The following is a 55,270-nucleotide window of genomic DNA, read 5'->3' as shown; positions in this document are numbered from 1 at the left end:
TCATGAACGGTGACCGCGAGACGCTTCGGTTCAGAACATGACTGGAAAGAACCTCTACTCGCTCGGCCTCGACGGACACGACCGGCTGAACAACGAACTCGGTGGCGGGATTCCGGGTGGCAGCATCGTGCTCGTCGAGGGCGACTACGGCGCGGGGAAGAGCGCGTTGAGCCAGCGGTTCACGTACGGACTCTGCGAGGCTGGTGAGTCGGTGACGATGCTCTCGACCGAACTCACGGTCAGGGGATTCATCGACCAGATGCACTCGCTGTCGTACAACGTCGAGGAACACCTCTTGAACGAGAACCTCCTGTTCTTGCACGCCGACGTCGACACCGGACAGAGTGCGCTCCGGACGGGCGACGAGGCCAAGGAAGGCGACCGCAAGCAACTGTTGAAGCGCCTGATGGACGCCGAGGGAATGTGGCAGGGCGACGTCGTTGTCATCGACACGTTCGACGCCATCCTCCGGAACGACCCGAAGTTCGAGGCGCTGGTTCGGCAGAACGACGAGCGGCAGGCGGCGCTCGAAATCATTTCCTTCTTTAGGGATATCGTATCGCAAGGAAGGGTCATCGTTTTGACGGTGGACCCGAGTACTGTCGACGACGAGGCTATCGGGCCGTTCCGGTCGATCGCAGACGTGTATCTGGAGTTACAGATGGCGGAGGTTGGAAACGACGTGCGCCGCTCCATCGCCGTTCGACGCTTCGCGGGGATGGGCGAGCAGGTCGGTGACACCATCGGGTACTCCGTGCGCTCGGGAACCGGAATCGTCATCGAGAGCAGAAGCGTGGCTTGAGTGAGAGTTCATGGCAGACCACGGGAGCAGACAGATCGGGCACGAACTCCGGGAGACCGCGAGTCGCCACACCCATCTGGGCGAGTACCTCCAGCGGTTCAAGCAGTTCACGGGCGAGTTCCCGGAACTCATCGACGAACCGACCGACGAGTGGGAGGCCAACAAGCCGAACGTGCTCTACCCCGTGGGCGGCCCCATCTTCTGTCACGTCTACGGCGACCTGGGGAAAGACACCAAGTACTACACCATCGAACCGGAGCTTTCGGGTCCGGAAGCAGCGGTGTTCGGGAACGTCCGGGAGCGCATCCTCGAGAAGTCGGTGACGAAACCCGCTCCGGAGATGGAGGCGGAGTACGACGACCGCATCGAGGAACTCCTGGAGGAGACTGTTCGCATCGACGACGACGGCAGCGGCGGTGTCATCCAGCAGATGCGCACGCTCCCGCGGAACCTCGGGTCGCTGGTGCGGAACTTCGACTCGTCGACGCTCGCCGACCGCATGGCCGGCAACTCCCGCGGCCAGATGTCGATGGATTCGAGCGACCTCTCGAGCGAACAGATGAAGGCTGGCGCTCGCCAGGTCGCCACCGCACCGAAGCAGGCCGCGACCCAGATGCGCGCGGCGATGCCGCTGGTCAGGGACGCACTCGAGGAGGCGTTCGGCCTCGGACGCATCCCCGTCTCTCAGGGAACATACGAGAACATCCGCTACCAGTTGAACCGCGACATCGTCGGGTTCGGGCCGCTGGAACCGGTGATGCGTGACCCGTTCAACGAGGACATCCACGTCATCGGGCCGAGCCACTGCTACGTCGACCACGGCACGTTCGGGATGCTCGAAACCACCGTCGACTTCGGCGACGAGGAGAATTTCGACGGCTGGCTCCGGAACATGGGTGAGCGCATCGGCGACCCTGTGTCGGACTCCGACCCCATCGTGGACTCGACGCTTCCGGACGGGTCGCGTGTCAACATAATCTACAGCGACGACGTCTCCCTGAAGGGGCCGTCGCTTACCATCCGCCAGGGCGACGAGGTGCCGCTGTCGGTCGGCCAGATCACGAAGTGGGGAACACTGTCGCCGGAGCTCGCGGCGTACCTCTGGCTCTGTCTGGAGAACGAGCAGACGGTGTTCGTCGTCGGGGAGACGGCGTCCGGGAAGACCACGACGCTGAACTCCATCATGGCGTTCATCCCACGGGACTCGAAGATCTACACCGCAGAGGACACCGCCGAAGTGCTGCCGCCACACGACACCTGGCAGCAGTTGCTCACGCGCGAGGGACAGGGCGAGAACTCCGCGGACGTGGACATGTTCGACCTGGTCGCGGCCGCCCTGCGTTCGCGCCCCGACTACATCATCGTCGGTGAGGTGCGCGGTGAGGAGGGCCGGATGGCGTTCCAGGCGGCCCAGACCGGTCACCCCGTAATGTTGACGTTCCACGCGAGCGACATCGTCTCGATGATCCAGCGGTTCACCGGGGAACCGATCAACGTCCCGGAGACGTTCATGGACAACTGCGACGTGGCGCTGTTCCAGAACCGCGTGAAGCAGGGCGACGACGTGTTGCGCCGGGTCACCTCGGTCCAGGAGATCGAGGGGTACTCCAAGGAGATGGGCGGGGTCGTCACCCGGCAGGCGTTCTACTGGGACCCCGTGGAGGACGAAATCGTCTTCCAGGGGCGGAACAACTCCTACGTCCTCGAGGAGCAGATCGCGACCCTGCTCGGGTACGCCGACACCCGCGAGATATACGAGGAACTGGACTTCCGCGCGGACATCATGGAGCGCATCATCCAGGAGGACCTGATCGGGTACCACGAGTTCAACGAGACCATCAAGTCCTTCCAGCGCGACGGCGTGGAGGGGCTTCCCTTCACCATCTCGCGCGGGTTCTAGCTCCATGGCCACGGAAGACGTCGAGGAACAGGGAACGCTCGAGAAACTGAATCTCGGCGACGCCGTCGAGTCGATCGCGGAGTCCTACCGCAGCATGCGGATGCCGGCGTCGCAGTACACCGCGTTCATCGTCGTGCCGTCGGTGGTGTTCTTCGCCGCGTCCGTCGCCGCCGTTCTCCTGGTGACCCTACCCCTGTTCGTCGCGGTGCCGGTTCCGATGCTCGGCCTGCTCTGTCTGGTGAGTGCTGTGCTCTACCCGAAGATCAAACAGGACCAGCGCAAGAAGCGCATGGAAGAGCAGTTCCACCTGTTCGTCACGCACATGACCGTGCTGTCGACGACGAACATCGACCGCGTGGAAGTGTTCCGTCGCATCGGCGCGGAGGAGGAGTACGGCCCGCTCGCGGAGGAGGCTCGGCGAATCGTGCAACTCATCGACGGATGGAACCAGAGCCTCGACGACGCGTGCCGGATGCGCGCGAAGAAGGTGCCGAGCAAACTCGTCGCGGACTTTCTGGACCGACTCGCGTACACCATCAACTCCGGTCAGAGCCTGGAGTCGTACCTGACGAGCGAGCAGGACGCCATCATCCGGAACTACGCCACCGTCTACGAGGGGCAACTGGACAACCTCCAGATCATGAAGGACCTCTACCTGTCGATGGTGCTGTCCGTGACGTTCGCGCTGGTGTTCGCGACGGTGCTCCCCATCCTCTCCGGGACGAACCCGACGATGACCGTTTCCTCGGTCGTCGTGATGTACTCGTTCGTCCAGTTTGGCTTCCTCTACGCCATCTACACCATCTCGCCGACCGACCCGCTGTGGTACTTCCCGACCGACCGCACGACGAGCACGGAGTGGCGGCTTCGAATCGCGACTGCCGTCGGCGGCGCCCTCTCGGTGGCCCTCGTCGTCGCGGAGGCCGCCGTTCTCATGGAGTGGACGAGCGTCGACCCGAACTCGATTCCGCTGCCGCTGTACGCCGCGATTCCGACGACGCCGCTCCTGATTCCGGGGGTTGCCGCGCGCATCGTGGAGTCACGGGTGAAAGAACGCGACGAGGAGTTCACGAGTTTCATCCGCGCGCTCGGGGCGAGCGAGACCGCGCGCCAGACGACCACGAATCGCGTGTTGTCGACGCTCCGGAAGAAGGACTTCGGGGCGCTGACCGGCCTCATCGACGACCTCTACAAGCGCCTGAACCTGCGCGTGGACGCCTCGGCGGCGTGGCGCCACTTCACCGCAGACGCCCACTCGAACCTGATCCAGAAGTTCAGCGAGATGTACCTCGTCGGCCGCCAGATGGGCGGCGACCCGAAACACCTCGGGGATCTCATCTCGGGGAACATGCACGAGGTGCTCCAGTTGCGCGAGCAGCGGACGCAGGCGGCGACGACGATGGTCGGCGTGCTCTACGGCATCACGTCGGCGGCGACGTTCGCGTTCTTCATCGGGCTTGGCGTGGTGTCCGTGCTCTCCGGGCTGAACCTCGACTTCTCGAACTCGGCGTTCAGTTTCGGGAGCATCATCCACACCGACGTCTACGACATCCAGGTCATCAAGTACCTGCTCGTGTTGACGGTGCTCGTGAACTCCGTGCTGTCCTCGCTGACGGTGCGCGTCGTGGACGGCGGCCATCAGGTCAACGCGTACATCCACTTCGTCCTGTTGACGTGGATCTCCGCGCTCATCGGCGCGGGGACGCTGGAACTCGTCGGCACGCTGTTGAGCGTGTGACCCACGGAGCCACACTTATGTACCGTAGCACGCAACCAACGTCACGATGAACGAGTCCGGAGACGGGTACGTGTTCGCCGTCGCCAGCGGCAAGGGCGGCGTCGGGAAGACGACGACCACGACGAACCTCGGCGTCGCGCTCGCCGAGGACGGGTTCGACGTGACAGTCGTGGACGTCGACCTCGGAATGGCGAACCTCTCTGGACTGCTCGGCGTCGACCCCGAGGAGACGCTACACGACGTGCTGTCGGGCGACGCGTCGCCGATGGACGCCGCCTACGAGACGCACGGCGTCACGCTCGTTCCCGGGTCGACGGCGCTGGAGCAGTTCGCGGAGGCGGACGCGAAGTCCCTCCACAGGGTCGTCGAGCGGTTCCGGGACGAGAGCGACGTGGTGTTGCTCGACGCCGGTGCAGGGTTGAGTTACGACATCGCGATGGCGATGTCCGTCGCCGACGGCGTGTTGCTGGTGACGACGGCGGAGTTCTCCTCGTTGAACGACGCGACGAAGACGGGCCGGTTGGTCGGCAAACTCGAGAAGCCAGTGGTCGGCGCGGTGTTCACGCAGACGGGCGACGGCGGGTTCGACGACGTGGAGGGCATCGCGGCGGCGCTCGGCACGACGAACGCGGTCACCGCGAGCGTGCCCGACGACGACGCCGTGAAACTCGCGACCCGGAAGGGAGCACCGGTCGTGAGTCTACGACCGGACAGCCCGGCGTCCCGCGCCTACGACCGACTCGCCGCGAAGTTCGCGGACAGCATCGGCATCGAACCGCCGGAACCCGAGGACGAGGCGGACGACTCTGCGGGGTTCGAGTGGGTGGACCCGGAGACGGGTGAGGCCGAGGACGACGCCTCCGAACCGGAGCACGCGCAGACGCATGGCGAAGACGGGCCGGTCTACGAGATTCCCCTGGAGGACCTCATCTCGGAGGCGGGACTCGACGAGAACGAGGCGGCGTCGGAGCGCCGCGTAAAACTGTTCGACCGCGTGAAATCCCGCTTCTCGTAGGCAGGCGCCTGTCACTCGGCAACGACGATGCTGTACATCACGAAGATGTAGCCGGTCGTCGTGAGGAAGTAGTTCACGGTGAGTAGCGTCCGCGTGTTCTGGAAACCCGTGAGAAACGCGGCGACAGTGGTGCCGATGGCGGCGGCGACGACGAGACCGAACCCGGCCGAGAGGTGTCTCATCGAGTCGCGACCCGTGTTCACGTACGCGCGCGTCGCGAACGCCACCATGCTCAGTCCCGCCGCGGCGAGGGTCGCGCTGAACGCCAGGTAGAGTGCTTCGATAGAGCGCATTTCTCGGGCGTGCGTGGATTCGCGGGCGACCGTATAAATGTAAGCCTGCGATTATTAGCGGGGAGAATTGGCCAGAGTGCGCGCACCCCGGTCGAGGAATTCAGCTTCCCGATGCCGTTGGACGTGCCAGTCGAAGCCTACCCTTCGGTGCGGAGGTCACTCCAGACGTCGACGAGCGCGTTCTTGGCTTCCGTCCGTTCGGTGGTCTCGACCGCCGTCTCCTCGACGCCGAACTCGATGGTGAGTTCGTCGATCTGCCGACGGTAGACCTTCGTCCGGCGCCCTTCGTCGGAGAGCTCTTTCCCCTCCATCTTCAGGAGGTCGTGGTCGTTGAGTTCCTCGATACGGCGGTAGCTGGTGGCGATGGGAATGTCGAGTTCCTCGCTTAGCTCCTGGGCGGATTTCGGCGAGTGCGTCGCTTGCAGGATCTCGGCGTTGTACTTGTTGCCGAGCACCCGCAACACTTCCACCGGGTCCATCGAACTGACGATATCAACCGAGGGAAAAAAGAGTGTCGGGGTTCGGATAGACCAAACGCTTAATTCCGTCCCCCGCAGAGTCGCCGGTATGACAGACGATGGGACAGACGTACTTGTTTTCTCGCTAGAGGACGGTCGCTACTGTATCGACATCGCGCACGTGGACGAAATCGTCGACGCGACCGAGGACGTCACGCCCATTCCGAACGCCGAGGAGAACGTGGTCGGCGTCGTCGACCTCCGGGGCGAGACGACGACGGTGGTCGACCCGCGCGTCGAACTCGACGTGGACGGCAGCACGGACGGCAACCGCATCGTAGTGTTGTCCAGCGAGGAGAGTACGGGGTTGCTCGTCGACGACGTCCACGAGGTCGAATCGGTGACGCCCGAGGACGTCGACGACGCGGCGGAGACGGAGACGAGTCGGGGTGTCGTCCGCCGGGACGATCAGTTCGTCGTGTGGGTGGAGCCGTCGGCGCTGGTGTGAGCGCTCGCGTCAGTCCTTCGATCCGGCATCATCGGTCTCCTCGATCCGGTCGTCGTACTTCGAGAGCGCGGTGTCCAGTGCGCCCGTGGCGTCGATGTCGAGTTCGTCCGCGAGCGCGAGCAGACAGAACAGGGCGTCCCCGAGTTCGTCCTCCTGGACGGTCGCCTCACCTGGATTCTCCCCGTAGTCGGTCGCGACGTTCACGTCCTTCGCGAGCTCGCCGGTCTCGCTGACGAGGTCGAGGACGCGGTGTGCCGGCGGCGCGTGGAGGTTGTGTTCGTCGAGAAACGCCGAAACGCGGTCCTGTTCGTCCATGCATCGTGAATCGGACGGTGGTCCATCAACCCACGCGGTTTCACCTCACGCCGCATCTGTTTAGGTTTGCCAAAACTATTCTTCCCGGTTCGTAAAAACTATCTTCCGGGCGTTCGTGGTTCCGGTATGGACTTCCTCGTTGCGCTCGGCTTCGTCTTCGTCGCCGGACTGCTCACCGACCTCGCGACGGGGCTCGGCGCGCTCCCCTTCTTCTTCGTCGAGGACGTCAGCGACCGGTGGCGGGTCGGCCTCTGGGGACTGGCCTCCGGCATCATGCTCGCGGCGTCCGGGTTCGGCCTCCTCCGCGAAGGACTCGCCTACGGCACACCCGTCGAAGTGGGAGCGGGCGCACTCGCGGGCGTCGCGCTCGTCGTCGTCGCCCACCGCGTCGTCGAAGCGTACGACTTCGCGCCCCGAGACATCGCGGAAGGCGACTTCGAGAAACTCGTCCTCATCGCGGGCGTGCTTACCGTCCACTCGTTCCCCGAGGGCGTTGCTGTCGGCGTCTCCTTCGCCGACGTCGGACTCGAGGGCGGCATCCCGATTCTGGGCTTCAGCGTCCCCCTGCTCGCCGTGTTCATCACGCTCGCCATCTCCATCCACAACATCCCGGAAGGGCTCGCAGTGTCTATCCCGCTCCACGAACAGGGGATGCGCCGGTGGAAACTCGTCGGCGTCGCGGTGTTCACGAGCCTCCCCCAGCCCATCGGCGCGGTCATCGCGTTCGCGTTCGTCGAAGTCGCACGCGTGTTCCTCCCGCTGGGCTTTGGCTTCGCCGCGGGCGCGATGGTGTTCCTGGTGTTCCACGAGTTCATCCCCGAGGCCCGCGAGGCCGGGGCCACACTCCCCAGCAACGGCACGCCGGAACTCACTGCCGGACTGACCGCCGGCGTCGTCGGCATGATGCCGCTGCTGTTCGTCGTCTGACCGTCCCCCGACTGCCTACCCAGAACCGTTCAGCCCGCTGGCTGCGCGCGCGCGTGGTCTCTCCACCGCCCGTTCCCGTGCACTCGCGGGCGAACGCTCTCCGCTGGCTTTTTGCGCCCGCGAAGTCCACCCGCGAGCGTGCCCACGCCCACCGTCGCCGCCTGCCAGATGGCCGTCGCTGACCTCGACGTTTCCGCCAACCTCGCCGCGGTGGGTGAGAGACTCCGCGCGCTCGACGCCCGCGTCGACGTCGCGGTGTTCCCGGAGTACGCGCTCACGGGGTTCGTTCCCGACGAGCGCGTCCACGACGCAGCACTCGACAGAGACGACGACGAACTCGACAGACTCGCCGCTCTCGCCAACGAGAACGACGTCGACGTGCTCGCTGGGTTCGTCGAGGACGACGGAGACGCCCACTACAACACGCTCGGGTACGTCACCCCGGACGGCGACAGAACGTTCTACCGGAAGCGCCACCGATGGAGCGACGAACGCGACGTTCTCGAACCCGGCGAGGACGCCATCACGGTCGAAACCCCCGTCGGGACGACGGGGCTCGTCACCTGCTACGACCTCAACTTCGTGGAAGTGAGCGCTGCGTTCGCCCGGAAGCGGGTCGACGCGCTGTTCGTCGCCGGCGCGTGGCCGGGCGCGTACGGACAGAACTGGGACCTGCTCTTGCGCGCCCGCGCGCTCGACGGCGTGCGCTGGGTTGTCGGCTGCGGACGCACGGGACGCCGGGAGCTACCGAACGCCAGAACGGTCGAGTACGCCGGCCGGTCGACCGTCGTCCGCCCGGACGGTGCGGTCCACGCGCGACTCAACCGAGGGGAGCGCACGCTCGTCGCGGACCTCGACCCGGAGATCCTCGACGAGCAGCGCGCGTTCATCCCGGTGCTCGACGAGCGCTCGTAACCGCAACGCCCCGCTCCTCGCTTTCCTCCTTCTGGCGCTCGTCACCGGCGCTCTTTCCCACTCGCCACGGATTCCTACCGGAGTTCGCGCTCGCGCTCGTGGACGGCCGCGGCTGGACACCCCGCCGGGGTCTTCAGCGCCTTCATCCCGATGGACGACCCCGCGCGCTCACCTGCTCGCCTGAGTGCTGCCGCCGCCCACGCCGCTGGCGCAGCGTCCACGTCGACGTCGTCAGCGTCCTTCAGAAGGTTACGCGCCGCGTCCGCGACGTACCCGGAGACGGGCAGGTACTCGCAGTACCAGTCGACGGCCTCGACAGCGGTCTCGGGCGGCGGATTCTGCGCGCGGAGCACCTCGCGTTGTTCCTGATAGCGGTTCCGGATGGTGACGTGGGTGACGTCCGCGAGTCCCGTCAGCGTGTCCTGGCGGACGCCCAGGTCGGCCTCCACGCTCGCGTTGTACACCGCGGCGGCCGCCCACCCGCTCGGGGACTTCCCGCCGGCGATGCCCGCGTCCTCACAGCACGCCACGATGTCGTTCGCCCGTTCGGCGACGCCATCCGGCAGGTCGAGTTCGGTGGCGTACCGTTCGACGTACCGGGACGCGTCCGCGAACCCCGAGAGGTCGATGCCGAGTTCGCTGGTCACGTCCTTCGCGCGCCGCAGTAGCAGGGTTCGGTCGGCGTCGGCCGCGTCCACGACCTCCTCGACCGTGCGGGGAACGCGTTCGACCTTGCACGCGACGTAGAGACACGCCGCTGCCGTCGTGTGGACGGAGTTCGGGTTCGCGTCGCGCTCGTCGCAGTGGCGTCGGAACACCGTCGTCGCCGTTTCCGCCGTCGCATCCGGGACGTCAAGTGCGTCCGCGGCGTCGTCGATGAGCCCGGTTGCATCTCTCGTCGTCCGGGTCTCACTGCCCGTCTCGTCCGTCGTCATCTGGTCACCGAGTGGTGTGTGGTGCGGGCACATATAACTCGCGGAATCCCCGCTCGCTGTCCGGTTCCGGACCGTCGGCTGTCCGAGACAGGAACGCCAAGTTCGCTGGCCGAATCGGTCGCGGGTGGGTCGTGGGGACATAGTCCAATCGGCGGATATGGCTGAGAGCGCCAGGATAGTCCTTCCGGAAGCCGTACACACTCGGGATGTCAGAGGCAGGCCAACAGCCAAAATCCGAATCGGACGTCGAGTTTCCCGCGGCCATCGAGGCGCTCCGGACGCGGCGTTCGGGTCACAACTTCGACCCGGACACCGATCTCGACACCGAGACGCTAGAGGCAGTCGTTCGCGACGCCGCGTTCGCACCGTCCTCGTACAACCTTCAGCCCTGGGAGTTCGTCGCCATCAGCGACGACGAGCGTCTCGAGGAGCTCGTCGACATCGCGTACGGCCAGGAGCACATCCTCGACGCCGGCACCGCAATCCTCGTCGGTGGCCACACCGACCCGAAGACCGCCGACCGCGTCTTCGAGGAGTGGGTCGAGGCCGATCGCTTCGACGCCGAAACTGGCGAGCAGGTCAAAGAGCAGACCGTCGCCGGCTACGAGTCCGAGCGCGCAGGCCGGGATTACGCCATGCGGAACGCCAGTCTCGCCGTTCAGAACCTCCTGCTGTCCGCGCACGCCAGGGGCCTCACCGCCACCCCGATGAGCGGCTTCGACTACGAGGCCGCCGCGGAGTTCGTCGACATGCCCGAGGACACGGTGCCGGTCGTGCTGGTCGCCATCGGCCCGAGCGGCGGCGAGGAACCCGAGCGCCTCCCGCGGCGCGACGTCGACGAAGTGCTCCACGAGGAGACGTTCTAACTCCACGAAGGTCGTTCTGACTCGCCGCGACGGAGAGGCGGCAATCACCCCCCGCTTCACCACGGTTATCCCCGCGACACGGCTACGGCGAGGTGATGACAGAGGACGTATTTTCGCCGCTCGAACTGCGAGAGACGACTGTTCGGAATCGCTTTGCGGTGTCTCCGATGTGCCAGTACTCCTGTGAGGACGAAGACGGCCTCGCGACCGACTGGCACCGCGTCCACCTCGGGTCGCGAGCGGTGGGCGGTGCTGGCATCGTCTTCACGGAAGCCACCGCGGTCGAACCCCGCGGCCGCATCTCCCCGCAGGACCTCGGCGTCTGGAGCGACGAGCACGCAGACGCGCTCTCCCCCATCGCCGAGTTCGTCGCCGAACAGGGCGCGACGCCCGGCATCCAGCTCGCTCACGCCGGCCGGAAGGCCTCCAAGCACCGGCCCTGGGGCGACGAGAGCGGCGCCATCGCGCCCGAGGACGGCGGCTGGGAGACCGCCGCGCCGAGCGCCGACCCGTGGCCCTACGAGGGCGGAGACACCCACCCAACCGAGAAGCTAACCGAGGACGGCATCGCCGACGTCGTCGACTCGTTCCGGCAGGCCGCGCGCCGCGCCCGCGACGCCGGCTTCGAGGTCGCGGAGGTCCACGCTGCCCACGGCTACCTCCTCCACGAGTTTCTCTCGCCGGTCACGAACCACCGGGACGACGCCTACGGGGGTAGTTTCGAGGACCGAGCGCGCATCGTGCGCGAGGTCACCGAAGCCGTCCGCGACGAGTGGGGCGAGGACGCGCCCGTGTTCGTCCGCATCTCCGCGACCGACTGGCTCGACGACCGGGACTCGTGGACCATCGAGCAGTCCGTCCGCCTCGCGGACCTGTTGGCGGACGCCGGCGCGGACCTGATAGACGTCTCCACGGGCGGCATCCACCCCGACCAGGAGATCGAGTGGACTGGCCCGAACTACCAGACCCGGTTCGCCGAGCAGATCCGGAACGAGACCGACTCGGACGTCGCGGTCGGCGCCGTCGGCGGCATCACCACCGCAGAGCAGGCCGACGCCCTGATCCGGAACGACCGCGCGGACGTCGCGCTCGTCGGCCGGGAGTTCCTCGACGACCCCTACTTCCCGCTGCACGCCGCCCGAGAACTGGGGCGCGAGGACGCTGTCGACGTCCCGCCGCAGTACCAGCGCGGCATCTGACGGACGCCGAGCACGAAACTGTGGGCCGTGTCTCCGGTTCACTCGGCCCCGACACCTTCATGCCACAAGACGCCGCGGGCTTCTACATGCCCGACTTTCGCCCGGTTCCTGAGAACCGACTCGACGAGTTCCAGTCGATGGTCCGGTACGCCTTCTACCCGGAACAGGGGCCATCCGACGATAGCGACGACGAGGGTGATGGCAGCGACCAGGACGAGACGCCGGAGTCCGAACGAATCGGAGAGGCTTACGGCCTCTTCGAGGGAGATGACCTCCGAGCCGTGTGCCGACTCATCGAGTTCACCACGCGCGTTCGCGGCCGGGCTCACTCGCTCGACGGGCTCTCCGCGGTCGCGAGTCCGCCCGAGACGCGCCGCCGTGGGTTCACGAGCCAGATGCTCCACGACGCGCTCGCCGAATCCCGCGACCGGGGGACGTACCTCTCCGCGCTCTGGCCGTTCAAGCGGTCGTTCTACGCGAACTACGGGTGGGCGACGTCGAATCGTGGCGTCCGCCACGAATGCGACCCTGAGGTGCTGTCGTTCGCGCTCGACTACCGGCACGGCGAGTTCGTGCGACTCGACGCGGACGACTGGGAGCGCCTCGACGCCGTCCACGACCAGCACGGCGCCGACTACGAACTCACGATGGAGCGCACCGAGGAGTGGTGGCGGAACCGGGTCTTCGAGGGGTGGCGTGAGGACCCCTACGTGTACGGCTGGGAGCGCGACGGACAGCTTGCTGCCTACGTCGCGTACAGCTTCGACAGCGGCGAAGAGGACACGCTCCAGGTCCGAGACTGGGCGCACGTCGACCACGACGCTCGTCTCGCGCTCCTGCGCTTCCTCGCGGACCACGACTCCCAGGTCGACCAGATCGGCTTCTGGACGCCGCCGAGCGAGGACGTTCTGGACCTCGTTCCCGACGGCGACGACATCGAATCCACCCTCTCCCTGGCCCCAATGTTCCGACTCGTGGACGTCCCGCGCGCCCTCGAAGCGCTCCCGTTCCCTGACGAAACGACCACGGACCTCGTACTCGACATCGCCGACCCGCTCGCGGACTGGAACGACGACACCTACCGCCTCGAGGTGGTGAACGGTACCGCGACGGTCGAACGGTCCGACGAGGACCCCGACGCACGCCTCGGCGTTGGCGCGCTCTCGCAACTCTACGTCGGTTACCGGAGCGCCGACGAGCTCGCCACCGTCGGGGATGTGGAGGCAGACGCGGCCACTGTCGACGAACTCGGCGAACTCCTTCCGGAGAGTCAGCCCCTGATGCGCGAGGGATTCTAGGGGGAATCCTCGTCGCGAACGTTCAAATACCAGGCCAGGGCCATCCACTGGCGTGACCTGAATTCAGCTGCGGGGCGTGAGGCGCATCCGATGAGCGGGTTCACCGCGAGCGCCGACGACGCGAGCACGGTGGCCGCCCCGCGAACGCAGCACACCGTCTGTACGCAATTGACGCCAAGGATTGGAACGTTCCCGGCCACCCACGGCTAAGTCCTTCCGGAACCAACAGAAACGCATGTCACAGCGCCGCGACCACGACAACCTCGAGGCGCGCGTCGGCGAACTCGAGCGAACGCTGGCGGAGCTGCGCCGGGAGCTCCGACCGCGTCGCGGACCACTTGGTCTTCCACGGCCACCGCACCCCCGAGAGTTGCTGCGGTTCACCGAACAGTACACGATTCCAACGGCCGTTGCGATGCTCGAAGCCCAGATACGGATACTGGAGGGACTCGGTGCGGTGCTCCGCGCGATGGACCGCGGGCAGGCAACGAGCGAACGCGCAGACCGCGCCCGCCAGCACGCAGACCGTACCCGAGAACGCGCCGAGTCGCTCGGGCGGGAGACGCTTGCCTCACTCGACAGAGCGCTCTCCGACCTCGATGCCGCCGTCGAGTCCGGCGACCTTCCGAGTTCGCAGACGGCACGGGACCTGCTCGAGGACGCCGAGCGACTCACTGACGAGATCGAGGCCGAACTCCGCGAGACAAATGGGTCGACCCGCCGCCGACGGAACACCGAGGCTATCGAGGAGGAGATCGATATTCTTCGCGGCGAAGTCGACCAGAACGTTGGTTCAGACGACACAGGCCGTAGCGACGGCACGGACGACGTCGACGAGCCCCCGCCGTGACGACGGCTCCGAACACGGCCGCCGTGACACTTTCTCGAACTACACTGGTTCGAAGCGGTAGCCGTCCCACTCCTGGCTCTCGGGTTCGCGGATGCCGGCGCCCGGCTCCCGTAACTCCTCGACGTGGACGGGCGTCACCTCGTCGCCGATGTCGACGCCGTCGGCGGTCGTGAGCTGGCCGAGCGCGCGGACGTGCTCGCCCTCTGCCACGTCCGACACGTCGAACTCCACGATGGCGAGGTGGTTCGGTTCGCGGACACCCGGCGGCGTCGCCGTGGACGTCGTCCACGTCACGACGGCCGCGGTCCGCTCGGTCAGGTCGATAGTCGACTTCTGGTGTTCGCCACACTCCGGACAGCGCGTGTGACCGGGGTACGTGAGGTGGTCGTTCGGGCAGCGGTGCGCGTCGAAACTGGCGGTGGTGTCACTGGTCATGGCTGTTCGAGGATGGTGGTGGTGACACAGTTCCCAAAGCCGCCGACGTTGCACGCCAGACCAACCTCACAGTCGACCTGTCGTGCTCCGGCGTCTCCGAGCAACTGCGTGTAGATTTCGTAGGCCTGTGCGACGCCGCTCGCGCCGAGCGGGTGGCCCTTGGACTTGAGTCCGCCCGACGTGTTGATGGGGAGGTCGCCGTCACGGTCGGTGACGCCGTCCTCGACTGCCTTCCACCCCTCACCCTTCTCGAAGAAGCCGAGGTCCTCGCTCTGCAGGAACTCGAGGATGGTGAACATGTCGTGGAGTTCCGCGACGTCCACGTCATCGGGCTCATGGTCCGCCATCTCGTAGGCGACGTTCGAGGATTCGACGACGCCGCCCATCGTCGTCGGGTCGTCTCGCTCGTGGACGACGTGGGTATCCGTCGCGCCGCCGACACCGGAGACGACGACGTAATCGTCGGTGTACTTCTCGGCGACCGACTCAGGACAGAACACGAGCGCCGCGCTGCCGTCCGTGATGGGACAGAAGTCGTACAGTCGAAGCGGGTCCGCGACGATGGGTGAGTCGAGGACCGTTTCCAGGTCGACTTCCTTGCGGAACTGCGCGTGCGGATTGTCGATGCCGTTCCGGTGGTTCTTCACGGCAACCTTCCCGAGGCTCTCGCGGGGCGCGTCGTACTCATCGAGGTACTTGCGCGCTGTCATCCCGGCGAAACTCGGGAGCGTGACGCCGTGTTTGTACTCCACGGGGTGCGTGAGGCTAGCGATGACGTCGGTGGATTCTGCCGTCGAGCGGTGGGTCATCTTCTCCCCGCCGACGAGCATCGTCATCTCGCTCGCGCCCGAGGCGACGGACTGCCAGGCGGCGTAGATGCCCGCGCCGCCGGAGGAACTGGTCTGGTCGATTCGCGCGGTGTACGCGGGCATCGCCGCGAGGTCGTGGGCGAGCATGTTCGGAATGCCGGTCTGGCCCTCGAACTCGCCGCTTGCCATGTTCGAGACGTAGAGGTGGTCGAGGTCGCCGGGGGCGACGCCCGCGTCAGTGAGCGCGGCGTCGCCAGCTTCCGCCAGCAACCCCCGCACCCACGAGTCGCGGTCGCCGAACTGGGTCATCGACGCACCGATGATTGCTACGCGGTCCATACCGTCTCGTCTCACGCCCCCGTCTTTACGTTTTCATTCCGTGGCAGAGAGTGACGGGGAGTGGCGCGGCCGACCACCAAAAGTACCATGTGGCGGCGCGCGAAAGTACTCTGCGATACGGAATCGCATGGGAGAGAAGAATGTCGACGCGCGCGTCGACTCGGAGCGTCGCCGGTCGCTCCAGTCGAACGTCACCACGGACTCCGTCTCGCAACTCGCCGCGCTCCTCGAGAGCGACGACTCCGACGAGCGCGCGGGCGCGGCCTGGCGACTCGTCGAGGCCGTGGACTCCCAGCCCGCAACGGTGCGTGGCCACCTGGACGCGCTCACGTCGCGCGTAGACGACCCCGACGTGTGGGTTCGTCGCGGTGTGACGTGGGTATTGGCGGAGTTGGCGGACACCCAACCCGACGCGCTCGCCGACCGGTTCCCGAACCTCGTGTCGCTCGCGCGGTCCGACGACCCGCTGGTGACCCAGAACGCCGTCGTTGCGGTGGCCGCCGTGACGAAGGCGTACCCGGCTCGCGCGACGACGGGGCTGTCGACACTCGCGGCGCTGACGGACTCCGGCAATGCGCTCGTGGAGCGGTACGCGCGCGAGGCGGTCCGCGAAGTCGCGGCCGCTCTCGAGTCGCGCGCCGACGACGCCGGCTACCCCATGGTGGTCCGCTCCCACGAGGCGTACGCGTCGCTTCTGCCCGACGACGCGACGGTGGTCACCGTGAACGCCGACGAGGAGGACCGAACCCGACCCGTAGCGGTGTCCTTCGGGCAGGAGACGCCGGTCCAAACCGGCGACAGCGACGAAGACGGCCCCGAGCACGGTCCGCCCGACGAAGTTCCGGAAGTCCCCTCGGTGTCGCTGTCCCTCGCGGATCTCTCGCCGAGTCGGACACTCCGGGAGGGACCGCTCACCACGGACTACAAGGCGACGGTGGCTGAGAGCACGCTGGAGCACGGCGTCGTGACGCTCCGGCGACTCACCGCCGAGGATTCCGCGGTGTGCGCGGCGTTCCGCGACGCCGTCGAGTGGTGGGCGTCCGTGGACGGTCACGACCACGTCGCTACGTTGATGGGGCGCGGGCCGCGCTGGGTCGTCGCTCGCTTCGACGAGGGCGAAACCCTCGCGCAACGCGGGTCGCCCTCGTCGCTCGCGGAGGCGCTCTGGCAGGTGACGTGCGTGACGCGCGCCGTCAGCCACGCGCACAGCAGGGGTGTCGTTCACGGCGGCCTGCATCCGGGTGCGGTGCGGTTCGTGGAGACGGCGGAGAACGCGTGGGACGCCCCGACGGTCGCGGACTGGGGGTTCGCACACGCCGTGAGCGGGCTCCAGACGCCGCCGGTTCCGCCGGGCTACGCCGCGCCGGAGCACGTCGATCCAGACGCCTACGGTGAGTTCGACCAGTCGACGGACGTGTTCGGTCTCGGCGCGCTGACCTACGGCCTACTCACCGGAACCGCCCCGTCTACTGGGGGCAGCGACCGTATCGACGCGACTGAACTGAACCCGGACCTGCCGGCGTCCGTCGAAAAGTTGTTCGCGCGAGCGCTCGCCCCCGAGAAGGCGTCGCGGTTCGCTACGGTGCTCGACTTCCAGCGGGCCCTCGACGAACTGGCGGCGGACGTCGTGGAGGTGGCTGGATGGCGGTGAACGGAACGCTCTCTGTCATCCGATTCTCTGGGTACGGACTCGTCGCTGTGACAGGAGCGGTGTTCTCGTACTACGCCTTGCAGAATCACGCGCTCGACCGCATGGAGGGCCACGAGGACTTCTGGGGTTACCTCTCGTACCTCGGGTTCGCGGTGACGGCGTTCGGCGCGTGCGGCCTCGCGCTGGTCGCCGGTGCAGGCGGCGTCGTCGCGGCGTTCGCGGACGTGACGCTCCTCTTTGCCATCGCGTTCGTGGCGTTCGCGATGCGGGAGGTGTACTACAACAGCGCGCTCGCGCCGCCGGAGTCCGAGCGCGACGTGTCGCTGGCCCGCCTGCGCCGCATCGAGTTCGGGTTCGTCGTCGTCATCGGCGTGGAGTGGCTGGTCGTCCTCCTCCTCGGCCAGTCGGCGGTGGTCGCCGTCGTGAAGGGCGTCGGCGCGCTGGCGTTCGCGGCGTACGGCGTCGCGTTCAGCGAGCGCCTGGAGTCGCTCGCTCACGGCACCGCCCTCGACACACTCCGTCGCCACCTCCTGCTCGTGCTCGTCTGCGCGACCGGCATCGCGGTGGGCGACCTCGCCTCGCTCGTCGGCCCAGCGACGGTCGCTGACCCCTTGACGTACGTGTTCCTCGTCCTCCTCGGCGGACTGCTGGTTCCGCCGACGATACGACTTCAGCAGTCCGTCGCGGGGTTGTCGTAGCGAATGCCGTCGGCGCGTCCTCCCGTGTGCGAGTGCGTATCTGGTCGGGAATCGCTCAACAAGTGATAAATACGTTCGAATCCAACGTCGGCCAGACCGCGGCCGCGGACACAACCATGACTGAACGCAACGGAGGGACCTCGGGCGTCGACGAGGAGGCCACTGTCCTGGTGGTCGACGACGAACGCGGCCTCGCCGACCTCTACACTATCTGGCTCCGTGACCGCTACGAAGTGCGAACGGCGTACGAGGGCGAGTCGGCCCTCGACACCCTCGACGAGGACGTCGACGTCGTCCTGCTCGACCGACAGATGCCGGGCGTGCCTGGCGACGAACTCCTCGAGACCATCCGGGAACGCGGCTACGACTGTCGGGTGGGGATGGTGACCGCCGTCGAACCACGACTCGACATCATCGACATGGGGTTCGACGACTACCTCCGAAAGCCGGTCGACCGCGAGACGCTCCGGGACTCGGTCGACCGACTGCTCCGGCGGTCGGCGTACGACGCCACCGTCCAGCGCTACTTCGCCGTCGCTCGTAAGCGCGCGCTGCTACAGGAGACAGACCGCAACGGTGTCACGGACTCCGAGAAGTTCCGCCGCCTCGAAGCCGAACTCGCGGAGCTCCGGGACCGCCTGGACGGCGTGCTCGCGGGCTTCGACGACGAGGACTACGAGGTACTGTTCAAGCGGTTGTCTCCTTCGAGGCAGGATACCGATGGTTCGTGACGACGACGACCACCGTCCGGAACTCCTCGAGTACGCGGGTCGCGTCGCGGCGACAGACGAGGAACAGACCGTCTACGACGCGATGGCCGACACCGCAGACCACGTACTCGCGTTCGACTCCTCGGTCGTCGAAACCGAGTCCGACGGCTTCCTCGAGGTGCGCGCGTGGGCAGGACAGCCACCGGACGTCGAGGGGATTCCAGTCGACGAGGGCGTTGCCGGTCACACGTACAAGACCGGAGAGTCCGAGCGCGTTGCAGACGTCCTCGAGGACGCTCGCGTCGACGACTCCGAGGACACCACGCTACGCTCGGTGCTCAGCGTCCCCATCGGCGACGTCGGCGTCTTCCAGGCGGGCCGCAGAGAACAGAACGCCTTCGACGACGAGGACGTGGAACTCGCAGAACTGCTCGCGTCGCACGCTGCCCAGGCAGTCGAGCGGATCCGGTCACAACACGAACTCCGACACGAGCACAACCGACTCGCGGCGCTGTTCGAGAACATCCCGAGCCCCACTGCGAGTTTCGTCATCGAGAACGGGGACCCGGTCGTCCGGTCGGTCAACCCCGCCTTCGAGCGGGTGTTCGGCTATCCGGCGGCGGAACTGGAGGGCGAGGCGATAGACCAGTACATCGTCCCCGAGGGGAGCGAGGAGCGCGCCGATCAGTACAACGACAACCTCCAGCAGGGTCGGACGGTCAACGCCGAAGTCCGGCGGCTCACCGCTGACGGACCGCGTGATTTCCTCCTGGACGTGGTCCCACTCCGACTCGGCGAGTCGAACGTCCAGGGGTTCGCGATGTACACCGACATCACGAGTCGGCGAGAACACGAACGCGAACTCGAGCGACAGAACGACCGCCTCGACGAGTTCGCGAGCATCGTCAGCCACGACCTCCGGAACCCCCTGAACGTCGCTCGGGGCTACCTCGAACTCGCCGAGGAGACGGAAAACGCCGACCACTTCGAGGCCGCCGACGAGGCCCTCGGCCGGATGAACGACATCATCGGTAGTGTCCTCGAGCTCGCGCGCGAGGGGCGGAGTCTGAACGAAACGACCGACGTCGAACTCGCGGACGCTGCAGCGCGGGCGTGGAGGAACGTGGAGACAGAGCGCGCCACGCTCGAACTCCCTGACGGCCGCGTTCTCGAGAGCGGCGACGCGACAGACGCCGACGCGAGTGGTGGAACAGTTTCCGACGCGAGTCGTGAAACCGCCGAGACTGCGGCCACGACGACTCTCGAGGCCGACCCGTCGAGACTCGGGTCGCTCCTCGAGAACCTGTTCCGGAATTCCGTCGAACACGGCGGCGCCGACGTGTCTGTTCTCGTCGAATCCACGAACGAAGGGTTCGCTGTCGCCGACGACGGCCCGGGGATTCCGCCCGAGCACCGCGACGAGGTGTTCGAATCCGGGGTGACGACGGCCGACGACGGGACGGGGTTCGGTCTCGCCATCGTCGAGAGCATTGCGGACGCCCACGGCTGGACAGTTTCGGTGACCGCGAGTCAGTCCGGCGGTACGCGGTTCGTCTTCGAGACGTAATCGACCGACACCGCTGGGCACGTGGCCACTCGTCTTCGAGTGGCTACGTGACGTGACTGTCCTCGTCCGAGGACGTCCGGCGTTCGTCGGCGTCGAGGACCGAGCGGAGTTCGTCGACGATCACCCACGCGTCCTCGAACCCGACGTAGTACGGAGAGGGAGCGACTCGCACGACGTTCGGCTGGCGGAAGTCGACGACGACGCCGCGCTCGCGGAGTTCACGACTGAGCGACTCCGCGTTCGGATGTTCGACGGCGACGTGTCCACCCCGTCGGTCGGCGTCGATGGGCGTGCCGACGTCGCACTCGGGGAGGCGTTCGTCGACGAGTCGGATCAGGTAGTCAGTGAGGTTCACGGAGCGCTCACGCAGCGATCCGATACCCGCGGCCTCCGTGACGTCGAGCGTTCCGAACAGTGGGGCAGCAGCGAACACGGGAACCGTCCCGATCTGCCACGCGGCGGCCCCCGACGCGGGCGTGAACTCCGGGCGCATGTCGAACTGCGTCTCGTTCTCGTGACCCCACCAGCCGGCGAGCGCGGGCGGAAGGTCAAAGTGATCTTCGTGGACGTACAGGCCGCCGATGGCGCCCGGCCCCGCGTTCAGGTATTTGTAGCTACACCACACCGCGAAATCGACGTCGGCGTCGTGAAGGTCGTGGGGGACGACACCCACGGAGTGTGCGAGGTCGAACCCGGCGTAAGCGTCGTGCTCGTGGGCCAGTTCCGTGAGTCGGGGCACGTCGAGCAGTTGCCCACTCCGATAGAGCACCGACGGCATAAACACGATCGCGGTGTCGTCGGTCACCGCGTCCACCACGTCGTCGAACTCGATTGTCCGACCGTCACGGCTCTCAACGACCACCAGGTTCTCCGCGGGGTCGATGCCGCGAGCGCGCATCTGCGCCCGAATCGCGTAGTGGTCGGTCGGGAAGTCGAGTTCGTTCACCACCACCTGGTCGCCGTCCGCGGCCTCGAGGAACGTCCCGACGAGCGCGTGGATGTTCACCGTCGTGGAGTTCGTCGCGACGCACTCGTCCTCGTTCGCGCCGAGGATGCCGGCGAGTCTGGCGCCGAGGCGTTCACCGTACTCGAACCACGGCGGTTCTGCCTCGGTCCACCCCTCGATGCCGAGTTCGCGCCACTCCGCGACCGCGCTCTCCAGGGCGGCCGCGGCATCCTGGCCGTGCAATCCGAGGCTGTTCCCGTCCGCGTAGACGCCGTCCTTGGGCACCGAGAAGCGCTCCCGGAGGCCATTCAGCGAGGACTCGGCGTCCCGCATCCTGGCGGCCGCCCGCGACGCGTCGAAGTCGTCCATACCCCCGCCTGTGGCGCCAGCTCCGAGAGCGTTCCGAACCTTCATGCCGCGGGCGAGTAACAGGCGACCGTGACGGACCTCGACTCGGAGCTCGCTGCCGTCGTCGAAGACATCGAGGCAGCGGGCGTCCCCACGTGGCACGAACTCTCCGTCGAATCCGCGCGAACGCTCGAAGACCACGTGTTCACCCCCGAGGACGTTCCGGACGTCGCGTTCGTCCGCGACCTCGCGTTCGACAGCCCGGGCGGTGAAATCCCGGTTCGGGTGTACCACGACGACCCAGAGCGGCCCGCCCCGGTCGTCGTGTTCTACCACGGCGGTGGGTGGACACTCGGCACGCTAGACTCCATCGGCGGTGTCTGTCGCGAACTCGCGACTCGAGGGGACTGCGTCGTCGTCAGCGTGGACTACCGACTCGCGCCAGAGCATCCGTTCCCCGCTCCACTCGACGACGCCTACGCGGCACTCGAGTGGACTATCGAGAACGCGTCTGCGTTCGGTGGCGACCCCGACTGTGTCGCCGTCGCCGGCACTAGCGCCGGCGGCAACCTCGCGGCGAGTGTCGCACTGCGTGCGCGTAACTTCGACGGACCCGCCATCGCCCATCAGTTCTTGCTCTACCCCATGGTCAGCCCTGACACCGAACGGGGCTCCTACCGTGAGCACGCCGACGGACCACTGCTCACGCGCGCGGACGTCGAGTGGTTCTGGGACCAGTACACTCGGAGTCCAGTCGACGCCGCTAACCCCTACGCTAACCTTCTCTCTCCCGCCGACCACGGTGATCTTCCGCCCGCGACTGTCGTCACCGCAGGCCACGACCCGCTCCGGGACGAAGGGCGTGCGTACGCCGACGCGCTCGACGCAGACGGAACGTCCGTCGAGCACCGGCACTATCCGACGATGGCGCACGGGTTCCTCAGCCTCACCGACGACGTGTCGACCGCGAACGACGCGTTGGAGGGCGTGGCCGCCCGAATCGACGAACTCCGGAACTGACGAGAGTCGGGAAGTCGTGTTCTCATCGTTCCACCAGCAGCCAGTTTCTATCCGGCAGGGTTGACCCACCGGCCCGTGGAGGGTAATTCAGTAGTCTGTGTCAACCGCGGGGGGTCGAATCTTGGTCAACTCGGGGTGCACAGTAGTTCCGAACGTCAGAATCTTTGAATGGCAACGGGCGTGGAAAACACTATCAACAGCCGCACGACATTTTCACGGACGATGGATGAACGAGCGGTTCAACAGGAGCTTTCGGAGTGGCTCCAGCGCGAAACGGATTGCGAGGTGTACTGGGGGGAAGACCCCGACGGAGAATTCGGGCGGTTTGGCTATGCGGGATTAGACGACCGCCCAGATATGCTCATCACTGGGGGTCTCAACGTCGTAACTGAGGTGAAGGACGGGGCCGACTCCGCCGGGATTTACAATGCGATGAGTCAACTACACCGGTATTGGAAAGCCTACGAGTACGACGACGCGTCGGTTCACGTTGACGGGGACGAAGTTTCTATTGATGCGTTCATCCTCGCGACCCAGTACTCTCAGGACGGACACCTGTTCAAACCCGAACGCGAGCAAGGACAACGGGAGACCTACGACCCGCAATCCGAAGGCTGGAACAAAACCCATCGTCCCCAGTTCGAATACGCGAGAACGGAGGCGATTCCACGGATACAATGGCGGTACGCGTGGCACGAAGCCGAACAGCGCCAAACTACGGACCGAAGCGAAATCGGTTGTGGTCTCGGGGTACTGCTTAGCGATAAACTAGATGAGTCTCCCGAACAAGCCAGCTTTGCCGACTTTGATAGCTGCACCACAGTATCAACCCGACCGATGATACTGACGTATTCGGGCAACGAGAAGTCGCAGTGGCAGGAACTAAAATAGCAGCTCACCTGCGATGGCTTCAGGAATACATCTGAAACAGGCCCTTCCTCCAAGAAGCCGACTTAGGCGGCGTAACCCCGCCCCCTACTCAGGGGGCCTTCCGGAGTCCTCCGCCGACAGGCGTAGGCCGCTAGGCCCGACCCTTATATCTACGCTGTTCCAACGCTTCGGCACAAACCGAAGGCTGAGAACGACAACTACAGTCAGCAAAACCAGAGATAAGATAATTTCCGATATCATTTGTTACGCGCGATGTTGCCGCACCGCGCAAGAAAGCATATGAAAACCGCTTGAATAATACTTTCCTCCTACCGCTACGCTTTTACCTAATGCGGACAAGTCCTTGGATGAAGGCTGGGACGCACACAGCCAGCAGCCAGAGATTTCCGAAATCTTGGCGCGCGGTGTTGCCGCACCGTGCGGGAGTTTCTCCTTGAAAACATCAATTAGCCTCTGATAGAAGGAATCAGGTATCCTACCCGCATTTATGCGGTGTCCAATCAAGCCGACTGTATGGAACGCGAGTCACCCGATGGGATGGACATCACTTTCGAAGAGGACAGCAATGGTTTCCTTAGAGTCGTCCCAAACCCGAAGGAGCAACTCCCTCTAGACGTGGTTTCGAACGACCGAGGGTGCTTCATCTACGACGCGAACGGGGCTGAGGTCGGATACTGGGACGAGACTGACTGGGCGGAGGACCCAAAACTCCTCGTTTGGATGGTTAAGCAGATGTGCAACGCGTATGAACACCCAGAGCAAGAACTAGCCGATGCCGCCCAGCACGAGCCGATGACACTGTTTTACGACCGCGAGTACCCGAACGATGACGTGGTGTGGAAAGAGAGGGCCGTGGCGTTTTTCGGCCCGAGTCGGGAGTTACCGCCGCTTGACGGGCGGGACGCCATCGTACCCAGCGAGACGCCCCTCGACATTGAGTTGGATGACAACTACTCGGACGACCAGCCGTCGGTAGTTCGAATTCGCGACGGTGGGACCGTGCTGGAGGAGTGGGTTATCGAACGCGGCGAGGCTGAGGTCCCAAACCAGAGACTCGGTGCTGAGGTTGCGTGGACTGTCCGACTCGCCTATGAACGACCATGGGTTCTCCAAACGTAGACTCGAACACCCGTGCTCGGACTACTTTCTCGCCTTAATACTGGCAGACAGGATATTCGCTCAACACGGTCCACGGGGCGGTGGGTCGTCAGTAATCGTGATTAGGATACCGGTCAAGGGCAGCCTCGTCATCCCCCGCCATATCGGAATTGATGAGGTTGTCGTAACGACGCTCAACCATCTCAGGTAGGACAACGATGAGGTTCTCGCATTCCCTATAGCGTTCGATGTAGGTCTCCTTGTCGGCGCTGCTCGGCTCCACCCGAGTTATCCGCCGCACCTCTTCGTCAATGGCGTGATGGAACTCCCCAGAGTGGAAAAACGGCCGGAAGACCTCGTGGATACCGTCCGTCGAGAGATTCAGTTCGTTCGTCTGTAACGCGCTCTGCGCGATGTGGACCATCTGCGAGAGGGCGCTCGCGTACAGAACCACCATCGTACCGTCGACCCCCGCGTCGCGGTACTCCTCGCGGATGAGGCGATACCAGTCCACCTCGTTCGCGTCCAACCCCGCCATATCGAACACGACGAACACGTGGGCGACGTGGGCGTCCTTGAATCGGTCTGCAGTGGCCTGCCAGATGTATTCCCGGTGCTTGTCGGCGATTTTCTCCTCGCTGAGATTCTTCTCGCCGTTCGACTTCGTGTCCACGATACCCAGAATCTCTTCACCGTGCATCCGGCCGCTATTTCTCGGGAACTTGAACGCGAGGTCCGCGATGTTCTCCCCGGAGTCTCCGAGGGCCTTCGTGGCGATATCCAGATTCATCAGGGCGGCGTGGCACACGCTCTCGAAATAGTTCCCGAGCGTGTTAGGGGAGAGTGAGGCTTCCCGCCTGACGCGCGCGTAGGCTAACTCCGTTCGAATCGCTCCAGGATTGTTCTCGATAGTCTCGGCCAAGTCCTCGTCTTTGATGTCGCTTCGGGCGATTGCGTCGTTGCTCCGCTCGCGCTGGCTCACCGCGTTCTCGATAATCTCCGTGATTGCGTCGGGCTCGGCCAGCATCGGAATCGAGAAGGCGGGGGTGAAATTGGCCACCGGATACTCGGCTGCCAACTCGTGAATCTCCTCCAAGACGGCCCTGGGGGCGAAGATGGCATTGACCCGAGAGTTGCGCACGGCATCGCCGAACAGCTTCTCAACCGCTTCCTGCAGCTTGTCGGTGTTGCAAATGAGGTTCACTCGGAGGGGGCCGTCGAGGTTCGCCTGCGCGTACAGGGGCATCGGCTCAATATCGATGTCCTCTTTCGTCACGTGATGGCGAAGAGCGTCACAGAACGCCGCGAAAACGGCAGGGATGTCGAGCTTGTACCGACCCGACTCCTGGTATGGGAACGGGTCGCAGTCCCCCTCACAGACCGCCAGTTCTTCGCCATCGAGCACCACCGAGTCGATGATGCCCTCCCCGCAGTGGTGGCATTTGTCGGACGTGTCAACCGTCTCGTAGAGGTCGCCTCGCGATTCCAAGGCGTCGGGAACCGTAGAGGCGAATATCCCGTTGTTGTCAATGATGAACTCGGATAGCGAGTCCAGTTGCCCCTCAGTCAGCATCTCCATCACCCCTGAAGATGGTGTTCAGGATGTTGCGAGCCGCCTCATCAACTTGCGCGTCCTCGGTCCAGAACTTGCTCCGAACGATGAACCGCTCGTTGTTACCGTCGCCGAAGTCGCTCCGGAATCGAAGACCCAGATTCCCCTCCTCGGCTTTGTCGAGGACGTGGAACAAGCGGTCGCTGGCTCCTGGCGTATCTTGGATGTAGTTCTGGAGCGGCGTTCTCGCCGTGAAGTCGTCTGACTCAATCATCGTGTCCTCGTCGTCATCCACCACCCATCCCACCCATTTGATGTCCCCCTCAGAGATGTCGGGGAGGTCATCGTCCGGCGACTCGTCTACGAGGTCCTGCATCGTTCCCGTGACCGCTTGCTCGACATCCTCAACGGAGACCTCATCCTCGCGCGCTGTCTCCACGGCCGCATCGAGCACTTCAGACGCGCCCTCGTCCACCTCTTGGTTCGCCTCGTCGAACGGGTTCTCAATGTGGGCCACGGACTCGAAGAACTTCTCCATCTCCGATTTCCAGCGGCTTGTCGGATTCGTCTTGAAGACGAATTTGACCGCTTCATCGGACGACGTGTCCACCCGGCAAAGAAGGGTTTTAATGGCATACCCCGACTCGTGCGTGACCGTCGGGTAGCTCGCGTCCGTCTCCTCCAGCCCATCCTTTCTCCGCTTGAAGATATTCTGCATCACGCGCGCAGTTTCCTTGTAGAAATCGAGGAAAATCGTGTCGTTGTCCTCGTCCTCGTGATACCTGATGGTAAACGGGCGGTGAAGGTCGGCGTTCCGCTGTCGTACGTGGCGCTTTACCTCCCCCTCGAAGTTCTCCAGGTCGAACCGCTCTCGGCCGTACTTGTACGTCCGTTCCGTGGTCTCCTTGAACAGGCGAGAGTTGAGTTTCAGCAATCGCAGCTTCGCTCCGAAGTCCTCCTCGTTGTACAACAGGTGGTATGCGAACACCATCAACCGCCGCGTGGTCGGTTCAAGCTCATCGACGAGTTCTCCGGGAATCCCCTCGGCCACGAGGTTCTTCTCGAACTCGTTTTTCTTCAGGGTCGTGTTGTCGATATCGTGAAGGATTCCTTCAACCTCTTCGGGATGCTCGCGAACCAGAGATTCCGCAACTCCCCGTTTAGTCCCTGCTTCTGATGGATTCTCCCCGTAGTACCGCCGGAGGTCCGTTGGGGTCCCCTCGAATATCTCCTTTAGGTGATTTATCTCGCTATGGTCGAACGTGTCAACCACGGCTCGGACGATTTCCTTTTCGTCGTCAGATAGAGATGGGACCCCGTAACCAGACATTACGTATAATCTGCAACCAAATCTGTTAAACATTTTGCCACCTCCAACCGACGGTTACCGAGAAAACCCATCCAAATGTGCTGTGCGCTACAAAACCGAGGAGTACGACCGTCCACGATTCTCTCCGTCCGCTCGAATGAGGTTGTACCGCTCCATCTTCTGAAGATAGTTTCGCACGGTGCGGTTCGTCTTCGGGTCGTCCGCCCGTTCGCGGTACGCCGCGTACAACTCACTCGGCGTTACCTCCTCTCTGTCGGCGATAATCTCGTAGACGATGCGTTGGTCGGCGGTCAACATCTCCACGTTCCGCTGGCGAATTTCCGCGTTCGCTTCCGGAACCGCGTTCCGAATCGCGTCGTCCGACACGCTGTCTAACTGTTGGTTGCTCGCGCGCCGGGCGGCCACCCGCAGCACCTCGATACCGACACGTGCGTCGCCCGCCGCCGCGTCCGCAATCATCGCCAACTGGGCGCTCGTCACGGCCCCCTCGCGAAGTCCGCGTTCAACTCGGGGCTCCAAAATCCCGACGAGTTCATCGACGGTGTAACAGTCGAAACCGATTCGCGTGGCCGCCCGAAGACGACTCGCCACCCGGTCATCCAGCGGGCCGAACAGGGCGTCCTCTCGATTGGCAATGAGCACCATCGTTAGCCCGCGCGTACGGTACAGTTCGTAGAGGACGCGCGTGTCCTCCAACTGGTCAACCTCGTCAAGGATGACGACGTAAGGTGGGCCGTCGTACTCTCGAAGGCGCTCAAGCAGTTCGTCCTTCGGCGTTGACTGTCGGTGGATGTTTAGGGTGCGGTCGACCCCTTCGAGAACCCGGTAGAGCGTTTTGAACCGCGAGTAGTCCTCCCAGCAGTTCACATATTGGGTAGTGAGGTCAAGGACAGTCTCGCGGAGGCGGTCCGTGGCAAAGCGGGCGATGCACGTCTTCCCCGAGCCAGACGGCCCGTGGAGGAGCGCGGTTTCGCCCGTTTGCCCCCTTGTGACGGGTTCGAGTGCGTTGGACAGGGCACGAACCTCCTGGGTGCGATGCACGATATCTCCTGGGACGAACTCGGGCTGGAGGACGCGTGCATCGCGTATCATACTGACTAGTGTGCTCGCTTACATAATAAGTGGAAGTGGGTGAGTTCCACTTCTTCCAATTCGCGCCCGGGCGGGAGCGAAGCGGTTTCGGAAAACTGGAAACCGCACTCGCGAGCTTACCATCCACGCCCCCGGATACGGTCGTATGGGAAACCTCAGTCCCATCGCGTTCGACATCGAGACCTCGGGCTTGGAGCCCGGGTCGGTCGTCACCGTTGCGGGCCTGACCACGGACATGGGGTCGTGGCTGGCTCTGAACACGACGGACCGGGACGCCGACGCGGGTCGGCTCGCCGCCGCCGTGGAACACGAATCCGGGTCGAACATCCGGGTGTCGGTGTACCAGAGCGAGGAGCGCCTGCTCGCGGGGTTAGAGGATTTCGCGACCAGCACCATCGACGGCGACCGCCATTACCTGACCGCGTACAACGGCGAGCGGTGGCGCGGCGGGTTCGACCTGCCGTTCCTCCGAAGTGCGTGCGTCCGTCGGGACGCCGCGTGGCCGTTCCCCGATGTGGCGTACGCGGACACGATGGATATGATGGAACGCTTCGACACGGGGGAGGCGAGCGACCTCGTGAGCGTCTACGACGAACTCGTAGGGGAGGAGGACTGTGACCCATTCGAGGACAGTTCAAGCGCCGTGGAGACCCACGAGACCGGTGACTGGACATCACTATTGATGCACAACCTCGCGGACATCAAGCGAACGCGCGCCCTCGCCGTCCTCGCGGGCCGGTACATCCCGAGGTCGGACTTCAACATGAAGAGTCTCACCCCGCCCGATGTGTGAGCACATTTGGTGGGGCATCGAACCTTGTTATCTGGCTCAGCAGCCGCGAACAGGGTCGAATCCGGGGATTCATGGGGTCGGGCGTCGTTTACCGAGTGTTGGCAGTGCGGAGGCCGCGTCTATAATCCGATAGATGTCGGACCCGAGTGACTATCCAGCACAGACGAGATTCCAGAAGGCGGTCCGTGACCTACTGGAGTCGAAGCCCGATGCGGGAATTCTCGACATCACAGGCCGACTCGACGTTCCGTTCCGGCCTGACGAGGACCGACGCGAGGACCCTGACTACGAGACTGAGGCGGTTCTGCGGGCGCTGTTCGCCAAGGAGGTCGCCGATTGGTCATTTCCCGAGTTGGCGCGACGCCTCGCCAACGACCCCGAAGCGGCGACCGCGCTCGGATTCGCCGATGGTCCGCCCGACCAATCGTCGTTCTGGCGGTACTGGGAGTCTGGGTACATCACCGACGACCTCAAGGCCTCAATTAAACGGAAGGCGGGGTGGACGCGTAACCGCGCTCGTGCGGAGAACCACCCGATTGGAGGTTCGTCTCTCGAACCCGCCGATGCAGGTGGTGTATCGGAACGGACGGAGAGCCGCCTCATCCGCGAGAGGTTGCGGGATGTCCCCCGTGAGATGGTGCAACTTGTGGCGGACGAGTGGGGATACCTCCCGGACCGCGCGCAGAATCTGCAGTACCACCGCAACGCCTTTCTCGAAATGGAGTGCGCGATGGGGGTTCGAGCCCTCGCGGCGGAGCAGGGGGCGGAGATTTACGGCGACAACACCGACCGCGATTCGGGGGGTCCGACCGGGGACACCCATCTCCATTACATCAAGCAGTGCGACCGAGACGGGATTCAGCGCCGAGCGCACAATTCAATCGGCCTGATGGTCAATCAGGCGAAGCGACACTTAGAATTCGACCGGCCAGTGGATGTCGCCATCGACTACACCGATGTCGCGTACTACGGGCAGGACCGGGACAGCAAGTGGGTCTGGGACCGAACGGGGTATCAGGACAAGGACCACGACTGGGCGCACCGATACGCGTCCATCTCTATCGTGGGGGACAACGTGCGCTTCGTGCTGGGCTTCCTGCCGGTGCCCGAGGGGAAACGACCTGGCGCAGTCGTGGAGGAACTGCTGGGTATGGCTCAAGCGCACGTGAGTATCGATACGGTGTACGCCGACCGGCATTTCGCGGCAACGGACATCATTCGCGTGCTCCACGAACACCGCGTTAATTATGTCATCCCCGTCCCGAAGAACGCGCGAATCAAGCGGGCGATTCAACGGATGAGTGAGGATGTCGCAGTGAAGGAAAACTACGGGTTCTACGGCGACCAGCAGGGGAGTGGGACACGAGTGCGGGCGGAGACGACGTTGGCGCTCGTCCCAGCCACCCAGAGCGATGCTGACGTGACTGCCTTCTACACAAACGAGGAGGTGAATGACGCGAGCGCCGTCGAGCGGGCGGAGACGGAGCGGGTGATGAACCGCTATCGGAGGCGGTGGGGCATTGAGACGCAGTACAGGACGCTGAAGACGTTCCTCCCGTGGACGACCTCCAACGACCCCGTAGTTCGGTTGTTCCACTTCGCGTTTGGGATGTTACTGTACAACCTTTGGCGGCTGATTGACTTCCTCATTCAGCAGAGCATAGAGGTCTATGAGACGCGTAGCAAGCCGCGCGTGAAGGCCAAGCGGTTCATCAATGCGGTGGAAGCACGCCGTCTTCTCACGTAGGTTGACTTCGCGTTTCGCGCTATCCTATTTAAAGGATATAACGAGCATAGAGTACACTTTTTCTGGAGAGTCGGTGCCGTGCTAAGTGTTTCCAGTAGATTCCTGATACGAATCGTCAATCTCGATGGCGAGAAGTTCGTAGCACCCCGAAAAACTACCCCAGGTTCGGAACTACTGGGTGCAGCCTTTGTATCCCAGAATACAGTTTATGAGTTCGCCAGCGAACAATCGGGCTCCCCGAACTGGTGCAGGTGAGTCCCAGAAACCGAACAGTTTGGGCGGTAATGGGGCAAAGTTGCTACAGATAGTTTGGAACGAAAGTGCCACGGAACTCGCGGAGACTTTTGGTTACACGACCAGCAGAAGCAGGTAGACCTGGTCAATCACTCGTTGCGCCGTGGTTGCTCCGCTGGCACCGGTAGAAGATACTCTGGACAGCCGACAACACCTCTCACGTCTACCTCCTGGCACTCCGTACTCTGGTTGAACGTCCTAACCCACGACCATCGAGCTACCGCCGGCCGAGTGTCCGATCCAGCTCGCAGGTCGGGCCGCGGGATACCCGTTCCACGCCTCCGAACCCCGGGGTTTCCTGTCCACGAACTCGTGTCCGGGAGGCGTGTCCCACGTGGTCGCTGGATGCCCCAGCTGTACGATGGCCTGCCGAAACTGACGGGGGAGAGAATATCGTCCGCGGCGTGGGCTGTAGAGTGCCGTCGTTTACAGTAGGTGCCGCGATTCGGTGTTCTGTCCGGGGATCTGTGGCGTTGACTCACTCCTTATCTTGGCGGGGAACCCGGCCGATAGAGAAGTACGAGAGCAACTCGACTTTCCGAAACGACGCCCAGTGGCTGGCCTGTTCGTTCGTAGTATCCGACGTGATTCAGCCGAGAATTTTTCCACACCAGTGCGATCGCTGTCTTCAAGCTTGGATGTCTGTAGCCCGAGCCAGGGAGTCTGGCCGGCTGTTGTCTACCAAAGACGATCTCTAACCGATATTTTATCTGTGTCTAAGGCACCATCAGTTAATAACTATTATCTGCCCAAAGGGCACATTTCTCTGCCTAATCTGTCCCAATGGCACTAATATCGACTCCGATAGATGCCTGTGGGAGAGGATAAGTGTATTTATCTGGTTATTGGGTAACATTGAAGGTGTAGCCACGAAACGAGGCGAGTATGGCCGACCAGCGCACCGACCGCGCCGTCGTGAAGACGTACGTGCCGCCCGACCAGAAACAGCAGTGGACCGAACACGCTGAAGACCTGGATATGAGCCAGAGCGAGTTCCTACGGACGATGGTGCAGGCCGGACGTCGCGACTTCCTCAGCGACGTCGAGGAAGGTGGTTCTCCGGACGCTAACCCCAGGGGTGGCGGCCTCGAAGACCGTGTCCTCGAGTCCCTGTCTGCAGACGAGGTCGTGACCTGGGACGAACTGGTCGCGACAGTCTCCGGTGACCTCGAGGATAGACTCGACGAGACTATCCAGTCTCTCACTGAGGCGGGCCAGATTCGCCACGATCCACGCGAGGGTGGGTACACCCTTCCGGAGGATGCATGAGCGGCGAAGTCACTGGTCAGCAGGACGGAGTCGACGGCGACCAGGACCCCATCGAGTTCTTCCTCGAGGACATGGTGTATCACGGAAAGTCCGAGCGCACGCGAACAGCGTACGGACGGGTGCTCCGGGAGTACGAGGCGTTCCTCGACGACGGCGTGACGCCCAGGACTGCCCAGCGGCGCGACTGCCTCGCGTGGGTGCATAGCCTCCGTTCGGAACTCGCGGAGTCTACGGTAGCGACGTATGCATCCTACCTCAACAGGTTCTACGGCTACATGACCCAGGTCGGGGAGTTCGACGAGAATCCGATGGCACTCGTGATGCAGGAGATGGACGAGTCCATCGACACGGACCCAACGCGGCGCGAGGTGTCCGTAGACGGGATGCGGTCGTTCGTAGACGATATCGACCATCCGCTCGAGCACGCAGTCGTCCTCACTCTGCTGAAAACCGGGCTGCGGGTGGGGGAACTCTGTAATCTCGACCTCCGGGACCTCAATCTCGGTGTTCCGGCGGTAAACGACTCCTACGACCTGGGGACACGGGCCCAACTGGACGGCCGCCTGGACACGTTGTACGTCGACCCCGACGTGGCACGTGGTGAGACGGTGAACGGCGAAGAGCGGACGGCCTCGAACAAGCGAAAGCGAGTGACGCTCGTCCCAGTAGACCCCGAGTTGCGGGCCGCACTTGTTCGCTGGCTAGCGATTCGACCGGATACTCCCTCGTCGGCCGAACCGCTGTTCGTGAGCACGAGAGATTCGTGGGGACAGCGGCTCACTCCGGACATCGTCCGGTCGTTCGTCCGTAGCCACGCCGAAGACGCGGGGTGGTACCGCGTGGGTGGGGACGCCGCCGAGAACGTGACTCCCCACTACTTCCGGCACTTCTTCACGACGCATCTCCGGGACCGAACGGGCGACAGGGGTGTCGTGAAGTATCTCCGCGGGGATGTCGCGGACGACATCATCGACACGTACACGCACAACTGGGGTGATCGCGTTCGGTCGGTCTACATGGACCACATCTACTCGCTGGTGTGACGCCGTATAGAGAACTCGTAAACCCTATTCTGGGATAAAGAAGCAGCTGGTCGGTAGAAGGGCTTAGTCGTCGGTCACGGGTCGGCCGAAGAGTCAACCGCGTCGTCGCTGGACGCCGTGTAGACGAACTGAGCCAGCGTCTCGTCGCCGACTTCGACCTGCCGTTCGTCGGTCTGCTCGAACCCGAACTGCTCGAAGAACTGGTGACCGTCGAGACTCGCCTGCAGCGCGAACGCACGGATCGTGTCCGCGCCGGCGTCACGCAGCCCTTCGACCCCGTTCTCGAACAACTGTGTGCCGATGCCCTGGCCACGGTACTCCGGGTCGACGAACAACCAGCGGACGTCGCCATGGCTTTCCCGGACCGTCCCCCAGAAGAACCCGACGATGCCATTCGATTCGTCGCCGGTGTCGGCCTCCGAAACGAGGAAGACCGCGTCGTCGTCCTCGAACGCCTCGGACAACCGGTCGTCGTCGAAGAGATTCTCGACGAGATTGTCGATCTGTTGGGGGCTGAGTCTGAACGACGACGTCATCGAACTTTCCACTACTTCGCGGACCCGATCTGTGTCTTCCGAGTTCGGCTCGTGTAACGCCATACTGGGCGTTCGTTCGGGAGGGCGATAAACGTCGGCCAAAAGAACTGTCCGGACCCCCGACCGGTCGGTTACCAGGTGGGGTTCGCGTCAGGGGACGGGCTGTTCGGCTCCGAAGTGTGCAAGTAGAGCGCGCACTGGATGAGGCCGATGTGGCTGAACGCCTGCGGGAAGTTCCCTCGGTGCTCGCCGGTCTCCGGGTCGAGTTCCTCCGCGAACAGGCCGACGGGGGAGACGTACTCCAGGACGTTCTCGTAGATCTCGTGGGCTTCCTCGTGACGTTCCGCGAGCAACAGGCTCTGCACGAGCCAGAACGAACACAGCACGAAGGGGTTCTCGTGTCCCGGCACTCCGTCGTCACCGAAGTACCGGTACACCAGTCCCTCGTCGGTCGCGAGTCGGTCCTGGATGACGTCGATGGTGCTCAGAATGCGGGGGTCGTCCGGCGGGAGGAACTCGAGGATGGACATCCTGAGCGCCGACGCGTCGAGTTCTGTCGAGTCGAACGCGCGAACGAACGCGCCGAGTTCCTCGTCGTAGCCGCGGTCGAGTATCGTCTGTTTGATCTCCTCGCGGACCTGCCTCCAGTGGTCGAGCGGAGCGTCGAATCCGCCGGTGGTGGCCATCCTGATGCCGCGGTCGATAGCTACCCAACACATCACCTTCGAGTGAACGAAGTGACGCGAGCCGCTGCGGACCTCCCAGATTCCCTTGTCGGGTTCCCGCCAGATCTCACAGACGAACTCCACGATGTCCCAGACGGTCTGCCACAGTCGCTCTGTGATGGTCTCCTGGTACCGCAGCATCTCGTAGATGGCGAGCACGAGTTCCCCGTAGACGTCGGTCTGGCGCTGTTTGGACGCGGCGTTGCCGATGCGAACCGGCGCGGATTGACGGTATCCCTCGAGGTGGAAGAGCGTCTGCTCCTCGGTGTCCATATCGCCGTGTAACCCGTAGAGCGGCTGGTAGAACGGGTCTGTGTCTCCCTTCGGATCTCCCTTGTACATGATGTTCCGGCACCACTCGACGAACCCGCGGGCCTCCTCCCGACAGCCCATCCTGGCGAGCGAGCGGATGGTGAGCGCGGAGTCCCGGATCCAGCTGAATCGGTAGTCCCAGTTCCGCACCCCGCCGATGACCTCCGGAAGGGACGTGGTCGGCGCGGCGGCGATCGCCCCCGTCGGCTGGTGGATGAGCAGTTTCAGGAGCAACAGCGACCGGACCGCCTCCCCAGACCACTCGCCGGCCTGCTCGGTCTCCCACTTGCAGCGACGGACCCAGCTCTGCCAGTAACCGACGGTGTCCTCGAACAGTTCCTCGTAGGCCGGCAGGTCGAGTTCCGGCTGCCCGTACTGGAGGAGGTACCACGCCGATTCGCCCGCCTCGAGGGAGTCGGTGGTGTGAGCGGAGTCGCTGTCGGTGTCGACGGACAGCGACCCGTGGAGGTTGAGTTGCTCGGCGTTCCCGCGTGCTACGACGCCGTACTCGGTGGGTTCGAGGACCGTATTAGCGCGTGCGTAGTCGAATCGGGGACGGAACTCGACGTCGAGTTTGACCGACCCGCTCGTGCAGGTGACCCTTCGAACGAGGGAGGGACTGATGAGGCTCGTCGTGGATTGGGCCCTTGCCACCGGCATGAAATCCGTGAGGACCGCTTCGCCGTCGGCTGTCGAGAACCTGGTTTCGAGGACGTTCGTCTGGTCGACGTACTGCTGTTCTGATTCGAATGAGTCGCGTGGTTGGATGCTGAAGTGGCCGCCGTCGGTGTCGTCTAGGATCGCCGCGAAGACGCTCGTCGACTCGAGATGCGGGAGGCAAAACCAGTCGATGGACCCGTTCGCTCCGACGAGCGCACACGTTTCGAGGTTCCCGATGACGCCGTAGTTCTCTATCGGCGAGTACCCCATGACGGTCTGTACGGTCGGTGCGTCTATAACTACGGTGGCGGTCGCCGACCGTGGCGACGAACTACGACACGACGAGACAGACGACACACCGGGACGCGCTTACGGTGACCGAAGTACGTGGGTGGGTTCTGGTGTGGACTCCGGAACAGTGTCTTTGTGCCGGGCTGTCGACAGTTGTGTTATGGACCCTGTCTCATTCGACGACGAGGACGTGGGAAAGACGGTTGTGAACGACGACGGCGAGGAGATTGGACTGGTCGTCGAGATCCGTCACGGAACAGCGTACGTCGAGCCGGATCCGGACGGATTCGACAAAGTGAAATCCAAGTTGGGTTGGGAGGACACGGACGAGGAGGCCTACCCCCTCCAGGATGGACAGGTGGCGCTGATGACCGAGGACGAGATCCATCTCGGGGAGCTGTAATCGACCATTACGCCCGGGCGTCGGTCGTAACCCTGGGCTACACTGCGAAACGTAGTTCCTTCTTAAGGATGCCGGCGTGGAAGGTGTTACCTGGACGATCATGCCTGTCAACACACTCGAGGAGTTGTTCGAGCACGAACTCCAAGACATCTACTTCGCGGAGCACGAACTGCTCGACGTTCTCGAGGAGCTCGCCGAACAGACGGAGGACGAGGAGATCGCACAGGCGTTCCGCGACCACCGCGAGGAGACCGAGCACCACGTCGAGCGCGTCGAACAGGTGTTCGACATGATCGGGGAACCGCCCGAGGAGGCCGAGTGCAAAGGAATCGAGGGGCTGGTCGAGGAACACGACCAGTTCATGAATCGGAGTCCGGACCAGGCTATCGCAGACGTCTACAATCTCACCGCGGCCCAGAAGACCGAACATTACGAGATCGCCGCGTACGGCAATCTGGCGCTGCTGGCGGACCGACTGGGGATGGACGAGGCTGGCGACCTCCTCCACGAGAATCTGGAGGAGGAAGAGGACGCACTCGATACGTTGGCGACGCTGACCGAAGAGCACGACTACGCCCAACTGATGGACTGACGGGGCACTTTGTCACACGCGTCCAGCGACAGGATGCCCATCCTCTGACTGCAAGAGAGAGACTGCGCTAGTCTGCGTTCTGGGGTGCCGAACGCGGCGCTGAGGTCGTTTCGGTGGCGGTTCGGTCGTTGTACGGGTGGGGCGAGCGGAGGAACGCGACGAGACTCCACATCACGCCTGTCAACAGCGACCCAGCGGCAGAGAAGTGCATTCCGAGCGTGAAGAACGTCGTTCCGTACACGATGCCGATGGTGGCTGAGGGAAGCGTCGTTCCGAGGGGGACGTTCGCCATGGAGTCCCGGAGCGTCGGGACCAACACGAACAGTGAGAACACACTACCGGCCAGGAAGACGAGGTCCTGCCACATCATCTCTCACTCTTCGTCATGGCGGCGTTTAGGGGTGCTATTCTGTTCACAAAACTGGGTAACCGACGGCTACAGAAAGGTGTTACTATCCTACATCCGACATATGGATAACCAATACGTAAGTACTCGGTATGATGCGTGATGGCGCGTAACGACGGGTGGCGGCGTCGTCCTGAATCGTCCGATCAAACACAGTACTGACACAAACACCAAACCCGCTCGGTGCTAAGCAAGAGCAACCGCATGCCGCCCACGGACCTCCCCCGTCGCGACGTGCTCAAACTCGCGGTTTCGGTCGGAACTGCGAGCGCACTCAGCGCGTGCGTCGACAGAAGCCCCGACAGCGACGCTCCAGGCGGTGGTCCCGGGGGCGACCCCAGAACGCCAGCACGCGTGGCACGACCACGTCCGCACCGACGACCACGACAACGCGAAACTTCCCAGACACCAGGTCCTACTCTACGCCTCTCTCGGCGGCGACGAACCGCCGACCGACAGCCAACGCGACGCCGTCGAGGCAGCGCTCTCCACACTCGACGACGCGTACGAGTGGAGTAACGACGGATTACTCCACTCTATCGCGTACTCCCCGGCGTACTTCCGGCGATTCGACGCGTCACTCCCGGACGACCTCGACCTTCCGGATCCGGAACCGCTCTCTCCGTTCGAAGACCCCACGTTCGACACGCAGGACGCACTGGTCCACCTGGCGAGCGACCGCGGAGACGTCGTCCTGAAAGCCGAGCACGCGCTCACCACGTACCCCATCGAACGACCGTCGCACGAACACGTCGCCGTGCTCTCGTTCGTCGGGGAGTCGACCGACGGCGAAGGGCGATACGAAGGCGTCACGAAGGGAAAGATTCTCGATTTTGGCGCACACGAAGAACTGCCATTCGTGGCGGAGTCAGACGCCGAGACGCGGAAGGGGCTGTACCGCCGACTCGACTCGCGGGTCCTCTCACCGCTCCTGGAACGAGAGTACGTCGCGGTGTCGACGGTCGGCCGGGAGAAGTACGTCTCGCTCACCGGACAGGGCGAGAACGTCCTGCGCGCGTTCGACTACCTGCTGTAGCGGCCCGTCTCCGCGCGACAGCTTCGACAGGTGGGAACGGCGTCACCGTTCTCCCACTCGATTCTGTGGGGCGTCCGCTTGCCGCAGTCCGGGCACGCTCGCTTGAGTTCCACCTCGCCACCGTCCCGTGGAGCGCCGATAGCGAGCACCGCCGCTCGCTCGTCGCCGCGGTTGAATCCGCGCTGGAACTCGCCCGGCCCGAAGCACACGAGTTCGCCCGCTGCGACGCGTTCCCGGCCGTCCTCTGTGTCGAACGTCACGACTCCCTCGGTGACACAGAACACCTCCTCCTGGGTTTCGTGGGCGTGGTAGCAGAAGCCGAGGCTGTCGCCGGGCGTGAGTTCGTAGTGGTTCAACGCGATGTCGGTGAGTCCGAGTGCGTCGGTGAGTGGGCGGAACACGTCGGCAGCGCTCACGGCGGTAGGCTGGTCTTCGAGGGCGGCGTGACGCATACCGGCGAGGACGCCGACACCCGGGAAGAAGCTGTCGTCTACTGCATCGGAATCGCTGTCTCCTCGGTGCTCGCGAGCGCGCGCTCGACGGCCTCGACCGCGTCGCCGCCGGCCTCGCACTGGTTTTCCATCAGCACCGTCTCGCTCGGGAACAGTCGCTCGCCGAGTTCGAGGCCGTGGTCGCGCGCGGTCGATCCCGTGACCGTGAGGTAGACGCCGACGCCCGTCTCCGCGACCGCCGCCTCCTCCTCAGTCTCGCTGTCCGGGTCGGGGTAGACGAACTCCACGCCCTCCGTGGCGTCGGTCCCGAGGACGGCCTCGACGAGGCGCTCGTAGCGCGGACTGATACAGAGGTCGCCCTCGAACTGCGAGACGAACTCCCGGCTGAGTTCGTCCGTCGGGCCACCGCGGACAGCTTCTTGAGTCCCCATCAGCGTGTGGTAGACCGTATCGCCGAGGCCGGAGACGACGCGAACGTCCGTGTCGTGGGGGTCGATGCGGTCGTTCAGGTCCGCGATGGCGGTGAGTGGTTCAGGGCGCAACTGGACGACCTCCTCCAGGACGAGGTCCGCGCTGTCGAACCCGAGCGCGAACTCGTGTGTGCGCAGCGCGCGGAACGGCTCCTCGCGCCCGACCAGTTGGACCGGCGTTCCGTCCACGTCGAGGGTCAGCGAGTCGAAGACGACGCGCCGGGGTTTGCCCGCGCGTGCGTCCCGGAGGAGCGTGAAGTCGGGTCGATGTGGCTCCGCCGGGTCGCTGTACTCCGCGAGGCGCTCGTAGACGCCCTGCTCGGGGACCTGTTCGCCCTTCGTCACCGCCTTCTCGTAGCGGAGCGTCGACGCGACGTCGTCGGCCACGTTCGTCGCGTCCGCCCGCTCCGCGAAGCGGTCGAGAACGGCCTCCAGGGGCCGCCCCTTCCGCGGAACGGCGACGCGAACCGGCGCTGTCATTGTCCGTGGAAGTCGGTGCGCGTCAAAAACGGTTGTGATTGCGGCGGCACGAACCGGCCGCCGCCGGCCGATACTCGGACGCTACGCGCCGGTGCCCGGGGCTCGGACGTTACGCGCCGAAGACGTCCGAGAGCTGGTCGCGCCACTCCTCCATCGCCTCGACGTCGTCCTCGATGGCCTCGACGTCCGACTCGAGTTCCTCGACGTCCATCGAGAGGTCCTCGGCGCCCGCGACGCGCTCGTCGAGCGCGTCGAGGTCACCGGCGAGTCGCTCGACGTCCTCGCGAAGGGCCGAGACCGCTTCGAGGTCGGACTCGAGGTCCTCGACCTGCTGGCGGAGGTCTGCACGCTCGGCGTCGGCATCCGCGACCTCGGTTTCGACGTCCGCGACGTCACCCTCGACGCTCGAAACGTCGTCCTGCACGGCAGCGACGTCAGATTCGAGGGTTTCGAGGTCGGACTCGAAGTCCGCGAGCACGTCCTGTGCGGTGCCGTTCTCGTCGATGAACGCCTTCAGGGCGTCCGTGTACGACTCCATCTCGGAGACGCGGCTCTGGAGGTGCTCGATCTCGGTCTGCGTGCTCTTGGGCACGCCGCCGAAGGCCTCCTGGAGGGTCGCCAGATCCTCGTCGCTCACGCGGTCCTCGCGCACGGCGTCGGCCAGCGCACCGACGATGTCGCTCGCGTCGAAGCTGTCCGGTACTTCTCCCGTCGAAGCGCCAGCACTGGCGTCGGTGTCAGAACCGGCGCTCGTGTCGACATCCAGACTCGCGTCGTCGTCCAGTCCGGCGTCGATAGGGTCAGAGTCGGAGACCGGTTCCGTGTCGTCCACCGTCACGGAGTCCTCGTCGTCCGTGGTCCCGCCGGCGCCGATGCCGTCGACGTCCTCCGCGGAGAGGCCGGGTTCGGCAGTCGCGTCCGCGTTCGCGGTCTCGTCGTCGGCGTCATCCTCTGTAGGGGCGTCGTCGGCGACGCCGAGTTTCTCCTCGGCGCTGCCGAGAATCTCGGCGTCGTCACCCTCGAGCGCCTCGACCGACTCGTCGGCGTCGAGGTCGGCCTCGATCTCCTCGTCGTCCTCCAGACCGGGAACGGTGTCGCGCTCACCGCCCGCGAGTTCCCGCACGACAGATGTCGACTCTGGTGGGACGACGTCGTCGATGTCTTCGCCCGCGACCTCGACGGTCGGTGCGGAGAGGAACGGCGTCTCGTCCTGGTCTGCCTCCATCCGGACGCCGTACACCGTCGTGAACGACTCGCCGGCGTCGATCTCGCGCTCGAAGCGGACGACGCCGTCGCCGTCCGCCGTCCAGTGCTCGCTCCCGTACTCCGGGTGGAACCCGATCTGGTCGATGCCGAACTCGTCGGGAATTTCGTCGACGATAGCGAACTCGGCCGAATCGTCCAGCGACGACGACACCTCGAAAGCGACCGCTGGAACCGGGAAGTCCTCGGCGTTGAAGAACTTACTCACGGTGACGCCGTCGGTCTCGACGACTGTCTCGTCACTCACCGAAACCACCCCAGATGCGTTGGTCGTGCATACCAGCATCTACACAGAGAGTGACTTAAATTGTCCGCCGTGCGCCCCGATGCTTATTCGCCTGTCACGCCTCTGGCGGGGTTCCTGACAGGCCTATGATGACTTATCCATCGCCCATATCATGAACTGTCCGTCACGTTCACCCTGTCGCCGATCTCGACGAGTTCCAGGCGCTCGGGGTGTTCGTAACTCCGCGCGTGGTGGACGAGCGATTTCGGGTCCGTGGTCATCCCCTTCCACATGTCCCAGTGGGAGGGGAGAAAGCGGTCGAACTGGAGGTCGCTGGCGGCCTGTACGACCTGGTTCTCGTCGTTGTACCACCGCGTGCGCGAGGGCTCCCTGGTCTGTTTGTCCGGAATGTTCCCGACCGCGCCGAACGCGAGGATGCCGAGGTCGACGTCGTACCGCTCGCCCAGCGTCGCGAACTCCTCGGTCGGTTTCGTGTCGCCGCCGTGGAACACCGTGCCGGCGTCGTGCTCGAACACGTAGGAGACGGGGTGGGAGGCGTCCGGGTCGTGAGCGACCTCGACGTGGACAGTGAACTCGCCGACGTCGAACGTGTCGCCCTCTGCGACCTCGTTGTACTGGTCCGGGGTGACCGCGTAGCGGTCGTGCCACTCCTCGTCCTCGCGCGCGACGGTCACCGAGTCGTCCGGCGCGTAGAAGTCCGCGCCCGTGTTCGCGAGAATCGGCGCCTGACTCGGGCCGTGAACGTGGTCGGTGTGCTCGTGCGTCGCGAACACGGCGTCCGCCGCCTCGACGTCCCGGGGGTTGAACGGCACCGGAATCATCCGGACCGTGCGCGGCGGGTCGCCGGTACCAAGGTAGGGGTCGACGAACAGCGTCGTCCCTCCGGACCCTTTCAACACGAACCCGTTGCAGCCGAGATACCAGACCGCCACGCCGTCCGGCGACGCGTCGGCGACCGCCGTCGGCAGCCAGTCGCCCCAGTCCGAGTGTACCATGTTCGGCGCGTGGACCGCCGCCCGCGTAAGCGTTCCGGGGTCGTCTGCGCGGGATGCCGCCCTCACAGAGAACGTTTTTCACCGCTGGAGGGGTACTGCGACGTGATGAGTGTCATCGCAGCGTTCTCGCTCACCTCCCCGCGCATGGTGCTGTACGACGCGATGACGACGAATCCCGACGTCAGGATCGACGTCGAATCCGTCGACGGTCTCCCGGACGGGAACCCCGTGACGGTGATGTGGGCGGAGGACGGCGACCTGTCGGCCTTCGACGCCGCCCTCCGCGAGGACCCGACGGTCGAGAACGTCGCCCGACTGGAGTCGTTCCCCGAGCGGAATCTCTACAAATACCGCGTCTCCGACCGCGCGGAAGTGTCTCTTTACCCTCGGTGGATGGAACTCGGCGGCGCAGAACTCGACATGGAGGCCTCGAACGGCGAGTGGACCCAGCGCGTCAGGTTCCCCACGCGGGCGGCGCTGCGGGAGTTCCGGTCGATCTGCGACGACCACGACGTCACGTTCACGCTCCACCGCATGTACAACGACTCCGAGTCCGCGAACCCGCACCCGCTCACCGACGCCCAGCAGCAGGCCCTCTCTGTGGCGTTCGACCGCGGGTACTTCCGGGTGCCCCGCGAGGGCTCTCTCGAGGAGATAGCCGACGAACTCGGCGTCTCACAGCAGGCGGCTTCCGAGAGACTGCGGCGAGCGACGCACAACCTGGCCGCCGACGTCGTCGAGAACTAGCGCTGGCGTGAGTAGCGACGGGAACGAACGCCAGCGGTGACGGCGATACGACGGCGAGAACGAGTGGAATCGTTGCGCGGTTCAGTCCTGACAGCAGGCGCCCGATTCACCGACGAAGTCGACGGCGAGTTCCTCGGAGATGGTGTCGTTGAGTGCCTCGAAGCGGTCCTGGAGGGCGTCCTGGGCCTCCAGATACTCCGCCATCACGGGGTGCTCGTGGAGGTGGTTCTGGGCCTCCTGGAGGGTCTGGACGTCCTCCTGGGTGGCGTCGCCGGTCTGGCGCGCGAGCATGAACTCCTGGCGGAGGGACTCGAACTCGTCGATGCGGTCCTGGACCTCCTCGTTCGTCTCGACGGCGGCCTTCGTCTCCTCGAACGCCTCGTACTCGGGCAGGTCGCGGATGGCCTCGCCGAGCTGGCGTGCGAGGTCGTCGGCCTCTGTATCTGGGGCGCTCGCGGTAGAGTCTGAGTCGACGCTCATCGAGTCACCGTTGGTGCTGTCACCCTTTAGGCCTGCCGGAAGGGGTGTTCGCGCCGGCTCAGAGCTGTTCGGCCAGCCACTCGATGTTCATCAGCGTGGTCGCGATCAACACCCCGAGGACGGACGCGCCGACGAGGAACGTGGACACCACGCTCACTATCGGCGTGAGCGACGACTGGAGTGACTGCCAGGCGAGCACTGGCACTGTCTTCACGGTGAAGCTCTTGAGGAACAGCGCCATGATGAACTCCTGGAGGCTCACGATGAACGCCACCACGCCGGAGATGATGACGCCGCTCCGGACGTTCGGCAAGACGACGTGGTAGAACACGCGACCCGGGGACGCACCGAGGTCCATGCCGGCGTCGCGCAGACTCCAGTCGAACCGGGCGAACACCGACTGCATGATGAAGAACACGAGCGGCGTCGCCCACAGCGTGTGCGCGACGATGATGTTCAGGTAGGCGTTCATGAAGCCGATGCTGTTGAAGTAGATGAGCAGCGTCAGCCCGATGACCACCGGCGGGAGGAGGAGCGGAAGGAGGATGATGGGCGGCAGAATGCGCGCCAGCACCGAGTCCGAGCGCTGCACGGCGAGCGAGCCCGTGACGCCGAGCGTGGTGGCGAGGACGGACGCGCCGACGCCGATGATGATGCTGTCGCGAACCGCACTCAACCACTTGCTACTGGAGAAGAACTGGGTGTACCACTGCAGGCTGAACTCGCTCGGTGGGAACGTGAGGTACTGGCCCTGCTGGAAGGATGTGACGAACACGACCACGATGGGCAACATTGCGACCGCGAACACCAGCCAGTAGCCAGCGCGGAACAGCGCGTCTTCGGCGCGCTCGCGGGTCACCCTAGACATTCTGGACACCTCCGATGGATCCGGTGAGGAGTCGCATCACGGCGAGGGACACCACGAGCATCCCGCCGAGCATCAGGAGGCTGAACGCGGCGCCGGTCGGGTAGTCGAACTGCGTGAGCATCAGGCTCTCTATCTCCATCGCGAACGTCGTCTGCTGGCCGGACCCCAACTGGGATGGCGCGGCGTACGCGCCGACGCTCCACGCGAACGACATGACGGTTGCGACCGCGATGCCGGGGAGTACCTCGGGGACGACGACCTCGAAGAACGACCGCGGCCGTGACGCGCCGAGGTCGCGGGCGGCCTCGACGGTGTCCCAGTCCATCGTCGTCAGCACGCTGTAGATGGCGAGCACGGCGTACGGGAAGACGATGTACACCTGGCCGACGAGCGTCCCGACGATGCCCGGAGCGAACGATATCGGGGTTCCGATGACGCCCAGTCCGAGCAGGATGTCGTTCAGCACGCCGTTGGGTGCGAGAAGTGGCCGCCACGCGTACGTCTTCACGACGAGCGTCGTCAACAGAGGGAGAATGACCGAGAACAGCAACACGGACTGTCGGAATCCCTCCGCTTGGTACGCGGCGTACGCGTAGAACAGCGCGAGCCCCACGGCGAGGACCGTCGCGACGACGCCGAGTTTGAACGAGAAGATGATGAGCTGGTGGTAGAGGCTGGATTCGAGGACGGCGCGGTAGCCCTCGAGCGTGAACGCGGACGCGTAGAATCCCGGGTCGACGTTCGCGTTCAGGCTCATCCGAACGAGGATGAGGAACGGAATCAGGAAGAACACGAGCTCGAACGCCGCGAGCGGGGCCACCAGGAAGATGTTCCGGGAGCCACGGCTCTTGATCTTCTCTCCGAACCACTCGAACGCGGAGTCTCCGAAGAGACCACTCACTCGGAACCACCCCCGCCGACACGGTCACCCGCCGAGAAGACGAGGAGGTCGTCGGGGTCCCAGGACACACTGACGCTGTCCCCGACCTCGAACTCGGTGTCGGCGCCGACGCTCTGCTCGAAGAACACGCCGGCGTCGCCGATTTCGACGTAGAACCGGACCGACGACCCGCGGTAGAGGACGTCCGTGATGGTCCCCTCGAGGGAGGTCGTGATCTCGTCGCTCACGTCGCTGGCGGTGCGCTGACCGCCGTCCGCGACCACGTGGTCGACGGTGAGTTCCTCGGGGCGGAACGAGATGGTGAGCGGGTCACCGGGTCCGACTTCGCCCGGCGCCGTCGGCACTTCGATGTCCGTTTCGAACTCGGTTTCTGCGACGACGCCGCCGTCGATGGTCGCCTGGACGGTCGCGTCAACGAGATTGGTGTCGCCGAGGAACTCCTCGACGAAGAGGCTCACCGGGTTGTCGTACACCTCTCGGGGCGGGCCGACCTGCTCGATCTCGCCGTCGTTCATGATGCCGATGCGGTCGGCGAGCGTGAACGCCTCGTTCTGGTCGTGCGTGACGTGGACGAACGTCGTCTCGACCTCCTCGTGGATGTTCCGCAATTCGAGTTGCATCTGCTCGCGGAGTCGCTTGTCGAGGTTCGACAGCGGTTCGTCGAGCAGGAGGACCGAGGGTTCGATGGCGAGCGAGCGCGCGAGCGCGACGCGCTGTTTCTGCCCGCCGGAGAGGTCCACGGGGTCGCTGTCCGCGAACTCACTCATCTCGACGACCGACAGCATCTCGCGGGCGCTCTCGCGTCGTTCCTCGGCGCCGACGCCAGCCATCTTCAGGCCGAACGCGACGTTCTCGAGCACCGACTTGTGGGGGAATAGCGCCCACGACTGGAACACCATCGAGGTGTCGCGGTCGTACGGTGGCTGGTCGGTGACGCGCTCCTCGCCGATGTGAACGTCGCCCCCGCTCGGCGACTCGAGGCCGCCGAGCATCCGGAGGGTCGTCGACTTGCCGCAACCGGAGGGGCCGAGCAGGCAGAGGAGTTCGCCGTCCCTGACGTCGAGGTCGAGGTCGTCGACGGCGGTCAAGTCTCCGTACTGCTTGGTCAAGTCGTCGAGTGTGACAGATGCCATCTGACTACTGGGTCTTCATCCGCTTGAACTTCGTAGAGAACTTGTCGGAGTACGGTGCCACCTGCTCCCACTGCGGGATGGACATCTTCTTCGCCTCCTCCTCGTTGGTCGGCAGGTAGTTGCTGAGGTCACCCGCGTACTCCATCTCCTTGGTGGTGAAGAACAGCGGATGTTCCTCCGACCACTTGCTCTGGACCTCGGGGTCGAGGAGCATGTTGATGAACTTCTCGCCGAGCGTGCGCTTGTCGGTGCCCCGGACGACCGCCCAGTTGTCCATGTAGCCGGCGTTCGTCTCCGGCATCGCGAAGGAGATGTCCTCGTGCTTGTCGATGTCGTAGTACACCTGGCCGAAGTACCACTGCGCGGCGTCGATGATGCCGTTCCGGAACTGCTGCCAGACGTCGGTCCCCGAGGACGCCCAGCCCGTGATCGGCCACTGCTCGATGGTGTTGATGAGTTCCTCGTGGTCGGCCTTCTGATAGAGTTCCTGCGCGCCGGGCGCGGCGTCCGTACCGACGGCCGCGCTGAGCAGCGGGTAGATCCAGAACCCGGAGTCGACGCCCACGCCGTTGGACTGTTTGACGAAGTCACTGGTGAAGTCGCTCCAGGTGTCCACCGGCTTCTCGAGGGAGTTGTTGTAGAGGATTGTGAGGGGCGCTCCGTCCACGGGAGCGCCGTGGGAGATAGGACGAATGTCCTTGTAGTGTTGCATGACGCCCTCGATGTTCGGGATGTTCTCGTCGTAGCGGAGCGGTTCGAAGAGCCCCTGCTTCCGGCCGTTGTAGTAGATGGGTTCGACCGTCACGGTGACGTCGAACGGCGGGTTGTCCGGTGGTGAGGACTTGATCTTCGCGAGCAGGGAGTTCCACCCGGAGTTGAGCTGGAGGGTGGCGTCGAAGCGGGACTCGAAGATGGGCTTGATCGCCTTCTCGAAGCGCTCTGCGTAGTTCCCACTCCAGACGGTCACGCGGAGGACGTCCCCGCCGCCTGCACCGCCGAGGATGCCCGTACAGCCGGCGAGTGAACTCGCGGCTGCGGTACCTGTCGCGCCAATGAAGGCGCGGCGTGTCGATGCGGAATGACCCGTATCACCTGATACGCTCGCGTCGCTCTCGCGTCGAGTGTTATCGGACACACCCCGCATAAACGACAAGCCACGGATAAGCGTTACCCACCATGACCGCCTTGTTGAAAGTTGTTCACGAGGAAATGTGGCGATTTGCGCCGATTCCTCGGTGCGCGTATCCCTCGCCCGACACTCCGAGGTGGATTCGCAGGGAGCGGACGGCGCCAATGGTCGAGTCCGCGTGGAACGCGGAGGCGCACCTGAGGGAGACCTACGAGCGTGTCTCCACGACGGCTGAGGGTTCGTCGTGGCCGCGGAACCGCCGAGGTTAAACGAACGAGGTGAGTGTGAATACACAATGAGCCAAGAGGAGACGCGTTCGGACGGGGACCTCCGGAACACGGGTCTATCCCTGAAGCGAGACCGGACGTGGGACTACGAACTCGACCGCATCGTTGACGCCGTCGAGGAGCGCGACGCCGAGAAGGTCGGCCTGCAGTTCCCGGAGGGTCTGAAGCGGCGCGCGCCCGCCGTGGCAGACGACCTCCGCGAGTTGCTGCCCGAGGACGTGCGCGTACTCATCTCGGGACAGCCGTGTTACGGCGCCTGCGACCTCGACACGTACATGATGCGCCGGACGGACGTGTTCGTCCACTTCGGCCACTCCCCGATGAAGGACTCCGAGAAGATCATCTACGTGCCGCTGTTCTCGAACGTGGACGTCGAGCCCATCATGGAGGAGTCCATGGAGGAACTCGAGGTCGGGGACGTGGGCCTGGTAACGACCGCCCAGCACATGAACCGCTTCGAGGAGATGCGGGAGTGGCTGGAGGAGCGGGGCTTCGACGTGCACACGCGTCGTGGAGACGACCGCCTCACCAACGAGGGGCAGGTGCTGGGCTGTAACTACGCGAGCGCGGACATCGACGCCGACCAGGTGCTGTACGTCGGCGGCGGGAAGTTCCACCCGCTCGGACTCGCGATGGAACACCCAGAGAAACACGTCGTCATCGCGGACCCCGTGAACAACGCTGTCTCGGTCGCGGACACCGAGAAGTTCCTCAAGCAGCGCTACGCGTCGGTCCACAAGGCGATGGACGCCGAGAAGTGGGGCGTCATCTTCTGCACGAAGATCGGGCAGGGGCGCTGGGACCAGGCCAACGAGATCGTCGAGAACAACGACAACGCCTACCTCATCACGATGGACGAGGTCACCCCGGACCGCCTCCGGAACTTCGACATGGACGCGTTCGTGAACACGGGCTGTCCGCGCATCACGACCGACGACGGGCCGCAGTTCCACAAGCCGATGCTGACGCCCGGCGAGTACGAGATCGCGGTCGGCAACAAGCCACTCGAGGACCTCTCGTTCGACACGTTCCACGGCACCTGGTAGCCCTCGACCGCGTCCGGGCTGACTGAAATCGAATACTGCCGGCGACTCTTTTGCCGTTTCTCTCGGTGCACCCACAGTCGGAGCACTCGCTTCGTCATCACCACCCTCGCCCCTGTATTACCATTGTGCATCAGCAAAGGTTTTTGTATATCCACTGTGTATCCGTGTGTATGAGCACCACGCCGCACTCAGGGACGAACACCGCCGTCGAAGAGTGTCGCCCGACCGACGCAACGCCCGTCTCCATCGACGCAGAGTCTATCGCCGACGCAACGCGCGAGGACCTCCGCACGTTCGCACGTGACCTCACAGCAGAGGGCTACGTGCCCGCCGAAGTCGCCGCCACGGCGTGCTTCTCGGAGGACTGCTCGCTCGCCACCCAGGAGGAGGCCGACCGACTCCGCGACCTCGTGAACGCCGCCGCGTTCCTCGGCGCGAACCGGCTCACCGTCACCGTCGACGACGTCACGTCCCCGGAGAAAGTCCGCCCGGCCATCGACGCCCTGCGCGAACGCGCCGACCGCGAAGGTGTCGCACTCGACGTCGACGGTCTGTCACTGGACTGACCAGCCGCTCCGCCGAGCACAGCCTTCTTCGCGCCTCGACTCCTTCTCCCCGCATGAAGCGCGCGCTCGAACAACAACTCGCCGCAGTCGAGGGGTTCCGGGACCCGAGTGTGGCTCTCGAGCAGTACCCCACGCCCGCGGACGTCGCGGCCCACCTGCTCCACCTCGCGACCCTCCACGACGACGTCGCGGGCCGCGTGGTTGCGGACCTCGGTGCGGGAACCGGCGTGCTCGCGCTCGGCGCGGCAACCTGTGAACCCGAACGCGTCGTCGGCGTCGAGCGCGATTCCGACGCGCTCACCGTTGCACAAGAGAACGAGCGCGCTATCGACCCCGACGTGGCAGTCGACTGGATCCGAGGGGACGCCACGCGACCGCCGTTCGCAGACGTGGACACGGTCGTCATGAACCCGCCGTTCGGCGCGCAACGCGGCAACCGCCACGCGGACCGCGGGTTCCTGGCCACCGCGAGCGAACTCGCGTCGGTCTCGTACTCGATACACAACGCGGGAAGCCGCGAGTTCGTGGAGTCCTTCGCGGCCGACGCCGGCGGCGAGGTTACGCACGCGTTCGCCGCCGAGTTCGACGTCGACCACCAGTTCGACTTCCACGAGCGCGAGCGCGAGACCCTCGACGTGGAAGTGTTCAGAGTCGAGTGGGCGTGACGGCGCTCCAGGGGCCCGACTACTGGTACTGTTCCTCGTGGGCGATCGTGACTCTGGTGTCGCCGTTTACGACGACGACCCGCGACCCGTTCCGGACGAATGTGAGGCCGGCAGCAGTCACCGTCTCGTTCTGTGCGGGTATGCCGACGCTCGAGAGGACCGAGCCGTTCCGCAAGACTCGGAGGCCGAACGCGCCCTCGCGTGCGTCCACGCGGACGCTGCGTCCCGCGACGACCGGGTCGGCGGTGGCACTCTGCGAGGCGAACACGGGCCGTAAATCCCCGTTCTCAGGTTCGACGTAGACGTTGTAGACGGGGTGTGCTCCGGTCGGCACCCAGCCGCGGCGGTGCACCCAGACCGTCTCCTCCCATCCGAGGCCGCCGACGGTCACCGCGTGGTCGCCCCAGAACGCGAGCGCGCCCGCTGATACCCGCTCGGCCCAGATGTTCCGGTCGGGGTTGGCGACGACCACCCCGCTCGCGGAGACGTTCGTCACCTGCTCGAAGTACGGCACGTCGACCGCTCCGACGCGTTCGTTCGTGACGTCCTCGGCGTACGTGACTCGGTAGTCCCGGATCTCGACGGGGTCGCCGGGAAGCCCGGCGTCCTGAACGGTCGTGAGGTTCACGGGAACGGCGACCAGTGACATCGTGAGAATCGGCAACAGGAGCAACGAGAACGCGACCCGTCGCGTAGTGAGGTCGCTCACCAGGGTTCGGTCGCCGGCCCGCACGACCGCCGCGAGCAGCGCCGCGACGCCGGCGACGAGGAGAACGCCGACAGCCCGGTAGAGGACGTACTGGGTGCTCACTCCGTACCACCAGACCGCCCAGAGCGACAACGAGGTGAGGAGTACGAGCCCCCCGAACCAGACGCGTGCGCCGGACGGCCGGTTCCCGCGGCGCGCGACGAGCGCGCCGGCGAGCAGTGCGCCGAGGAGGAAGCCGAACAGGTGGCCCTGCACGGCGATGCCTGCCCACCACGGCGCGCCGAACGACGGCGACGGGTTCGCGTAGACGATCGGGTTCTGGAGCGTCTCCAAGAGCACGGAGACGACGCTGCGAGCGGTGACCGCGACCACCGTGGCCAGCGGGTAGCGGACGAGCGCGAACCCGGCGAACGCGTACACGACGCCCGAGAACCCGATTGTCGCACCCCACGCGAAGACGCCGGAGAGGAGGGCCACGGCGAGAACGCCCAGGGGGAACAGAACGAACGCCCGGACGTAGGGGTTCGTCCGCCACGACCCGAACGATGAATTCCCGCGTCCAGTGGGGTAGTGCGAGAAGGCGTACTCGGCGAGTGGCGCGAACGCGAGCGTGCCGATGACGTTCCCCGTGAGGTGGCCGAGGCCGGCGTGCGCGAACGGCGCGGTGAGCACGCCCAGCGGGTAGTAGTACGACCACGAGACGAACGGCACGACGAGCGGAGAGGTGAGCCCCCGGAATCCGAACTGGACGTAGACGTAGAACGCGACGACGAACGCGGTGACGAGCGCCGTCCCCCAGGGCACGCCGAACAGGAGTCGGGAGCGGACGCGCCGGACGAACGCTCGTCCCTCTCCAGTCGCGAGCGCGGCAGCAGTCGCGGCGCCGACGACGAGCACCGGAGCGTACGCGAGCACGTCGTAGATGGAGACGAATCCCGCGAACAGTGCGGCGACCAGGCCGAGTAACGCAGCGAGCGGCGTGCCAACTGAGAGGAGCGCGGGTCGTCGGAGGCGCGGGACGGCTGCCGCGACGGCGAGCGTGGCTCCCGCGACCGCGAGAACGACCAGCGACGAAGACGACATACTCCGGGCTTGGACGGGGAGTAGTTAAATCGTGACCACCTCGTCTCGCGAATCGACAACAGTCTTACGTGCTTAACGCGGCCCCGTGACTGGCTTGCTTGGGCGCGGTCGGCACTTTACGCACGAAACCCCCGCTTCGAAACGTTGAAACACTGGACCGTCGAAATTCCGGGCATGGATCTGCGGGTCATCGAGAAGGGCGAGACGGAGCTCACCATCGAGATCGCCGGTGAAGACCACACGTTCATGAACGTGCTCAAGGGATCACTGCTCGAGACGGACGGCGTGACGGCCGCGTCCTACGACATGAACCCCGAGCAGTCGGGTGGGCAGACGGAGCCACTGGTCACTATCAAGACTGACGAGGAGACCGACCCCATCGACGCGCTCGAGAGCGCGGCCGAGTTCACGGGGGAGAAACTCCGGGACTTCGGAAGCACGTTCGAGTCGGCGGCCTGACCGAGAACAACCTCGCGACTCAGCCGAGAACGACGTCGAGGTGGAACGTCCGCCCCGCGAACGCGAACGCGCTGTCCTCGCCACCGAGCGCGTCGACGTGCTCGCGCAGGGCGACGCGGCGCGCCGACTGTGTCTGAACGCGTACGCTCTCGACTCCGCTGCCGAAGTACGCGATAGCGTTCTGTATCTCCGGCATCGAGAGCACATCGGTCGAGGATAGTGGCGTCGCCGACTCGTCGTCGTCGTCAGCGGTCAACACGAGGTACGTGGGCGTGACGCCGCCCGTCGCGTGCGTCAGCGTGAGGAAACGTGCTGACCCGCACTCGACGGCGTCGACGACCGACCGGCCGGGGGGAAGCGGCCCGTCGGGGCGGCAGTCGGCCAGGGGCGGGCCGTCCGAACCGGGTGAGCCGAGGTGTGACATGAACACACAGTAATATACTGATGGTATAAGTAATTCGGCTTTCCGGTAGTCATCTCAACAGGAGTTCTGTCGCCTCGGCGAGGGCCCAGTTGCCTCAGCGGCGGACCGGGACCCCAGCGTCGTCGAGATACGCCTTCGCCTCTGCGACTGTGTACTCTCCCGAGTGGAAGATGGACGCAGCGAGCGCAGCGTCCGCGCCGGCGTCGAACGCGTCGACCATGTCCTGGGGGCCGCCACAGCCCGACGACGCGATGACCGGCGTGGAGACGCTGTCACAGACCGCGCGCGTGAGCGGGAGGTCGTACCCTTCTCGCGTGCCGTCGGCGTCGATGGAGTTCACGAACAACTCGCCCGCTCCACGGGATTCCGCTTCGGCCGCCCACTCGACGACGTCGAGCCCCGTGCCCTCGCGTCCGCCCTTGACCGTGCACTCGAACCAGCAGGACTCACCGTCGACCTGCGCGTAGTACTCGCCGCGCTCGTCGAAGCGCCGCTTCGCGTCCACGCTGATGACGATACACTGGCTGCCGAACGCCCGCGCGCCCTCGTTCACGAGCCGCGGGTTGGCGATGGCGCCCGAGTTGATAGACACCTTGTCCGCGCCCGCACGCAACGTCTCCTTGATGTCCTCGGTGTCCCGGATTCCGCCACCGACCGTGAGCGGAATGAACACCTCGTCGGCAACTCGGGATACCGTGTCGAGCATCGTCTCGCGGCCCTCCGCGCTCGCCGTGATGTCGAGGAAGACGAACTCGTCCGCGCCCGCGTCGTTGTACCGCCGAGCCATCTCCACGGGGTCGCCGGTGTACTCGAGATTCTCGAAGTTCACGCCCGTGTAGACGGCGGGGTTGCCGTCCTCGTCGACGTCCACGTCGATGCAGGGCACGACGCGCTTCGTGAGCATGCGCGTGCTTGGTGCGAGTCGCGAATAGGGGTTTCGTCTGTCCGGTCGCTCGCTGCAACCGCTGGCTAACTTCGGCGGGGCTGCTCCGGTACTGCAAAGTAGACCCCGGACGAACCGCCGCGCATGACCGCAGACCACGACGACGCAGCGACCGAACACGAAGCGAGTCACAGCGACGCACCAGGCACGGACCACGACCCCGACGCCCACGAGGGCGGCGAACGTCGACAGCGCGTCACCTCGCCGATGCAGGACTACACGGTCGGAAACGTGTTCACCGGACTGGCCGTGCTCGTCGTCGGTGCCGCCATCGCGTACGCACTGCCGTTTTTCGTCTGAGACGGCGGCTCTTCGTAGCGGCGTTTCTACGACGGTCAGACGCCGTTAGTCTAGTTCTGCTGCCAGCACGTCCCGCGCGTCGGCTATCTCCGAATAGTCGTACACGACCGAGTTGTCGCCGACCGAGAGCCGAAGCGAACCTCTCCCCATCACTGTCCCAAGGTCAACTACTGGCGCGCTGACCGCGTCCCGCAGCGCCGCCGCGTCAGTGGTCTCCACGACCGCGCGGCCCGGCGCCTCCGAGAACAGCGCTTCGACGCTCGGTGCCTGCACGTCCACGCCCCCGTCCTCGGTCACCATCTCCGCGAGCGTGACCGCGAGGCCGCCGTCGCTGATGTCGTGGACTGCGAGCGTCGCGTCGTGGGTCGCCGCCGCGCGGACCGCCGCAATGCCAGCGGCGTCCACCTCCGGGAATACGTCGCTACCGCCCCACTGCGCGAGATACTCGGAGCCACCCAGGGACTCGTCGTGTCCGCCGACGAGCACGAGGTCACCGTCGCCAGTGACAGTGCAGTCGGGCGCGTCGTAGCCCTCGCGCACGCCGAGCATCGCGAGCGTCGGCGTCGGCGGCACGGGGCCGGCCTCGGAGTCGTTGTAGAGGCTGACGTTCCCGCCGACGATGGGCACCGAAAGGTCCCGACAGCCGTCCGCGAGGCCGTCCACCGCCGCGGCGAAGCCGCCGTAGACGTCGGGCTTCTCGGGATTGCCACCGTTCAGGCAGTCGACGGCGGCGAGCGGCCGCGCACCGACCGCCGCGAGGTTCGTCGCGTTCTCGACGGCTGTCGCGTACGCGCCGCGGTACGGGTCGGCGTCCGTCCAGTTCGGGTTCGCGCCCGCAGAGAGCGCGAGTGCAGTTTTGCTACCGCCAGCGTCGGCAATTTCGTGGAGTGCGAGCGCCGCCGCATCGTCGCCGGGTCGCCGGAGCGTGCGGTTGCCGACCTCGTGGTCGTACTGGCGGTACACCCACTCCTTGCTCGCGGTGTTCGGACTGGAGAGGACCGCGTCGAGCGC

58 protein-coding genes (2 of these 58 only partly in view) are annotated in these 55,270 nt (G+C 64.9%); 32 read left to right on the top strand and 26 right to left on the bottom strand.

The window, feature by feature from the left end; all coding sequences use genetic code 11:
- The 5 genes in view from arlG to minD are tightly spaced (at most 46 nt apart) and all read left to right on the top strand, a layout consistent with a single transcriptional unit that may run on beyond the window.
- Positions 1 to 41 carry the 3' portion of an archaellum stator protein ArlG gene (gene arlG / locus LT970_RS05730; RefSeq protein WP_232688509.1) on the top strand. It extends 412 nt beyond the left edge of the window, so only the last 41 of its 453 coding nucleotides appear in the window; its start codon lies off the left edge, out of view; its stop codon occupies positions 39 to 41.
- Entirely contained in the window at positions 38 to 802 is a 765-nt protein-coding gene (arlH, locus tag LT970_RS05725; protein WP_232688508.1) for an archaellum protein ArlH, read from the top strand. The genes arlG and arlH overlap by 4 nt, the downstream gene beginning before the upstream one ends.
- A 10-nt stretch (positions 803 to 812) precedes the next feature.
- Complete coding sequence (gene flaI / locus LT970_RS14740) at positions 813 to 2,702, top strand: archaellum flagellar ATPase motor FlaI (RefSeq protein WP_232688507.1); 1,890 nt, start codon at positions 813 to 815, stop codon at positions 2,700 to 2,702.
- A gap of 4 nt (positions 2,703 to 2,706) precedes the next feature.
- Positions 2,707 to 4,440 (top strand): archaellar assembly protein ArlJ/FlaJ, encoded by a 1,734-nt coding sequence (arlJ, locus tag LT970_RS05715; protein WP_232688506.1) that lies wholly within the window; start codon positions 2,707 to 2,709, stop codon positions 4,438 to 4,440.
- Positions 4,441 to 4,486: 46 nt separating this feature from the next.
- Positions 4,487 to 5,455: a cell division ATPase MinD gene (gene minD, locus LT970_RS05710; RefSeq protein WP_232688505.1), complete on the top strand. Its 969-nt coding sequence runs from the start codon at positions 4,487 to 4,489 to the stop codon at positions 5,453 to 5,455.
- Positions 5,456 to 5,466: 11 nt separating this feature from the next.
- Here the strand turns inward: minD and LT970_RS05705 are convergent, their stop codons facing one another.
- Positions 5,467 to 5,748, bottom strand: a complete 282-nt coding sequence (locus LT970_RS05705; protein ID WP_232688504.1) for a DUF7521 family protein — start codon at positions 5,746 to 5,748, stop codon at positions 5,467 to 5,469.
- 137 nt (positions 5,749 to 5,885) lie between these two features.
- The gene (locus tag LT970_RS05700) at positions 5,886 to 6,227 is read right to left on the bottom strand and encodes an ArsR/SmtB family transcription factor (protein WP_232688503.1); all 342 of its coding nucleotides are present in this window, start codon (positions 6,225 to 6,227) and stop codon (positions 5,886 to 5,888) included.
- An 88-nt stretch (positions 6,228 to 6,315) separates the two neighbouring features.
- Here LT970_RS05700 and LT970_RS05695 point away from each other — a divergent pair, with 88 nt between their 5' ends.
- Positions 6,316 to 6,714, top strand: a complete 399-nt coding sequence (locus tag LT970_RS05695; RefSeq protein WP_232688502.1) for a chemotaxis protein CheW — start codon at positions 6,316 to 6,318, stop codon at positions 6,712 to 6,714.
- A gap of 9 nt (positions 6,715 to 6,723) precedes the next feature.
- On the opposite strand, the gene LT970_RS05690 is transcribed toward LT970_RS05695, so the two are convergent.
- Positions 6,724 to 7,029 carry a MazG nucleotide pyrophosphohydrolase domain-containing protein gene (locus LT970_RS05690; protein WP_232688501.1) on the bottom strand — a complete coding sequence of 102 codons (306 nt, stop codon included), beginning with the start codon at positions 7,027 to 7,029 and terminating at the stop codon, positions 6,724 to 6,726.
- Positions 7,030 to 7,155: 126 nt separating this feature from the next.
- Between LT970_RS05690 and LT970_RS05685 the strand changes: the two genes are divergently transcribed.
- A complete protein-coding gene (locus LT970_RS05685; protein WP_232688500.1) occupies positions 7,156 to 7,956 on the top strand; it encodes a ZIP family metal transporter in 801 nt (266 codons plus the stop codon).
- Positions 7,957 to 8,094: 138 nt separating this feature from the next.
- Positions 8,095 to 8,871, top strand: coding sequence for a carbon-nitrogen hydrolase family protein (locus tag LT970_RS05680; RefSeq protein WP_232688499.1), 777 nt, complete (start codon positions 8,095 to 8,097; stop codon positions 8,869 to 8,871).
- Between the two features lie 74 nt (positions 8,872 to 8,945).
- On the opposite strand, the gene LT970_RS05675 is transcribed toward LT970_RS05680, so the two are convergent.
- Positions 8,946 to 9,806: a transcription initiation factor IIB family protein gene (locus LT970_RS05675; protein WP_232688498.1), complete on the bottom strand. Its 861-nt coding sequence runs from the start codon at positions 9,804 to 9,806 to the stop codon at positions 8,946 to 8,948.
- 206 nt (positions 9,807 to 10,012) lie between these two features.
- Here LT970_RS05675 and LT970_RS05670 point away from each other — a divergent pair, with 206 nt between their 5' ends.
- From LT970_RS05670 to LT970_RS05655, 4 genes are all read left to right on the top strand, one after another.
- Entirely contained in the window at positions 10,013 to 10,672 is a 660-nt protein-coding gene (locus tag LT970_RS05670) for a nitroreductase family protein (RefSeq protein ID WP_232688497.1), read from the top strand.
- 95 nt (positions 10,673 to 10,767) lie between these two features.
- Entirely contained in the window at positions 10,768 to 11,871 is a 1,104-nt protein-coding gene (locus LT970_RS05665; protein WP_232688496.1) for an NADH:flavin oxidoreductase/NADH oxidase, read from the top strand.
- 86 nt (positions 11,872 to 11,957) lie between these two features.
- A complete protein-coding gene (locus LT970_RS05660; protein WP_232688495.1) occupies positions 11,958 to 13,169 on the top strand; it encodes a GNAT family N-acetyltransferase in 1,212 nt (403 codons plus the stop codon).
- Positions 13,170 to 13,404: 235 nt separating this feature from the next.
- Positions 13,405 to 14,019, top strand: coding sequence for a DUF7547 family protein (locus tag LT970_RS05655; RefSeq protein ID WP_232688494.1), 615 nt, complete (start codon positions 13,405 to 13,407; stop codon positions 14,017 to 14,019).
- A gap of 39 nt (positions 14,020 to 14,058) precedes the next feature.
- Here the strand turns inward: LT970_RS05655 and LT970_RS05650 are convergent, their stop codons facing one another.
- Together LT970_RS05650 and LT970_RS05645 are read right to left on the bottom strand one after the other, a co-directional pair.
- Positions 14,059 to 14,454, bottom strand: a complete 396-nt coding sequence (locus tag LT970_RS05650; protein ID WP_232688493.1) for a Zn-ribbon domain-containing OB-fold protein — start codon at positions 14,452 to 14,454, stop codon at positions 14,059 to 14,061.
- The gene (locus tag LT970_RS05645; RefSeq protein WP_232688492.1) at positions 14,451 to 15,602 is read right to left on the bottom strand and encodes a thiolase family protein; all 1,152 of its coding nucleotides are present in this window, start codon (positions 15,600 to 15,602) and stop codon (positions 14,451 to 14,453) included. Before LT970_RS05645 ends, LT970_RS05650 begins: the two co-directional genes overlap by 4 nt.
- A gap of 127 nt (positions 15,603 to 15,729) precedes the next feature.
- Here LT970_RS05645 and LT970_RS05640 point away from each other — a divergent pair, with 127 nt between their 5' ends.
- The 4 genes from LT970_RS05640 (at position 15,730) to LT970_RS05625 (ending at position 20,228) form a co-directional block, all read left to right on the top strand.
- On the top strand, positions 15,730 to 17,253 hold the full coding sequence (locus tag LT970_RS05640) for a protein kinase domain-containing protein (protein WP_232688491.1): 1,524 nt from the start codon (positions 15,730 to 15,732) through the stop codon (positions 17,251 to 17,253).
- Complete coding sequence (locus LT970_RS05635) at positions 17,244 to 17,951, top strand: hypothetical protein (protein WP_232688490.1); 708 nt, start codon at positions 17,244 to 17,246, stop codon at positions 17,949 to 17,951. Before LT970_RS05640 ends, LT970_RS05635 begins: the two co-directional genes overlap by 10 nt.
- A gap of 116 nt (positions 17,952 to 18,067) precedes the next feature.
- Positions 18,068 to 18,682, top strand: coding sequence for a response regulator (locus LT970_RS05630; RefSeq protein ID WP_232688489.1), 615 nt, complete (start codon positions 18,068 to 18,070; stop codon positions 18,680 to 18,682).
- Positions 18,672 to 20,228 (top strand): GAF domain-containing sensor histidine kinase, encoded by a 1,557-nt coding sequence (locus LT970_RS05625; protein WP_232688488.1) that lies wholly within the window; start codon positions 18,672 to 18,674, stop codon positions 20,226 to 20,228. The genes LT970_RS05630 and LT970_RS05625 overlap by 11 nt, the downstream gene beginning before the upstream one ends.
- 43 nt (positions 20,229 to 20,271) lie before the next feature.
- Here LT970_RS05625 and kynU read toward each other — a convergent pair whose 3' ends face one another.
- Complete coding sequence (kynU, locus tag LT970_RS05620; protein WP_232688487.1) at positions 20,272 to 21,543, bottom strand: kynureninase; 1,272 nt, start codon at positions 21,541 to 21,543, stop codon at positions 20,272 to 20,274.
- Between the two features lie 69 nt (positions 21,544 to 21,612).
- On the opposite strand from kynU, the gene LT970_RS05615 reads away from it, so the two are divergent.
- The 3 genes from LT970_RS05615 to LT970_RS05605 all read left to right on the top strand — a co-directional run bounded on the left by LT970_RS05615 (position 21,613) and on the right by LT970_RS05605 (position 24,552).
- Entirely contained in the window at positions 21,613 to 22,542 is a 930-nt protein-coding gene (locus LT970_RS05615) for an alpha/beta hydrolase (protein WP_232688486.1), read from the top strand.
- 222 nt (positions 22,543 to 22,764) lie between these two features.
- Positions 22,765 to 23,433, top strand: a complete 669-nt coding sequence (locus tag LT970_RS05610; protein WP_232688485.1) for a hypothetical protein — start codon at positions 22,765 to 22,767, stop codon at positions 23,431 to 23,433.
- Between the two features lie 513 nt (positions 23,434 to 23,946).
- Complete coding sequence (locus LT970_RS05605; RefSeq protein ID WP_232688484.1) at positions 23,947 to 24,552, top strand: hypothetical protein; 606 nt, start codon at positions 23,947 to 23,949, stop codon at positions 24,550 to 24,552.
- A gap of 88 nt (positions 24,553 to 24,640) precedes the next feature.
- Here LT970_RS05605 and LT970_RS05600 read toward each other — a convergent pair whose 3' ends face one another.
- The 3 genes from LT970_RS05600 to LT970_RS05590 all read right to left on the bottom strand — a co-directional run bounded on the left by LT970_RS05600 (position 24,641) and on the right by LT970_RS05590 (position 28,505).
- Positions 24,641 to 26,110, bottom strand: coding sequence for a hypothetical protein (locus tag LT970_RS05600; protein ID WP_232688483.1), 1,470 nt, complete (start codon positions 26,108 to 26,110; stop codon positions 24,641 to 24,643).
- Complete coding sequence (locus tag LT970_RS05595; RefSeq protein WP_232688482.1) at positions 26,094 to 27,413, bottom strand: hypothetical protein; 1,320 nt, start codon at positions 27,411 to 27,413, stop codon at positions 26,094 to 26,096. Before LT970_RS05595 ends, LT970_RS05600 begins: the two co-directional genes overlap by 17 nt.
- Before the next feature lie 87 nt (positions 27,414 to 27,500).
- Entirely contained in the window at positions 27,501 to 28,505 is a 1,005-nt protein-coding gene (locus LT970_RS05590; RefSeq protein WP_232688481.1) for a Cdc6/Cdc18 family protein, read from the bottom strand.
- A 145-nt stretch (positions 28,506 to 28,650) separates the two neighbouring features.
- Between LT970_RS05590 and LT970_RS05585 the strand changes: the two genes are divergently transcribed.
- From LT970_RS05585 to LT970_RS05570, 4 genes are all read left to right on the top strand, one after another.
- The gene (locus LT970_RS05585) at positions 28,651 to 29,298 is read left to right on the top strand and encodes a hypothetical protein (protein ID WP_232688480.1); all 648 of its coding nucleotides are present in this window, start codon (positions 28,651 to 28,653) and stop codon (positions 29,296 to 29,298) included.
- A gap of 133 nt (positions 29,299 to 29,431) precedes the next feature.
- The gene (locus LT970_RS05580) at positions 29,432 to 31,045 is read left to right on the top strand and encodes a transposase (RefSeq protein ID WP_232688479.1); all 1,614 of its coding nucleotides are present in this window, start codon (positions 29,432 to 29,434) and stop codon (positions 31,043 to 31,045) included.
- 1,179 nt (positions 31,046 to 32,224) lie between these two features.
- Positions 32,225 to 32,608, top strand: coding sequence for a DUF5805 domain-containing protein (locus LT970_RS05575; RefSeq protein ID WP_232688478.1), 384 nt, complete (start codon positions 32,225 to 32,227; stop codon positions 32,606 to 32,608).
- Positions 32,605 to 33,651, top strand: a complete 1,047-nt coding sequence (locus LT970_RS05570; RefSeq protein ID WP_232688477.1) for a tyrosine-type recombinase/integrase — start codon at positions 32,605 to 32,607, stop codon at positions 33,649 to 33,651. Before LT970_RS05575 ends, LT970_RS05570 begins: the two co-directional genes overlap by 4 nt.
- Positions 33,652 to 33,725: 74 nt before the next feature.
- On the opposite strand, the gene LT970_RS05565 is transcribed toward LT970_RS05570, so the two are convergent.
- Together LT970_RS05565 and LT970_RS05560 are read right to left on the bottom strand one after the other, a co-directional pair.
- Complete coding sequence (locus LT970_RS05565) at positions 33,726 to 34,187, bottom strand: GNAT family N-acetyltransferase (protein WP_232688476.1); 462 nt, start codon at positions 34,185 to 34,187, stop codon at positions 33,726 to 33,728.
- Positions 34,188 to 34,318: 131 nt separating this feature from the next.
- Positions 34,319 to 36,154 carry a glycoside hydrolase family 15 protein gene (locus tag LT970_RS05560; RefSeq protein ID WP_232688475.1) on the bottom strand — a complete coding sequence of 612 codons (1,836 nt, stop codon included), beginning with the start codon at positions 36,152 to 36,154 and terminating at the stop codon, positions 34,319 to 34,321.
- A gap of 181 nt (positions 36,155 to 36,335) precedes the next feature.
- Between LT970_RS05560 and LT970_RS05555 the strand changes: the two genes are divergently transcribed.
- A complete protein-coding gene (locus tag LT970_RS05555) occupies positions 36,336 to 36,578 on the top strand; it encodes a DUF8593 domain-containing protein (RefSeq protein WP_232688474.1) in 243 nt (80 codons plus the stop codon).
- 100 nt (positions 36,579 to 36,678) lie between these two features.
- Entirely contained in the window at positions 36,679 to 37,170 is a 492-nt protein-coding gene (locus LT970_RS05550) for a DUF892 family protein (protein WP_232688473.1), read from the top strand.
- A gap of 67 nt (positions 37,171 to 37,237) precedes the next feature.
- On the opposite strand, the gene LT970_RS05545 is transcribed toward LT970_RS05550, so the two are convergent.
- Positions 37,238 to 37,540: a hypothetical protein gene (locus LT970_RS05545; protein ID WP_232688472.1), complete on the bottom strand. Its 303-nt coding sequence runs from the start codon at positions 37,538 to 37,540 to the stop codon at positions 37,238 to 37,240.
- 355 nt (positions 37,541 to 37,895) lie between these two features.
- Between LT970_RS05545 and LT970_RS05540 the strand changes: the two genes are divergently transcribed.
- Positions 37,896 to 38,612 carry a DUF7405 family protein gene (locus tag LT970_RS05540; RefSeq protein ID WP_232688471.1) on the top strand — a complete coding sequence of 239 codons (717 nt, stop codon included), beginning with the start codon at positions 37,896 to 37,898 and terminating at the stop codon, positions 38,610 to 38,612.
- Here LT970_RS05540 and LT970_RS05535 read toward each other — a convergent pair.
- From LT970_RS05535 to LT970_RS05520, 4 genes are all read right to left on the bottom strand, one after another.
- A complete protein-coding gene (locus LT970_RS05535; RefSeq protein ID WP_232688470.1) occupies positions 38,600 to 39,064 on the bottom strand; it encodes a cupin domain-containing protein in 465 nt (154 codons plus the stop codon). The two genes, LT970_RS05540 and LT970_RS05535, sit on opposite strands and share 13 nt — an antisense overlap.
- A 38-nt stretch (positions 39,065 to 39,102) precedes the next feature.
- On the bottom strand, positions 39,103 to 40,014 hold the full coding sequence (locus LT970_RS05530; RefSeq protein ID WP_232688469.1) for a phosphoribosyltransferase HisG-related protein: 912 nt from the start codon (positions 40,012 to 40,014) through the stop codon (positions 39,103 to 39,105).
- Between the two features lie 109 nt (positions 40,015 to 40,123).
- Positions 40,124 to 41,524: a hypothetical protein gene (locus LT970_RS05525; protein WP_232688468.1), complete on the bottom strand. Its 1,401-nt coding sequence runs from the start codon at positions 41,522 to 41,524 to the stop codon at positions 40,124 to 40,126.
- 149 nt (positions 41,525 to 41,673) lie between these two features.
- Entirely contained in the window at positions 41,674 to 42,519 is an 846-nt protein-coding gene (locus LT970_RS05520; protein WP_232688467.1) for an MBL fold metallo-hydrolase, read from the bottom strand.
- A gap of 105 nt (positions 42,520 to 42,624) precedes the next feature.
- Here LT970_RS05520 and LT970_RS05515 point away from each other — a divergent pair, with 105 nt between their 5' ends.
- Positions 42,625 to 43,266, top strand: coding sequence for a helix-turn-helix domain-containing protein (locus LT970_RS05515; RefSeq protein ID WP_232688466.1), 642 nt, complete (start codon positions 42,625 to 42,627; stop codon positions 43,264 to 43,266).
- 81 nt (positions 43,267 to 43,347) lie between these two features.
- Here the strand turns inward: LT970_RS05515 and LT970_RS05510 are convergent, their stop codons facing one another.
- Genes LT970_RS05510 through LT970_RS05490 form a run of 5 tightly spaced genes read right to left on the bottom strand, consistent with a single transcriptional unit; the run spans position 43,348 to position 47,783 of the window.
- Positions 43,348 to 43,746, bottom strand: coding sequence for a YlbF/YmcA family competence regulator (locus tag LT970_RS05510; RefSeq protein ID WP_232688465.1), 399 nt, complete (start codon positions 43,744 to 43,746; stop codon positions 43,348 to 43,350).
- Positions 43,747 to 43,804: 58 nt separating this feature from the next.
- Positions 43,805 to 44,614, bottom strand: a complete 810-nt coding sequence (locus tag LT970_RS05505; protein WP_232688464.1) for an ABC transporter permease — start codon at positions 44,612 to 44,614, stop codon at positions 43,805 to 43,807.
- Complete coding sequence (locus LT970_RS05500) at positions 44,607 to 45,515, bottom strand: ABC transporter permease (protein WP_232688463.1); 909 nt, start codon at positions 45,513 to 45,515, stop codon at positions 44,607 to 44,609. Before LT970_RS05500 ends, LT970_RS05505 begins: the two co-directional genes overlap by 8 nt.
- Positions 45,512 to 46,648, bottom strand: a complete 1,137-nt coding sequence (locus LT970_RS05495; RefSeq protein ID WP_232688462.1) for an ABC transporter ATP-binding protein — start codon at positions 46,646 to 46,648, stop codon at positions 45,512 to 45,514. The genes LT970_RS05500 and LT970_RS05495 overlap by 4 nt, the downstream gene beginning before the upstream one ends.
- Before the next feature lie 4 nt (positions 46,649 to 46,652).
- Positions 46,653 to 47,783, bottom strand: a complete 1,131-nt coding sequence (locus tag LT970_RS05490) for an ABC transporter substrate-binding protein (protein ID WP_232688461.1) — start codon at positions 47,781 to 47,783, stop codon at positions 46,653 to 46,655.
- 289 nt (positions 47,784 to 48,072) lie between these two features.
- On the opposite strand from LT970_RS05490, the gene dph2 reads away from it, so the two are divergent.
- The 3 genes from dph2 to LT970_RS05475 all read left to right on the top strand — a co-directional run bounded on the left by dph2 (position 48,073) and on the right by LT970_RS05475 (position 50,341).
- Positions 48,073 to 49,110, top strand: coding sequence for a diphthamide biosynthesis enzyme Dph2 (dph2, locus tag LT970_RS05485; RefSeq protein ID WP_232688460.1), 1,038 nt, complete (start codon positions 48,073 to 48,075; stop codon positions 49,108 to 49,110).
- A 170-nt stretch (positions 49,111 to 49,280) separates the two neighbouring features.
- On the top strand, positions 49,281 to 49,676 hold the full coding sequence (locus LT970_RS05480) for a DUF7961 family protein (protein ID WP_232688459.1): 396 nt from the start codon (positions 49,281 to 49,283) through the stop codon (positions 49,674 to 49,676).
- Positions 49,677 to 49,729: 53 nt separating this feature from the next.
- Positions 49,730 to 50,341, top strand: coding sequence for an METTL5 family protein (locus LT970_RS05475; protein ID WP_232688458.1), 612 nt, complete (start codon positions 49,730 to 49,732; stop codon positions 50,339 to 50,341).
- A 19-nt stretch (positions 50,342 to 50,360) separates the two neighbouring features.
- On the opposite strand, the gene LT970_RS05470 is transcribed toward LT970_RS05475, so the two are convergent.
- The gene (locus LT970_RS05470) at positions 50,361 to 52,133 is read right to left on the bottom strand and encodes a rhomboid family intramembrane serine protease (RefSeq protein WP_232688457.1); all 1,773 of its coding nucleotides are present in this window, start codon (positions 52,131 to 52,133) and stop codon (positions 50,361 to 50,363) included.
- Between the two features lie 174 nt (positions 52,134 to 52,307).
- On the opposite strand from LT970_RS05470, the gene LT970_RS05465 reads away from it, so the two are divergent.
- Positions 52,308 to 52,592, top strand: coding sequence for a DNA-directed RNA polymerase subunit L (locus tag LT970_RS05465; protein ID WP_232688456.1), 285 nt, complete (start codon positions 52,308 to 52,310; stop codon positions 52,590 to 52,592).
- 19 nt (positions 52,593 to 52,611) lie between these two features.
- On the opposite strand, the gene LT970_RS05460 is transcribed toward LT970_RS05465, so the two are convergent.
- Together LT970_RS05460 and hisF are read right to left on the bottom strand one after the other, a co-directional pair.
- Positions 52,612 to 53,016: a hypothetical protein gene (locus LT970_RS05460; RefSeq protein ID WP_232688455.1), complete on the bottom strand. Its 405-nt coding sequence runs from the start codon at positions 53,014 to 53,016 to the stop codon at positions 52,612 to 52,614.
- A gap of 94 nt (positions 53,017 to 53,110) precedes the next feature.
- Positions 53,111 to 53,920 (bottom strand): imidazole glycerol phosphate synthase subunit HisF, encoded by an 810-nt coding sequence (gene hisF, locus LT970_RS05455; RefSeq protein ID WP_232688454.1) that lies wholly within the window; start codon positions 53,918 to 53,920, stop codon positions 53,111 to 53,113.
- Between the two features lie 123 nt (positions 53,921 to 54,043).
- On the opposite strand from hisF, the gene LT970_RS05450 reads away from it, so the two are divergent.
- The gene (locus LT970_RS05450) at positions 54,044 to 54,259 is read left to right on the top strand and encodes a DUF7550 family protein (RefSeq protein ID WP_232688453.1); all 216 of its coding nucleotides are present in this window, start codon (positions 54,044 to 54,046) and stop codon (positions 54,257 to 54,259) included.
- Positions 54,260 to 54,304: 45 nt separating this feature from the next.
- Here the strand turns inward: LT970_RS05450 and purL are convergent, their stop codons facing one another.
- Positions 54,305 to 55,270: the end of a phosphoribosylformylglycinamidine synthase subunit PurL gene (gene purL, locus LT970_RS05445; protein WP_232688452.1), read on the bottom strand. It continues 1,146 nt past the right edge of the window; only the last 966 of its 2,112 coding nucleotides appear in the window; its start codon lies beyond the right edge, outside the window; it ends in the stop codon at positions 54,305 to 54,307.

The sequence above is a fragment of the Halobacterium zhouii genome, from assembly GCF_021249405.1.
GTDB lineage: Archaea > Halobacteriota > Halobacteria > Halobacteriales > Halobacteriaceae > Halobacterium > Halobacterium zhouii.
Note: the sequence above shows the minus strand (reverse complement) of the source record. Positions and strands in the feature narration are given on the sequence as shown.

Bases quoted from the DNA above. Each gene is read 5' to 3' on its own strand.
- LT970_RS05565 (WP_232688476.1), bottom strand. From the start codon at position 34,187: ATGACGTCGTCGTTCAGACTCAGCCCCCAACAGATCGACAATCTCGTC.
- LT970_RS05695 (WP_232688502.1), top strand. From the start codon at position 6,316: ATGACAGACGATGGGACAGACGTACTTGTTTTCTCGCTAGAGGACGGT.
- LT970_RS05630 (WP_232688489.1), top strand. From the start codon at position 18,068: ATGACTGAACGCAACGGAGGGACCTCGGGCGTCGACGAGGAGGCCACT.
- LT970_RS05560 (WP_232688475.1), bottom strand. From the start codon at position 36,154: ATGGGGTACTCGCCGATAGAGAACTACGGCGTCATCGGGAACCTCGAA.
- LT970_RS05665 (WP_232688496.1), top strand. From the start codon at position 10,768: ATGACAGAGGACGTATTTTCGCCGCTCGAACTGCGAGAGACGACTGTT.
- LT970_RS05610 (WP_232688485.1), top strand. From the start codon at position 22,765: ATGGATGAACGAGCGGTTCAACAGGAGCTTTCGGAGTGGCTCCAGCGC.
- LT970_RS05475 (WP_232688458.1), top strand. From the start codon at position 49,730: ATGAAGCGCGCGCTCGAACAACAACTCGCCGCAGTCGAGGGGTTCCGG.
- LT970_RS05705 (WP_232688504.1), bottom strand. From the start codon at position 5,748: ATGCGCTCTATCGAAGCACTCTACCTGGCGTTCAGCGCGACCCTCGCC.
- LT970_RS05590 (WP_232688481.1), bottom strand. From the start codon at position 28,505: ATGATACGCGATGCACGCGTCCTCCAGCCCGAGTTCGTCCCAGGAGAT.
- flaI (WP_232688507.1), top strand. From the start codon at position 813: ATGGCAGACCACGGGAGCAGACAGATCGGGCACGAACTCCGGGAGACC.
- LT970_RS05570 (WP_232688477.1), top strand. From the start codon at position 32,605: ATGAGCGGCGAAGTCACTGGTCAGCAGGACGGAGTCGACGGCGACCAG.
- LT970_RS05670 (WP_232688497.1), top strand. From the start codon at position 10,013: ATGTCAGAGGCAGGCCAACAGCCAAAATCCGAATCGGACGTCGAGTTT.
- LT970_RS05530 (WP_232688469.1), bottom strand. From the start codon at position 40,014: ATGACAGCGCCGGTTCGCGTCGCCGTTCCGCGGAAGGGGCGGCCCCTG.
- minD (WP_232688505.1), top strand. From the start codon at position 4,487: ATGAACGAGTCCGGAGACGGGTACGTGTTCGCCGTCGCCAGCGGCAAG.
- LT970_RS05640 (WP_232688491.1), top strand. From the start codon at position 15,730: ATGGGAGAGAAGAATGTCGACGCGCGCGTCGACTCGGAGCGTCGCCGG.
- LT970_RS05585 (WP_232688480.1), top strand. From the start codon at position 28,651: ATGGGAAACCTCAGTCCCATCGCGTTCGACATCGAGACCTCGGGCTTG.
- LT970_RS05685 (WP_232688500.1), top strand. From the start codon at position 7,156: ATGGACTTCCTCGTTGCGCTCGGCTTCGTCTTCGTCGCCGGACTGCTC.
- LT970_RS05595 (WP_232688482.1), bottom strand. From the start codon at position 27,413: ATGTCTGGTTACGGGGTCCCATCTCTATCTGACGACGAAAAGGAAATC.
- LT970_RS05555 (WP_232688474.1), top strand. From the start codon at position 36,336: ATGGACCCTGTCTCATTCGACGACGAGGACGTGGGAAAGACGGTTGTG.
- LT970_RS05480 (WP_232688459.1), top strand. From the start codon at position 49,281: ATGAGCACCACGCCGCACTCAGGGACGAACACCGCCGTCGAAGAGTGT.
- LT970_RS05470 (WP_232688457.1), bottom strand. From the start codon at position 52,133: ATGTCGTCTTCGTCGCTGGTCGTTCTCGCGGTCGCGGGAGCCACGCTC.
- LT970_RS05575 (WP_232688478.1), top strand. From the start codon at position 32,225: ATGGCCGACCAGCGCACCGACCGCGCCGTCGTGAAGACGTACGTGCCG.
- LT970_RS05550 (WP_232688473.1), top strand. From the start codon at position 36,679: ATGCCTGTCAACACACTCGAGGAGTTGTTCGAGCACGAACTCCAAGAC.
- LT970_RS05655 (WP_232688494.1), top strand. From the start codon at position 13,405: ATGTCACAGCGCCGCGACCACGACAACCTCGAGGCGCGCGTCGGCGAA.
- LT970_RS05495 (WP_232688462.1), bottom strand. From the start codon at position 46,648: ATGGCATCTGTCACACTCGACGACTTGACCAAGCAGTACGGAGACTTG.
- LT970_RS05545 (WP_232688472.1), bottom strand. From the start codon at position 37,540: ATGATGTGGCAGGACCTCGTCTTCCTGGCCGGTAGTGTGTTCTCACTG.
- LT970_RS05600 (WP_232688483.1), bottom strand. From the start codon at position 26,110: ATGGAGATGCTGACTGAGGGGCAACTGGACTCGCTATCCGAGTTCATC.
- arlJ (WP_232688506.1), top strand. From the start codon at position 2,707: ATGGCCACGGAAGACGTCGAGGAACAGGGAACGCTCGAGAAACTGAAT.
- LT970_RS05690 (WP_232688501.1), bottom strand. From the start codon at position 7,029: ATGGACGAACAGGACCGCGTTTCGGCGTTTCTCGACGAACACAACCTC.
- LT970_RS05535 (WP_232688470.1), bottom strand. From the start codon at position 39,064: ATGCGTCACGCCGCCCTCGAAGACCAGCCTACCGCCGTGAGCGCTGCC.
- LT970_RS05650 (WP_232688493.1), bottom strand. From the start codon at position 14,454: ATGACCAGTGACACCACCGCCAGTTTCGACGCGCACCGCTGCCCGAAC.
- LT970_RS05460 (WP_232688455.1), bottom strand. From the start codon at position 53,016: ATGTCACACCTCGGCTCACCCGGTTCGGACGGCCCGCCCCTGGCCGAC.
- arlH (WP_232688508.1), top strand. From the start codon at position 38: ATGACTGGAAAGAACCTCTACTCGCTCGGCCTCGACGGACACGACCGG.
- LT970_RS05465 (WP_232688456.1), top strand. From the start codon at position 52,308: ATGGATCTGCGGGTCATCGAGAAGGGCGAGACGGAGCTCACCATCGAG.
- LT970_RS05660 (WP_232688495.1), top strand. From the start codon at position 11,958: ATGCCCGACTTTCGCCCGGTTCCTGAGAACCGACTCGACGAGTTCCAG.
- LT970_RS05450 (WP_232688453.1), top strand. From the start codon at position 54,044: ATGACCGCAGACCACGACGACGCAGCGACCGAACACGAAGCGAGTCAC.
- LT970_RS05700 (WP_232688503.1), bottom strand. From the start codon at position 6,227: ATGGACCCGGTGGAAGTGTTGCGGGTGCTCGGCAACAAGTACAACGCC.
- LT970_RS05635 (WP_232688490.1), top strand. From the start codon at position 17,244: ATGGCGGTGAACGGAACGCTCTCTGTCATCCGATTCTCTGGGTACGGA.
- LT970_RS05515 (WP_232688466.1), top strand. From the start codon at position 42,625: ATGAGTGTCATCGCAGCGTTCTCGCTCACCTCCCCGCGCATGGTGCTG.
- LT970_RS05520 (WP_232688467.1), bottom strand. From the start codon at position 42,519: ATGGTACACTCGGACTGGGGCGACTGGCTGCCGACGGCGGTCGCCGAC.
- LT970_RS05510 (WP_232688465.1), bottom strand. From the start codon at position 43,746: ATGAGCGTCGACTCAGACTCTACCGCGAGCGCCCCAGATACAGAGGCC.
- LT970_RS05625 (WP_232688488.1), top strand. From the start codon at position 18,672: ATGGTTCGTGACGACGACGACCACCGTCCGGAACTCCTCGAGTACGCG.
- hisF (WP_232688454.1), bottom strand. From the start codon at position 53,920: ATGCTCACGAAGCGCGTCGTGCCCTGCATCGACGTGGACGTCGACGAG.
- LT970_RS05605 (WP_232688484.1), top strand. From the start codon at position 23,947: ATGGAACGCGAGTCACCCGATGGGATGGACATCACTTTCGAAGAGGAC.
- LT970_RS05580 (WP_232688479.1), top strand. From the start codon at position 29,432: ATGTCGGACCCGAGTGACTATCCAGCACAGACGAGATTCCAGAAGGCG.
- LT970_RS05505 (WP_232688464.1), bottom strand. From the start codon at position 44,614: ATGTCTAGGGTGACCCGCGAGCGCGCCGAAGACGCGCTGTTCCGCGCT.
- LT970_RS05675 (WP_232688498.1), bottom strand. From the start codon at position 9,806: ATGACGACGGACGAGACGGGCAGTGAGACCCGGACGACGAGAGATGCA.
- kynU (WP_232688487.1), bottom strand. From the start codon at position 21,543: ATGGACGACTTCGACGCGTCGCGGGCGGCCGCCAGGATGCGGGACGCC.
- dph2 (WP_232688460.1), top strand. From the start codon at position 48,073: ATGAGCCAAGAGGAGACGCGTTCGGACGGGGACCTCCGGAACACGGGT.
- LT970_RS05645 (WP_232688492.1), bottom strand. From the start codon at position 15,602: ATGGACCGCGTAGCAATCATCGGTGCGTCGATGACCCAGTTCGGCGAC.